Genomic DNA, 57075 nt, shown 5'->3' with positions numbered 1-57075 from the left:
TGGTCCGGTCGCGGCCCAGGCACTCGACCAGGCGGCGCAGCACCAGGTCACGGTTCGACTCGAGCACCATGTCGATGAAGTCGATGACGATGATGCCGCCGATGTCGCGCAGGCGCAGCTGCCGCACGATCTCCTCGGCCGCCTCGAGGTTGTTCCGCGTGACGGTCTCCTCGAGCGTGCCGCCCGCGCCCGTGAACTTGCCGGTGTTGACGTCGACGACGGTCATCGCCTCGGTACGGTCGATCACCAGCGAGCCGCCGGACGGCAGCCACACCTTGCGGTCCATGCCCTTGGAGAGCTGCTCGTCGACACGGTGCGCGGCGAAGACGTCGCCGGGCTGCGTCCACTTCGTCACCCGCTCGCGCAGGTCCGGGGCGAGCTCGTCCACGTAGGTCGAGATCTCGTCCCACGCCCGGCTGCCTTCCACCACGAGCGAGGAGAAGTCGTCGTTGAAGATGTCGCGCACCACGCGGATCGCGAGGTCGGGCTCACCCTGGAGCAGCACCGGCGCGGACTTCTTGGACTTCTCAGCCTTCTTCGTGATCGCGTCCCACTGCGCCTGCAGGCGCTCGACGTCGGCCCGCAGCTCGTCCTCGCTCGCCCCCTCGGCGGCGGTCCGCACGATCACGCCGGCGCCGTCCGGGACGACCTCGCGCAGGATCTTCTTGAGCCGGTTGCGCTCGGTGTCCGGCAGCTTGCGGCTGATGCCGGTCATGCCGCCGCCCGGGACGAACACGAGGTACCGCCCGGCGAGCGTGACCTGCGACGTCAGGCGAGCACCCTTGTGCCCGATCGGGTCCTTGGTGACCTGCACCAGCACCGTGTCGCCGGACTTGAGCGCCTCCTCGATGCGGCGCGGCTGGCCGTCCGCGATCCCCGAGGCGTCCCAGTTCACCTCGCCCGCGTACAGCACGGCGTTGCGGCCCTTGCCGATGTCGACGAACGCCGCCTCCATGGACGGCAGCACGTTCTGCACGCGGCCCAGGTAGACGTTGCCGGCCATGGAGACCTGCGACTGCTGCGAGACGTAGTGCTCCACGAGGACGCCGTCCTCCAGCACCGCGATCTGCGTGCGCCCGTCCTGCTCGCGCACCACCATCGACCGCGTCACCGACTCACGGCGTGCCAGGAACTCGGCCTCGGAGACGATCTGGCGCCGCCGTCCGGCGTCGCGCCCCTCCCGGCGGCGCTGCCGCTTGGCCTCCAGGCGCGTCGACCCCTTCAGCGCCGTGACCTCGTCAGACGGTCCCCGTCCGCGTGCGGCCTCCGCACGCTCCGCGCGGCTGCCCCGGCGACGGCGGCGACGGCGACGGCTGCCCGCGTCCCCGTCGTCGTCCTCGGAGTCCCCGGGCTCGTCCTGCGCGGACGCGTCGTCGGCCGGCTCGTCCTGCGCCTTCTCGTCGTCGTGCTCGTCGTCCTGGCGCGAGTCGCGCGAGCGGCCGCCCCGGCGGCCGCGGCCGCCCCGGCGCCGACGGCGGCGGTTCTGCCGGCCCTCGTCGTCCTCCTCGTCCGACTCGTCGTCGTCCTCGAAGTCCTGCGGCGCGAGCTCGGCGAGCTCGACGCCCTCGGCGGTCAGCTCCTCCTCGATGACACCGACCTCGTCCACGGCGGCCGCGTCGTCGTCGCTCAGCTCGGCGGCCTGGAACTGCGGAGCGCTGCCGGTGCCCTCGGTCGCGGCGGCACTCTGCTTCTCGGCCGCGTCCTGGGCCTGCGCCGGCGCGTCCGCACGACGGGTCGCCGTGGCAGGCTTCCGGCCCGGTCCTCCGGACCTGCGCGAGGCGGTCCGGCCACCGGCCTCACCCGCGGTCTCGACGGTCCCGGCCGCAGGAGCCTCCGGGGCCTCCTGGGTGTCCGGCGCCGCGAGGCCCGCGCCCGCCATCGTGAGCTCGGGCTCGGGCTCGGGCCGCGGCCGCTGCACGGTGGCCATGTCGGGTGCCTGGAACAGCAGGGCGGTGGTCGCCAGCCGCGGTGCCGTGCGGGGCCGCTCGTCCCGCGTCTCCGCGGCTCCGGTCCCGCCCGGGCGCTTCCCCGTGTCCGACGACGGCGCTGCCGCACCGGTCCGGCGCGCAGCCTTCGCCCGGGTCGTGGGCTTCCGCCCCGCGGGCTCGGGAACAGACCCGGCGTCGGAGTCGGAGGAGGCCCCGGACGTCGCAGGCTCCGTCCTGGCTGCCTCGGTCGTCGCGGACTCGGTCGTCGCGGGCTTTCGCGACCGGGTACGACGCGCGCGCTCCGGCTTCTCCTCGACACGCGCGACCGGCTCGGCCGTGGCGGCGGGCTCCGGCTGCTGGGCGGGCTCGGTCTTCTCGGCGGCACCGGCGGGCTTGGTCGCACGGCGCGAACGGCGCCCCGGCCCGGCGTCTGCCGTCCCCGGGGTCTCGGCCGCCGGGGTCTCGGTGTCCGCGGTCCCGCCCGCCGCCGGGGCGGTCTCGGCAGGCGGCGGGGTCTCGGCCGGCGGTGCTGTGCCGGCAGGCGGTGCCGTGTCGGTCACCGGCGCGATCTCCGCCTCCGGGGTGACGACAGCCGCCTCCTCCGGGGACACGACGGGCGCCGCGGAACCGCGGGACGCACGGCGGCGCGGCCGCATCGCGGAGCCGGTGCCGGCGGTGACGTTCACCACCGGCGCCGGGGCCGACGACGACTGCGCCGTGTCGCCGGCCTTGATGACGATGGGGGCAGCCGTCTTGGCGGGTGCCGAGGTGGTACGCGTGGCGCGGCGCCGCACCGGCTTGCTCGCGGTGCCCTCGGAGGACGAGACGTCGTCCTCGTGATCGTTCTGTGACCCGGCGTCGGGACCAGCGGTAGGGGGAGTCGTCACGTGGGTGCTCCTGTGCTGGGGCCCGCCCCACACCGGCGGACCGCCAGGCGGTCGGTCGTCCGGGAACACGTCGCCTCGAAGCGCCGTGCCGGACAGAAGTCTCGGTTGCGGCCCCACCTGCCGTGTCTTCGCGGACGCCTGCGACTGCGGATCTCTTGCACGATCCCCGCCGTCGCGGCACCGCGGCGGACACGGTACTGCGGGCTCTGCAGCCCCGGCCAGGATGTGGGTCCGGCAAGGGCGAGTTCAGTATCGCACAAGCCAGCGGTCAGGACCGGGGCGACCCGCCCGGGCGAACGACGGGGTCGCGAGTGGCCGATGTCACGCCCGGCGGCGTCGAAACCACTCCTGACCGGGCATAGAGTGCTTGTGAAGAAAAGAACAAGCGGGAATCTGCCCGGACGCCGCGCACCGCACGGACCGCACGCCTAGCGTCGAACCAGGACCCGCCCTGCCGCAGCGGCCACCCGGCCGCTCGACGACACCGACCCGCAGGAGCCCCCGTGGACGCACTCGACCTGGCGCGCTGGCAGTTCGCCATCACCACCGTCTACCACTTCATCTTCGTCCCGCTGACGATCGGCCTCGCCCCGCTCGTCGCGATCATGCAGACCGCCTGGGTGCGGACCGGCGACGAACGCTGGCTGCGGCTCACGAAGTTCTTCGGGAAGCTCTTCCTCATCAACTTCGCGCTGGGTGTGGTCACCGGCATCGTGCAGGAGTTCCAGTTCGGCATGAACTGGAGCGAGTACTCCCGGTTCGTCGGCGACGTGTTCGGCGCCCCGCTCGCCATGGAGGCCCTCGCCGCGTTCTTCGTCGAGTCCACGTTCCTGGGACTGTGGATCTTCGGCTGGGACCGTCTGAGCAAGAAGGTGCACCTGGCCTGCATCTGGGCCGTGGCCATCGCGGTGAACCTGTCCGCGTTCTTCATCCTCGCCGCCAACTCCTGGATGCAGCACCCCGTGGGCACGCGCTTCAACCCCGAGACGGGGCGCGCGGAGATGGAGTCCATCTGGCCGATCCTCGCGAACAACACCCTCTGGGCCGCGTTCCCGCACACGGTGGCCGCCGCGTTCCTCACCGCCGGCACGTTCGTCGCGGGCATCGCCGCCTGGTGGATGGTGCGCCTCGTGCGCACCGGCGACGAGAGCGAGGTGGCGCTCGCCCGCGAAGTGTACCGCCCGGCCGTCGTCCTGGGCACGGTGACGATGCTGGTCGCCGGGATCGGCGTCGGCCTCTCGGGCGACTTCCAGGGCAAGCTCATGTTCGAGCAACAGCCCGGCAAGATGGCGTCCGCCGAGGCGCTGTGCGAGGGCTCGGAGGGCGCGAACTTCTCCATCCTCACCATCGGCGACCTGTCCAACTCCTGCGAGGGCGTCCGGCACATCCTCGAGGTACCGGGCCTGTCCAGCTACCTGGGTACCGGGAGCTTCAGCGGCGCGGACAGCTACCTCCCCGGCGTGTACGACGTCCAGGCCGAGTACGAGGAGCGCTACGGCGAGACCGACGCCGCCGGCGACCCCGTCTCCTACACCCCGAACCTCGCCCTGACCTACTGGTCGTTCCGGCTCATGATCGGCTTCGCCGCCGGCTCGGCCGCCCTCGCGCTGCTCGCGCTGTGGTTCACCCGCGGCGGGCGCGTCACCGGGAACAGATGGTTCGCCCGCGTCGGGATCTGGGCGATCCCCACCCCGTTCCTCGCCTCCTCCTTCGGCTGGATCTTCACCGAGACCGGCCGCCAGCCGTGGGTCGTGGCCCCGAACCCGACCGGCATCGACCAGGTCCGCCTGCTCACCGAGCGCGGCGTGTCGACCGTCGTGAGCCCCGGGACGGTGCTCACCTCGATGATCGTGTTCACCGTCCTGTACGGCGTGCTCGCCGTCGTCTGGGGCCGGCTGATGCACCGCTACGCCATCGAGGGCGTCCCCGCCACCGTCCGCGACGAGTCGCCCGAGGCGCAGACCGACGACGACGCCGACCGCCCCCTCTCCTTCGCGTACTGAGCCTTCCGGAGCCGGCGGGCTCGGCCCGCAGGCGCCGGCCACCCCTGCGGCCCGGGCCGGCGACCACATCCTTGAAAGGAACCGACAGATGGATCTCGCACTCTTCTGGTTCGTGCTCATCGCCGTCCTGTGGACCGGCTACCTCGTGCTGGAGGGCTTCGACTTCGGCGTCGGCATGCTGCTCTCGATCCTGCCGCGCGGCGGGGCGGAGAACCGCGACAAGGAACGCCGTGTCCTGATCAACACGATCGGGCCCGTGTGGGACGGGAACGAGGTGTGGCTGATCACCGCGGGCGGCGCGACGTTCGCCGCCTTCCCCGAGTGGTACGCCACCCTGTTCTCCGGCTTCTACGTGCCGTTGCTGATCATCCTCGTGGCCCTCATCGTGCGCGGTGTCGCGTTCGAGTACCGCGGCAAGATCTCCGACAAGACCTGGCAGCGCCGCTGCGACCTGGCCATCCAGGCCGGGTCGTGGGCGCCCGCGGTGCTCTGGGGCGTGGCGTTCGCCAACCTCGTGCGCGGCGTCGAGCTGGACGCCGCGCACCAGTACGTAGGCGGCTTCTGGGCGCTGCTCAACCCGTTCGCCCTGCTCGGCGGGCTCGTCACCCTCGTGCTGTTCCTGCTGCACGGCGCTGTCTTCGTCGCGCTCAAGACGAGCGGTGACCTCCGCGAGCGCGCCTGCCGCCTGGCCTCCGTCCTCTCCTACGCGGCCGTCGTGGTCGCGGGCGGCTGGGCGGTCTGGGCGCAGGTGGCCTACTCGGCCACGTGGACGTGGGCGGCCGTGATCGTCGCGGCCGCCGCACTGGCCGGCGTCGTCCTGGCGACGCGGCGCGCACGCGAGGGCCGGGCGTTCACGCTGTCCGCCGTGGCGCTGGTCGCGGCGGTGGTGCTGATCTTCGGGTCGATGTACCCGGACGTGATGCCCGGGCTCGACGGCGGAGAGTCGCTGACCATCGCGGAGGCGTCGTCGACCCCGTACACCCTCGGGGTGATGACCGTCGTGGCGGTGATCCTCACCCCGCTCGTGCTCGCCTACCAGGCCTGGACGTACTGGGTGTTCCGACGCCGCCTCTCGGTACGAGACATCCCCGCCCCGGCAGGCCTGACCTGGCAGCGCATCAAGGACGCGGCCTTCTGACCCCCGTCGGGTCCACGCCCACGCCGTCGGCGGGGTCCGGACGGTCGAGCCCCACCGACGGCGCGCACCCGGCGGCGAGGGGCCGGCGTGCTACGGCGCGGTGTCGAAGGTGACCACCGCGATCCGTTCGCCGACCACCCACGGTGCGCCGATCGCGCAGATCTGCGGCCGTTCGACGCAGTCGACGTACTCGTCGGCCCGCTCGCCGTCGGTCCGCTGGAACAGCGGGAACGCCGCGACGTCGACCCGGAACGCACCGTCGGCGTCGGCGACCGCCGCCGTGCCGTACTCGTAGAGGCAGTCGGCGCCGTCGACCCCTGCCCCGTCCGTCGCGACCGGGCACTGCGACAGGTCGACGTCGGCCCCGGGCTGGAATCCGGTGCCGACCACGACGGCGTTGCCGGTGTTCTCCTGGACGTCGTACGTCCACGACTCGATGGCGAGCTCCGGCGCGGCGGGCATGCCGACGCCGTCGGGCAGCCGGAACGGGGCAACGGCCGCCACCGTCCGGCCGTCCGTGACGACGCCGAGCACGCACCCGGAGTCGCACAGCACCTCGTGACCGTTGATCTTGAGGAACCTCTCCGGCTCGACCGTGGTGCTGAGGCTGCCGTCCGCGGACGTCTCCTCGGCGATGCCCTTGTCCGAGTTGAACGAGCACATCGCGTCGGCCGGGCCGCCGTCGATCTTCACGAGGTCGGCCGCGCACGGGAGCACCTCGACCATCTCGCCACCGGGCAGGCCCTCGACGTCCACGCGGAGGCTCCCGCCCTTCGACACCACCGTGAGGGTGGTCTCCGTGGCGCCGGGCGACGACGGCCCGCCGGTGTCCGGCGACGTCGGACCGGGGCTCACGGTGCCGGGCGACGACGGCCCGGGCGGCCCCTCGGAGCCGTCCGCCCCGTCGCACCCGGCGAGCGTCAGGAGGAGCAGCCCGGCGAGCAGCGGGGCCCCGAGCCGGCCCCCGGTCACGGGTAGCCCAGGTACTCGTCGATCGACCGGCCGACGCGCCACGAGTAGTTCTGCTCGCCGACCAGCCAGTTCCGGCCCTTCTTCCAGGTGTGGAACTCCATCTCCAGGTAGCAGGCGACCGCGGTGGTGTTGTTCAGCTCCCCGAGGTTGGAGCGGTAGGACCGCACGTCGTTGGTGCCCGGGCTGCCCGCCCCGAACCACCGGACGAACTTCTCCGAGCAGTTGCTGCCCCCGGTGGAGACGTACATCATCAGCGTCCCGTGGTTGCCGTTGGTGGTGTTCCCGCACGACTCGCTGCGGGCGTTGGAGTGGATCGGGACGTGCAGGTTCGAGCCGTAGTTGTTGGAGCTGTTCACGTTCTGGTTGAGCGTGCCGTTCCCCCGGCGCACGCGGTAGCCGCGCTCGAGCAGGTTGAGGCGGCCGGACTTGGCGCCGTTGATCGCGTGCAGCGCCGTCTGGTACGACTGGCTGTTCTCCGAGTAGCCCGCGCAGCCGTGGTTCGTGATGCAGGAGCCGCCGGGCACGCCGTCGTTCCCGTCGTGGCAGGCCTGGGACAGGTAGATGCGCTTCCCGTTCCAGCTGCCCGGGTTGTAGTTGACGTCCGCGGACGCCGGCTGTGCGAGCGCCACCACCGTGGTCCCGGTGAGCGCGACGGCCACCAGGGCCGCTCCGGCCCGGCGCAGGTGCTTCAGCAGGTTGACGGTCATCAGCTCACTCCTCGTCGCCGAGCTGGACGGGCAGGGACACGGTGGCGCACATGTCGCCGTCGACGGCGGTCGCGTAGGAGCGGCAGTCGCCTGCCACCCGGAAGCGGACCGAGTCGAGGGCGCCGTTGCTGTAGGCGGTGAAGATCAGGGCGCGGTCGATCTCGTAGGCCGGGACGGAGGCCGCCTCCGCAGCCTCGGGGAAGCCCGCGGGAAGATCGACGACCGCCTGGCCGCGGGTGACCTTGGCCCTGCTCGCGCCGAGCCCCGTGCCGGGGACCAGCTCGGTGAGCGTCGCGTCCACGGCGGCGGCGAGCGAGCGGGCCGGGCCGCCGCGCACGGGTTGCGCGCCCGGCTCCTCGCCGGTGACGGGATCGCAGCCGAGGTACGGCACGGTGGAGCCGCCACGAGTCCGGGGCCCGGTGGGCAGGTCGGGGCATGCCTGCGCCCGGACCGGCCGGTCACCCTCGGCCTCGGAGGCCGCCGCGTCGACCGCGCGCCGCTCCTCGCGGCCGGGCGTCTTCAGGCCCTCGACCTCGATGGTCCAGCCGTCGAGGGTCTCGCTCGTCTCGTCCATCCAGGCGTAGACGGCCTCCGGGTCCTCGGACGAGTCGACCGTCACGCTCCGGGTGCCGGTGTCGGCGGCGGTCACGAAGGACTGGTCCAGTGCGGCCGCCCTCTCGGCCTCGGCCTGCGCCTCGGCGGACGCGGCGTCCTGCCCGGCGTTCCCCGCCCCGGCGGGCCGTGCCCGGTGCGCGTCCTGCCCGGCTGCGCCCGCCGCGCCGGGCTGCGCCGCGCCGGCGCCTGCCCGGCCCGCCAGCATCATCCCGACGAGCGCGGCGAGCAGCAGCACCGTCAGGAGACCGGCGACCACCGCCGCCGACCGTCTCCGGATCGGTGGTCGGTCAGCACCTCCGGCCGGGTCGGTCCGGAGGGGTGCCACTACTTTGCTGAGCGCCGTCATCTCTCACTCCGTCGTCGACGTTTCTGGTCCAGGACCTGGGGCCTCGGGGGGTGGATCGGTATCGGCTTTGAAATGAAAGTGTGCATGGTGTGGGTGAGTCCGACAAGACGAACGCTGTCGTCCGACCTTCCCGAAACGCGACGGACACGTCCGGGACGTCGTCCATCACAGCCTGGAAACGTCGAGGGCACCAGTCGGCGCGCTCGCCGCCCGACGCACCGGCGACCGCGCGCGCCACCTCGCCGGCCGGAAGGCGGCACGTCCCGGTCCGGAAGAACGAGACAGCGGTGCGTGACATGTGAGACCCGATGCCCGGTTCGGGCGCCTGACGCGCAAAGATGGTCCCGTGCGCCCCCTTGACCCACGGCTGCGACACGTCCGGCCGGCCCGTTCCTATCTCCTCCTCACCGTCGGGCTGGGCGTCGCGTCCGCCGGGCTCGTCGTGGCACTGGCGCTGCTGGTCGCAGCCCTGCTGACCCCGGCGATCCAGGAGCCCGGCACGACGCCCGCGGGCGCGGGCCCGCTGCTCGCCGGGCTCGCCGTCGTCGTCGCCGGGCGCGCCGTCGTCGCCTGGGCGCAGGAGCGGTACGCGCTGCGAGCGGCTTCCCGCACCATCGCCGACCTGCGCGAACAGGTCGTCGAAGCCATCGCCACGAGGCCACCGCGGGGACGGTCGCGGGGTCGGGAGGGCCAGCGCGGCGCGGCACCGGCGCCGGACGCCCCGGCGGGAGACGCCGCCTCGGCCGCGCGCACCGCGGGGACGAGGGCGGAGGACGGCACCGGCGTCGCGACGCTCGTCACGCGCGGCCTCGACGATCTCCAGCCCTACCTGGTGCGTTACATCCCGCAGCTCGTCCTGACCGCGCTGCTCACGCCCGCGCTGGTGGTCGTGGTGCTGTGGCTGGACTGGGTCTCGGCGCTCGTCGTGGCCGTGACCCTGCCGCTCGTGCCGATCTTCATGGTGCTCGTGGGCCGCCTGACGGCGGGCTCCTCGGAGCGCCGGCTGGCGACGGTCGCACGCCTCGGCGACCAGGTGCTCGACCTCGTGGCCGGCCTGCCGACCCTGCGTGCGTTCGGCCGCGCGGCCGGTCCGGCGGACCGGGTACGGGCGCTCGGCGACGCCTCCCGGCGCGCAACGATGCAGACCCTGCGGGTCGCGTTCCTGTCCTCCATGGTGCTGGAGCTGCTGACGACGCTGTCGGTCGCGATCGTGGCCGTGGGCGTGGGCCTGCGCCTCGTCGAGGGCCAGATGGACCTGCAGCCTGCGATCGCGGTGCTGGTGCTGGCCCCGGAGGTGTACCTGCCGCTGCGCCGGGTGGGCGCGGAGTTCCACGCGTCCGTGGACGGCGTGGCGGCGGCGAGTCGGGCCTTCGAGCTGCTGGGCCCCGCGGCCCGGGAGGGGGCCGGGGGCCGTTCGGCCGCACCGCCGGAGCGCGAGACCGCTCTCGGCGGCGGATGCCTCGTGCTCGACGGCGTGTCCGTGCGGGCCGGCGACCGGGACGTGCTCGCGCCCGCCCGGCTCTCGGCACGGATCCCGCTCGGGACAGGGAGACCCGGCGGCGGGCGGATCGTCGCCCTGCGCGGGCCGAGCGGGTCCGGGAAGTCGACAACGGTGCTGGTGGTGCTCGGGCTCGTCGAGCCGGACTCCGGCCGGGTGCTCGTGGAGACGCCGGGACCAGGAGCGACGACCGTGCCGCTCCGCGAGCTCGGCCTCGAGACCTGGTGGCGGCACGTCACCTGGGTGCCGCAGCGCCCCGCGGTCCCGCCGGGCACGATCCGCGACATCCTGCACGCCGAGCCGGGCGTCGAGCGGCCGGCGGGCGGTGCGTCCGCTCCCCCGCAGCGCACGGTCCGGGTCGCCGGCGCGGCCCGGAAGACCGGGCTCGACGAGGTCGTCCGCGGGCTGCCGGACGGGTGGGACACCCGCCTCGGGCTCGGCGGCGCGGGCCTGAGCGTGGGGCAGCGCCAGCGCGTCGCGCTCACCGCCGCCCTGCTGGACGACGGCGCCGCCCGTCCCCTCGTCATCCTGGACGAGCCGACCGCCCACCTGGACGCCCGGTCCGAGGGTCAGGTCCTCGACACCGTGCGCGCCTGGCGCCGCGAGGGCCGCACGGTGCTCGTCGTCGCGCACCGCGAGTCGCTGCTGGCGATCGCCGACGAGGTCGTCGACGTCGCGGCCCGCCCGCTGTCCGGCGTCGGCCCCCAGGCCACGACCACCTCCGACTCGGACCACGGAGCCGCCCGATGAGCGCCACGCTGCCGACCCGCTTTCCCCGGCCGCAGCCGCCCGGAGACGTGCACCGGAAGCCGCGGGACCCGTTGCGGCGGATCCTGCCGCTGCTGGAGGTCCGGCCTGGTCGTGTCGTGGCCGCCGTCGCGTTCGGCACGCTGACGCTGGTGTGCGCGATCGGGCTGGCGGCCGTCGCGGCGTGGCTGATCGCCCGGGCGTCGCAGATGCCGCCGGTGCTCACGCTGTCGGTCGCGGTGGTGGCGGTGCGCGCGTTCGGGATCGGCCGCGGGGTGCTGCGCTACCTGGAGCGGCTCGCCTCGCACGACGTCGCCCTGCGCGGGATGGCGGCGCTCCGGGCCCGCGTCTACGCCGGCCTCGCCGCCGCGCCGGGGACGCCGTCGGTGCGCAGGGGCGACCTGCTCGCCCGGCTGGGCGCGGACGTCGACGCCGTGGGCGACGTGGTCGTGCGCGCCGTGGTCCCGGCGGGGGTCGCCGTCGTGACCGGGCTCGGCTCGGTGATCCTGGTCGGCGCGTTCCTGCCGGAGGCGGGCCTCGCGCTGGCGGTGTGCCTGCTGCTGGCGGGGGTCGTCGTGCCGTGGCTGGCCGCACGGGCGGCCGCACGCGTCGAGGCCGACGGCGCGGCGGCGCGCGGACGGGTGAGCGGGCTGGCGCTGGAGCTGCTGGAGGACGGGCCACAGCTCCGCGTGGCGGGGCGGTTCCGGGCACGGACCGACGACCTGCGCGCCGCCGACCGCGCACTCGACGCCGTGCACGACGCCGGTGCGCGGGTCTCCGGACTGTCGGCCGGTCTCGGCGCGCTGGCGCAGGGGCTGGCCGTGCTCGCGGCCCTGGCGCTCGGTATCCCCGCGCTGGTGGCGGGCCGGCTGACGCCGGAGGAGCTGAGCGTCGTGGTGCTCACGCCGCTCGCCGTGTTCGAGGCGACCGCGGGGCTTCCGGCGGCGGCCGTGCAGTGGCACCGGTCGCGCGAGGCGGCCCGCCGGCTGCTCGGGCTGCTGGACGCGGGCTCGGACGAACGCGTCGGGGAGGACCGCCCGGACCTGCCGGGCGTGGCACTGGACCTGCGGCCGGGAACGGTGACCGTGGTCACCGGGCCGTCGGGCTCGGGGAAGACGACGCTCCTCATGCGCGCGGCGGGCCTCCTCCCCGAGACCGGGCCAGGACACGTGGACGTGAGACGTGGCACCGCGGACGAGGCGCCAGCGCTTGGCACACTTTTTGTCGCCGAGGACGGTCACGTGTTCGGGACCACCGTGCTGGAGAACCTCCGGGTGGCGCGCGGTGACGTCGGCGAGGCGGACGCGCGCGCCGCGCTCGGCGCCGTGGGGCTCGGGCCCTGGCTCGACGGGCTGCCGGACGGGCTGGGCACGATGCTCGGGACCGACGCGGCGAACGTGTCGGGCGGCGAGCGGCGCCGGCTCCTGCTCGCCCGGGCGCTGCTGGCGCCGGTGGACGTGCTGCTCGTCGACGAGCCGGCCGAGCACCTCGACGCGGAGGCCGCCGACGGCGTCCTGCGCCTCCTCGCGCAGCATGCCCGCGCCACCGGGACCGCCGTCGTCCTCGCGACGCACCGCCCGGTCCCGGCCGCCCTGGCGGACGACCGGATCGACCTCTCCCCCCGCCGCTGACGGGACCCGCGCGGTCGGTCCTTTCTTGAACGATCGGCACGTCGAACAGCCGATCACTCACGAAAGGACCGACCGCGCCGGTTCCCGCCGCCAAGACCGGTCACTCGCCCGTAGCGCCGTCGATCAGCTCGCGGGCGGCGTCCAGGTGGCCGGCGTGGCGCGCGTACTCCTGGAGGACGTGGAAGCCGATCCACAGCAGCGTGGGCGGCGTCTCGTCCGGGCCGAACCGCCCCCCGACCGCGCCGCGCTCCGCCAGGTCGCGGCCGGTCAGGATCTCCCGGGTGCGGACACCGCCGGCGTGCAGGCGGGGCAGCCAGTCGTCGAGACCCGTGCCGTCCGGGACCGTCCAGCGGCCGCACGGGTCCCCGTCGGCGTTGTCTCCCCACGGTTCGATCACCTGATCCGCCAAGAACCCCCACACGAACCAGCGCCGCTCCATGTGCACCAGATGGACCAGCAGCTCCAGCGGGGACCATCCGGACGAAAGAGGTCGCTCGTGCAGCCGCTCGGGCCGCAGGCCTCGGAGCTTGCGCTCGACGGTCCCGCGGTAGTAGTCGAGATATTCCATGAGCTGGACGACGGTGTCCGGGGAATCCACACGGGGCTCGACGTCGGAGAGCGGCATACCCCCACCATAGGCTCACGACCAGCGATGACACCCCCTTTCCGACACGCCCGAAATGCAGACGAAAACATTCGCGTGACCAATTCGTGACATCCGACGAGATCGTCTGTACTGTCATCCACGGCCGCGATACCCAGATCGCGGCCCGGACCCGGCCGCCGAGCCCCGCCACCGGATCCGACCAGCGAAGATATGGCGGGGACGGGGGAACCAGGCAGGACGGGCCGACGGCCCTTGGGGTGAAGCCTCTTCGGAGGCCGGGTGATCTCATCTCCCATCCGAACCCGACAGCTCACCTCGCAGGCGTAGGAGGAGATAGCCGTGTCTACGATCACGTCTGAGACCAACCGCCAGTCCGGCCGAGGCCGGCACCGCGCCGACCGCCCCGCCGTCACCCCCCTGACCGGCGTGAGCGAGGCCGCCGCCAGGACCGGCGCCATCGCTGCCGTCACCGGCGGCATGCTCGCCTCGGTGTTCTCCTCGAGCGCCCACTCCGCGCCCGCCGACAGCACCAAGCAGACCGTCGACTACGGCAAGGCCGACGCCAAGGTCCCGAACGCGCTCGCCGACGAGCTCGTCGACATCGTCAAGGTCGCCAAGGACGCCGAGACCCCCGTCGAGACCAGCACCATCAAGGTCACCCCGTACGCCGAGACCGCGGAGGGCAAGGCCGAGGCCGAGCGCCTCGCCGAGGAGAAGCGCCAGGCCGAGCTCGAGGCCCAGCGCCAGGCGGAGCTCGAGGCCCAGCGTCAGGCCGAGGCGGAGGCAGAAGCCCAGGCGGCCGCCGAGGCAGAGGCCGCCGCCGCTGAGGTCGAAGCGGTGTCCACCTCGACCAGCACCGGCAGCACCACGGGCCAGCAGGCCGTGAACCTCGCGATGGAGCTCGTCGGCACGCCGTACGTGCTCGGCGGCTCCACCCCCGGCGAGGGCCTGGACTGCTCCGGCCTCGTCAGCTACGTGTACGGCCAGCTGGGCGTCAGCCTCCCCCGCACGTCGAGCGACCTGCGCTACGCCGGTACCGTCGTCACCGACCCCCAGCCCGGCGACATCGTGTGGACCGAGGGCCACGTCTCCCTCTACGCCGGCGACGGCATGATCGTCGAGGCCGTGCAGCCGGGCACCCCGCTGCGCTACACGACCATGTGGCAGTCGAACCCGACGTTCGTCCGGGTCGCCTGAGCACGGTCTCGCACCGGGCGGCTCGCCGGGTGCGCGGTAGGGCGGCCACCAGGTCAGCCGTACCGTGCACCCGGTGACTTGCGTCCGGGCACTAGAGTCCCCCGCGTGAAGATCCTCCTGCCCGACGTCGCGTTCGATCTCGACTTCCGGCGGTTCCTCGCCGACGGCGCGCGGCGCGTGTCCGACGACGAGGTCGTCCGCTACGACATGCGTGCGCCCGTCCCCGACGAGCACACCGACGCCGACGTCCTCGTCACCTGGTCCAACCCGCCCGGAGCCGTCTCCGACGCCGCACGGCGACTCACCCGTCTGCGCTGGGTGCAGACGCTGTCGGCCGGGCCGGACGTCGCTCTGGCCGCCGGGTTCGGGGACGACGTCGTCATCTCCTCCGGGCGCTCCCTCCACGACCCGACCGTCGCCGAGCACACCCTGATGCTCGTGCTCGCGTCCGTACGGCGGCTGCCGGAGGCCCTCGCGGCGCAGCGCGAGCACCGCTGGGCCCGCGAGATGGCCACCGCCCAGGCCGCGCCCGGCACGGACGCCCACTGGACGCTCTCCGACGCCCACGTCGTCCTGTGGGGCTTCGGGTCCATCGCGGAGCGGCTGGCACCGATGCTGGCCGCGCTCGGCGCCCGAGTGACCGGGGTGGCGGGCTCGGCGGGGGTGCGCGCCGGGTTCGACGTCGTCGGGCCCGACGGGCTCGCCGGGCTGCTGCCCACGACCGACGTCCTCGTGTCCCTGCTGCCCGCCACGCCGGGCACGCGGCACGCACTCGACGCCGGTGTGCTGGCGCGGCTGCCCGCCCACGCCCGGTTCGTCAACGCGGGCCGGGGCGCGACCGTCGACGAGGCCGCCCTGATCGACGCGCTGCGCTCGGGCCGCCTCGCGGGCGCCGCGCTGGACGTCATGGAGACCGAGCCCCTGCCCGCCGGGTCACCGCTGTGGGACTGCCCGAACCTCGTCCTCACCCCGCACGTGGCGGGCGGGCGGCCCCGCGGTGCCGCCCGGTTCCTCGCGGACCAGCTCACCGCGTGGCGGCGCGACGGCGCCGCCGGGATCAGGAACGTGGCTCGCGCTGGCAGCGCGGACAGAAGTACGACGAGCAGTTCATGAACTGCTCCCGCCGGACCGCCGTCCCGCAGCGTCCCCAGGGCTCGCCCTCCTGGCCGTACACGGTGAGCGAGCGGTCGAAGTAGCCCGACTCGCACTCCCGCTCCGGCCGTGCCCGTCGGGCCTCGCCCTGGTCGTCGCGCATCGCAACGTCGGGTGGGTGCGGAACCACGGACCGCTCCGATCACTGTGAGGACGACAGCGCCCAGCGGAATCCGTCCGGGTCCGCGAAGTGGCTCGAGTTTGCCTCCGCTGCCTGCTCCGCCGGCCCGTCGGGGCTGCCGCCGGCGGACTCGGCGATGGCCATGAGCTGATCCAGGCCCTCCCGGGTCTCCGTGCGGCGGCCCAGCGTCAGTCCGCCCGTGCCCTCACCCGGGTCGTCGATGCCGACGTCCTTGGCGAGGACAGCCCGCGGCATCAGGCAGAATCGCGCTGCTCCCCGCAGAGGTTGGAAGTCGATGTACTTGTTCGCGTAGTCGCGATCAGTCGTCATGCCCAGCGCCTGGTAGAACGTTCGGGAGGCTTTGGGGTCCTGGACGCCGAGGATGATGCTGATCTCGGTGGGCCGAGGGGATCCTGCGCTCTCTCCCTTGTTCTTGCTGGAGTCCGCGGCCACCTTCCACACCGCCCCGTCGGGCGCCTGGAAGGATCCCGAGAATGACCCGAACAGGGCCTTCTTGGCCGGCTTGAGCACCCGCGCGCCCGCACGGGCGGCGGCGTCCATCACCGCCTGCACTTCCGACGGCCTCGCAAGCGCGTAGGTCAAGACGTATCCCGGGAAGGCCGATGATGCGCCCTCAGCCCCCGCGCCAACCGACGTCGGCGGAGTCAGTTCGAAGCGGCCGGTGCCGTGCATGTCCACCTCCACGGACCTGGTGTTCTCGGTCATCACCGGGGTGAAGACTGCGGCGTAGAAGACCTTGGATGCGGGAAGGGCGCCCGCGAGGGTGACGACGTTCAGGGCGAGCGAGGATTCTGCGTGACGGGTCCGCTCGTTCACTGGGCGGCCTTCCTGACCAGCTTCTTCAGCTCGGTCCAGGCGGCCTCCGTCGGCTCGGTCAGGGCATACGAGGTCGCCCAGAGACCGCTGGCGTCGTCAAGGCCGGCCTGCACGCTGAACCCGAACGTCGAGTACCGCTCCTTGTCGCCCTGGCCGCTGCGGAAGAAGCAGAGCACCTTGCCCTTCCTCGCATAGCCGGGCTGGCCGTAGTACAGCTTCGGCTCCAGGTCCGGGGCGCACGCGGTGACGATCGCATGCACCCGCTCGGCGAGGGAGCGGTCGGGCTCGGGCATCTCCGCGATCTTCGCCAGCAGAGCCGCCTCGTTCGCGGCAGCCTTCTCGGCGGCCTTGCCCGCGCGGCCCTGGGCCTTGAGCTCCGCGGCACGTTCCTTGATGGCCGCACGCTCCTGCGCCGACATGGTGTCGCCATCAGTCGGGTGTTCGGCACGGGCTGTCTTCTCAGTCATCTCCCTCTCCTGTCGGTGGTGTGAACTCTGATGCTTCGAGGCTATGGGGAACCCGGTCGTCGTACTTCTCGATTCCTGACCGATCGCCCCGCAGGGCCATCCGTGGGAAGGGCCCGCGCCGTGCTGGAGGTCGATGCGCTCACCGGGCATCGAGCCGTCCTCGGGCTGGCAGGAGCACTCGGTCGGAGACCAGGCGACGAGACACCCTGCTTCTCTGCCAGGCTCCCTTGCCGCGGTACGCAGCGCGGCCGTGCTCACCCAGGAAGAGATCGCCCGCAGGCTCGACGTCAAACAGGCTGCGGTCTCTCACATGGAGAGCCGCGACAGACTGCTGTACAAGACGCTCGTCGCCTACCCGCACACCGCCGGTGCCGCTGACGCCAAGCTCACAGAACCGGGCGGGTCCCACCACGGGCCACAGCCCTCGAAATCAGCGAAAACGCTGGCAGCGCGGACAGAAGTACGACGAGCGGTTCATGAACTGCTCCCGCCGGACCGCCGTCCCGCAGCGGCGGCAGAGCTCGCCCGCGCGGCCGTAGACGTCAAGGTTTCTGGCGAAGTAGCCCGACTCGCCGTTCACGTTGACGTACAGCGCGTCGAAGGACGTACCGCCCTGCGCGAGGGCGTCGCGCATCGTCTCGGCGGCGGCGTCCAGCACCCGCAGCACCTCCGCCTGCCCCATCCGGTCGGTGGGGCGGCGGCCGTGCACCGCGGCGCGCCAGAGCGCCTCGTCGGCGTAGATGTTCCCCACCCCGGAGACCAGCGTCTGGTCGAGCAGGGCGCGCTTGATCTGCGTCCGGCGACGGCGCACGCGCCGCGCGGTCTCCTCGCGCCGCGCGTGCGGGTCGAGCAGGTCGCGGGCGATGTGCGCCACCGGTTCCGGCAGGGCCGGCAGGTCGCTGCCCTGACCGGCGGGCGACCGCGTACCGGGACCGTCCGGGGCCCTGTCCGGCACCAGGTCCTGCACGCTCAGGTGGCCGAACGTGCGCTGGTCGACGAAGTCGAGGTAGCGCACGGGCTCGCCGCCGACGTCGGGAGCACCCTCCAGACGGAGCCGGACCCGCAGGTGGGGGTGCTGCCAGTCGTCCGCGCTGGTGCCGCTGCGGACCAGGAGCTGGCCGGACATGCCGAGGTGGGCCAGGAGGGCGTCGTCGGGGTGCGCGGCGGAGCCGGACGGCGAGGGCAGGTGCCCGCCGGTGCGGTCGGCGACGGAGGACGGGGCGAGGCCGGACGGCGGTGGGAGGTGGCGGCCCGGGCCGTCGTCGTCGGCGGCCAGGGGGAGCCAGAGGAACTTGCCGCGGCGGACGGCGGCGGCGAGCCGGCGGCCGGTCAGGCGGCCCGTGAAGTCGGACGGGCCGCCCTCGTGCCGGCGCACGCTGTAGTCGCGGCGGACCTCCACGCCCCGGACGACGGCGCCCACGACGAGGCGGTCGAGACCGTCGCGGACGGTCTCGACCTCGGGAAGCTCAGGCACGCGGTACGTGTCCCGGCGGCTCCTCGGACCGGCGCCCGGACGAGGGTGCCGGGTCCGGACGCCCGTCCTGCGGGGCGCCGTCCAGTGCCGACGCGCCGTTCTCGGCTCCGCGGCCCGGGGCTCCCCGCCCGACGGCCGGCTCGGTTCCGCCGGCGTGCGTCGCGCGGCCCGCCGAGGCGGTGTCCTTCTCCCGCGGGAACTTCGCGACGAGCGCCTTGTATGCCTCCTCGGCGGCCTCCTGCTCCGCGTGCTTCTTCGCAGACCCGGAGCCCTGGCCGTAGCCGACGCCGTCGATCACCACCTCGGAGTGGAAGATCCGGGCGTGCTCGGGCCCTTCGAAGGTCGCGACGTAGTCGGGCGCGCCGAGGGTCCGCTCGGCCGCGGCCTCCTGCAGCGACGTCTTCCAGTCCAGGCCCGCGCCCAGCCCGGCGGCGACGTCGAGCTGGTCGTCGACGAGCCGGTGCACGAAGGCGCGCGACTCCTCCAGGCCGTGCGAGAGGTACGTGGCCCCGATCAGGGCCTCGACGGTGTCCGACAGGATCGAGTCCTTGTCGAAGCCGCGGGTACGGATCTCGCCCTTGCCCAGCAGCACGTACCTGCCCAGCCCGAGGCGCCGGGCGATCTTCGCCAGCGATCGCTGCGACACCGTCGCCGCACGCATCCGCGCGAGGTCGCCCTCGTTGGTCTCGGGGTGGCGCCGGTACAGCGCCTCGGTCACCACGAGCCCGAGGACCGTGTCACCCAGGAACTCCAGGCGCTCGTTCGTCGGGATCCCGCCCGCCTCGTGCGCGAACGAGCGATGCGTCAGAGCGAGCACGAGAAGCTCGGGGTCGAGAACGACCCCGAGCTTGTCCAGCAGCTCGCTCGGCTCCGCACGGGTCGGAGCACCGCGGCGGGCCATCAGCCCGCGTTGACGGTCTTCAGTGCCTCGCGGTAGGAACGGCCCTTGTAGGCACCGCACGTGGGGCACGCGACGTGCGGCAGCTTGTCAGCCTGGCACGACGGGCAGGTCGTGAGGGTCGCTGCGGTGGTCTTCCACTGCGAGCGACGCGCACGGGTGTTGCTGCGCGACATCTTGCGCTTCGGAACAGCCACGGCTAGCTCTCTTTCGTCTCGTCCGACACGCTCGTGGATTCGAGCATGCTCTGCAGCGCCGACCAACGAGGGTCGACCTGATCATGATGGTGGCCGGGGTCGTCGGCCAGGCGTGCTCCGCACTCGGAGCACAGGCCCGGGCAGTCCGGACGACACAGCGGTTGAAATGGTAGTGCAGTGACCACCGAATCTCGCAACGCGGGCTCGATGTCCGCGAGATCCCGGTCCAGGAGGGACTCCTCGTCCTCGACCTCCTCGTCGCCGGCCGCGGCTTCCGCCTCGGCCCGCTCCGGGTAGGCGAAGAGCTCCTGGATCGGCACGTCGACGGGGACCCGGATCTCGTCGAGACAGCGGACGCACTCGCCGACCGCCTCGCCGCGGACGGGACCGGAGACCAGCACGCCCTCCATGACGGCCTCGAGCCGCAGGTCGATCTCCAGGTCCGCGCCCTCGGGGATGCCGATCACCGGGGTACCGATCGCCGCCGGCGCCTGCACCGTGGCGCTGTGCGTGCGCATGGTGCCGGGACGCCGGGAGAGCTCGTGCGTGTCGAGCACGAGCGGCGAGCGCGGGTCGAGTGTGATGGCAGGCTCCGAGAAGGACGGTGAAATACGGGATGGTGGCCCAACCTGGACCAGCCTGCAATCTTACGCCATCGACCGGGATCCTGTCGGCCACGCCACGTGTGATCCGGCACTCCCCCGCCGTGCCCTCAGCGGAGGGTGGTGCGGATCGCGCCCGCCACGCCCGGCGGGACCAGGTCGTCGATCTCGCCACCGTTCCGGGCGATGTCCTTCACCAGGGACGAGGCGATGTGCGCGTACGCCTGGTCCGCGGCGACGAACACCGTCTCCACGCCCGACAGGTGCCGGTTCATCAGCGCCATCGGCAGCTCCCCGTCGAAGTCCGCGCCGCCCCGCAGCCCCTTCACGACGGCGGTCGCACCCACCTCGCGGCAGAAGTCCACGAGCAGGCCGTCGGCGACACCGACCTCGACGTCCGCGGTGGCCGGGTCCCCGGCGACGGCCGCCCGGGCCAGCGATGCGCGCGTGTCCAGGTCCAGCAGGCCGGACTTCCCGGGATTCTTCGCCACGGCGACGATCACGTGGTCGAACATGCTCCGCGCCCGCCGCACGACGTCGAGATGGCCGAGGGTCATCGGGTCGAACGACCCAGGACACACTGCGATGGTCATGGCCCTCACCCTAGTCGGCGCGGCCGGCCGGCTCCGCGTAGTGCACGGCGGTCTCGCCGTAGTCCTTCCGGCCGGTCGGCGCCAGGCCGTCCGGCCAGGCGGGCTCGGGGCTGCGCGTCGAGCGCTCGACCACGAGGACGGCCCCGGGCGCCAGCACGCCGACGGCGGCGAGGTCCCGCAGCGCCTGGGCGAGACCGTCGTCGGACAGGTCGTAGGGCGGGTCGAGGAAGACGAGGTCGAGCGCGGCGCCGGGCGGCGGCGCGGCCGCGAGCGCCGCCGTGTACCGCTCGACGGGGCTCGCCGTCACGCGCACCTGTGCGGTGAGGCCGAGCGTGGCGACGTTCTTGCGTGCGACGTCGACGGCGGTGCGGGCGGAGTCCACGAGCGTGACGTGCTGCGCTCCACGGCTCGCGGCCTCGAGCCCGAGGGCGCCCGATCCGGCGTAGAGGTCCAGGACGTTGGTGCCGTCGAGCACGTCGAGGTGGTCGAGGCGGGAGAAGATCGCCTCGCGCACGCGGTCGCTGGTGGGCCTGGTCCCCTTCGGTGGCACGGCGAGCGTCCGTCCCCCCAGCTTTCCCGCGACGATCCTCACGGCCCAGAGTCTACGGTCCGGGTGCGGCGGGCCGGGTGCCCGGCCGGGACCTCTAGGACCAGGGGAGGTCCAGGTGGGCGACGAGGGGCAGGTGGTCGCTGCCGGTACGCTCCAGCGTCTCCACCTCGGTGACCGCGGCCCCGCGCGCGAGCACGTGGTCGATCGGTACCAGGGGGAACGCCGCGGGGAAGGTGAACCCGAACCCGTGCTGGGGCTCGGTGACGAGCGCGGTCACCGGGTCGAGCGCCCGGTCCCCGACGGCGGTGTTGAGATCGCCCGCGACGATCACGGCGTCGGACTCGTCGGCGGCCAGGGCCTCGGCGAGGAGCCCGATGCTCTCGTTCCGGGCGGTGACGTCGAGCCCGCCGGGACCGAGCCGGGTGGACGGCAGGTGCACGGCGTACACCGTGATCCCGGGGTCGCCCTTCTCGGGGACGACAGTGACGCGCAGGCCGCGCTCCCAGGACTCGCCGAAGCCCGCGGGCCGCAGGTCGACGTGCTCGGCGCCGCGCAGCCGGTGGGCCGACCACACGCCGACCGTGCCGTAGGTCTCCGCGTGCGGCATCGAGTCCCCGAAGGCCCGCGTGTACTGCGCGGCGAGCTCCGGGGTGACCTCCTGGAGGACGACCACGTCGGGCGACGCGGCGAGCAGCACCCGGACCGTCCCGGCGATGTCCCGGTTCCTGTCGTCCACGTTGTGCTGCACCACCGTCAGGTCGTCCCGCGTCTCGGGCTCGTCGGTGAGCTGCGGCCAGAACGTCCAGCCCCAGGCCGCGGCGGGCAGCAGGAACGCGAGCACGGCGGTGGTCGACCGGCGAACCAGCCCGAGGACGAGCAGCAGCACGGCGGCCGCGCCCAGCCAGGGCAGGCACGTCTCGACGAGGCTGCCCAGGCCGAACCTGTCGGGAAGCTGCTCGTGGAACAGCAGGGCCGCCCCGAGCAGCAGCAGGAGGACGGCGGTCACGACTCCGCGCGACCACGTGGTGCTGGTCCGAGCCGGCTCCGCGTCGTCGTCGAACACGTCGTCGAAGGGGGCGAGCCCGTCCGGCACGTGCTGCGTGGCGGGGTCCGGGGCGTGCTCGTGCCGGCTCCGGTCCAGCGGGATGTACCGAAAGTCGCTCACGGCCGCGGACTCTACCGCGCGGTCCCCGGTCCGCGGTGCCACCGCGGACCGCTGGGCCGCAAGGGGCTTGCACGGCGCGGCGCGCGGGGCGGCGCGCGGGGCGCGACACCGCGGTCGCGGAGCGCGGTACGGGTGCGCGGTCGACGCCGCCGTCAGGTGCGCTCGAGGAACTCCTCCTGCTCGGCGTCGAGCTCCGTGGCGATGGCGGCGGCGAGCTCCGGGGCGTAGTTCAGCTCGGGGTCGGCGGTGACGACGCCGACCGCCTCGGTGCGCGCCTGCTCGATGAGCGTGGCGTCCTTGACGACGCGCAGCAGCCGCAGCGAGCTCGACCGGCCGGACTGGGAGGCGCCGAGCACGTCGCCCTCGTTGCGCAGCTCGAGGTCGGTGTTCGCCAGCTCGAACCCGTCCGTAGTCCGCACCATCGCGTCGAGGCGCCGGCCGGCGGTGCTGTCCGGCGGCGCGTCGGAGACGAGCAGGCACAGGCCGGGTGCGGCGCCGCGCCCGATACGCCCGCGCAGCTGGTGCAGCTGCGAGAGGCCGAAGCGGTCGGCGTCGAGGATGACCATGGCCGTCGCCTCGGGCACGTCGACGCCGACCTCTACCACGGTCGTGGCCACGAGCACGGGCGTCTGCCCCGAGGAGAACCGCGCCATCGCGTCGTCCTTGTCGGCGGGCGCGAGCTGCCCGTGCAGGACGCCGATCTCGACACCCGCGAACGGCTCCCGCCCGCGCAGCTCCTCGACGACCTCCAGCACGGCCCGCAGCGGCGGGCCCTCGGCGGCGGCACCGGGGACGACCGCACCGGGTCCGAGGCCAGGTCCGGCGACCACGGCGCCACCCGCCCCGGCGCCCGGCTCTACCGCTGCCGAGGGGCCGCCCGCCGTCGGGACCAGGGCGTCCGCCGGCACGGCCTGCATGCCGTCCTCGCCGCCCCCGTCGTCGTCCGGGTTGATCCGGGGGCACACGACGTAGGCCCGCCCGCCGCGGTCGATCTCCTCCCGCACGCGGGCCCAGGTCCGGTCCATCCAGCGCTCGTTGCTCGCGGGGACGACGTGCGTGGTGACGCCGGCACGGCCCGCGGGGACCTGCGTGAGCGACGACGTCGCCAGGTCTCCGAACACCGTCATCGCGACGGTGCGCGGGATGGGAGTCGCCGTCATGACCAGCAGGTGCGGCGCCGCGCTCGCCTTGTCGCGCAGCCGGTCGCGCTGCTCGACGCCGAACCGGTGCTGCTCGTCCACCACGACGAGCCCGAGGTCGGCGAACTGGACGTGCTCGGACAGCAGCGCGTGCGTCCCGACGACGATCCCCGCCTCGCCGCTCGCGGCGGCCAGCAGCGCCGCCTTCTTCGCCTTCGCCCCCAGGGAGCCGGTCAGCAGCGCGACCCGGGTGGCGTGGTCGGCGCCGCCGAGCATCCCGCCGTCGGCGAGCGGCCCGAGCAGGGCTCGGAGCGTGCGGGCGTGCTGGGCGGCGAGCACCTCGGTGGGTGCGAGCAGGGCGGCCTGGCCGCCGGCGTCGACGACCTGGAGCATGGCGCGCAGCGCCACGACCGTCTTGCCGGACCCGACCTCGCCCTGCAGCAGGCGCTGCATCGGCCGCTCGGAGGCCAGCTCGGCGGAGATCTCGCCGCCCACCTCCCGCTGCCCGGCCGTGAGGTCGAACGGGAGGCGCGCGTCCAGGTCGGCGAGCAGGCCCGGGGTGCCGGGACCGGTGAGCGGGCGCGGTGTCGCGGGCCGTCCCGTGGCGAGCGCGCGCCGCTTGGCGAGCGCCGCCTGCAGCACGAACGCCTCCTCGAACCGCAGGCAGTGCTGCGCCGCGCGGACCTCGGCCATGGACTCCGGCCGGTGCACCCTGCGCAGCGCGTCGAGCCGACCCGGCAGGCCCACGCGTGCCCGCACCTCCATCGGCACGGGGTCGGGGACGTCGTCGTCGGTCAGGGTGTCCAGGACCGTGCGCACGGCCTTCGCGATCTTCCAGCTCGGCACGTTCGCCACCGCCGGGTAGATCGGGATCGGGCGGGCCGCCGCGGCGAGCATGTCCTCGTCCGAGTCGAGGTCCTCCTCGCCCATCATCATGAACGCCGGGTGCGTGAGCTGGCGCTCCCCCCGGTACAGCCCGACCGTGCCGGTGAACAGCCCGGTGCGGCCCGCGACGAGCCGCTGCTCGTGCGAGTAGAGAGAACCGCGGTGCCGGCCGAAGAACGTCAGGGACAGGTGGTGCCTGCCGTCGGTGATGACGGCCTCCAGCAGGGCACCCTTGCGGTTGCGCATCTGGCGCACCGTGGCCTGGACGACCCGCGCCATCACGGTCACGTGCTCGCCGGCCTGCAGCATGCTGATGTCGGTGAGGCGGCCCGGGTCGTCGTACCGCCGCGGGTAGTGCCCGATCAGGTCCCCCACCGTCTCCAGGCCGAGCTTGGACAGCGGGTTCTTGCCGCGCGCCTGGCCCAGCGCGCGCGACAGCGGCTCGTCGAGCCGCGCGCGCGGTGTCATGCGCGCCCCCGGAGCGTCTCGCGGCCCGGTTCGTGACCGGACGGGGCACCCGGTCCGGACGCCGGTTCCTGGCCGACGGCGGCCTCGGCGCCCAGCAGCACCGACTCCCCCGGGCGGCCCGTCGGCAGCGCGACCAGCTCCGCGGCCGGGGCGGACCCGGCGAGCGCGGCCGCGAGCTCGTCGGCGACGTGGGCGGCGCCGTCGTCCAGGAGCGCGGTGACGACCTCGGGAGGTCCGGGCGCCCCGGACAGCAGGCCGGTGAGCGCCGGGACGGCTCCGGACGCCGGGACGGGGCCGGCCACGCGCAGCCCGGCGAGCGCCGCGCGGGCCTCCTCCTGCGGGTCGGCGCGATCCGGCGCGGTGCCGAGGGCCGCGAGCGCCACGACCACGTGCACATCGGTGGGGGCGTCCAGCATGACGACCACGTCGAGGTCGCGGCCGTCGGGTTCGAGCGCGGGGGCGTCGCCGAGCACGAGCACGCGGCGCACGCCGGTGGAGGCCGCGGCGCGCTGCACGTCGTCGGGCGCGATGGGGTCGACGGCGGCGTCGAAACCGCCCGCGAGCAGCACGACGGCGCCCGCGTGCGCGAGGTCCGCGGCGAGCGCGGGTGCGGAGGTGATGGCGACCACGCCCCACTCGTGCGGGTCGGCCGCCTCCAGGTGCCGCACGTGCACCTGCGCGAGGGTGCCCCCGCCCCCCGCGGCCGCGGAACCGGAGGCGACGGCGAGCGCGCCCTCCAGGTCGTCGGTGTGCACGTGCGCCTGCCAGACGGCCGCGCCGCCCCCGGTGTCCCCGCCGACCACGACGACGGAGTCCCCGGCCTTCTCCAGCCGCGCCCGCAGGCGGGGCGCGACCCGCTCGGCGCGCTCCGGCCCGCGGGTGAGGACGAACATGAGCTCCAGCGCGCCCTGCGTGCCGGCGCGTGCGGGGGCGGGTTCCGGCGGCACGAACGCGGCGCCGGCTCCGGGGTGGACGATCAGGTCGAGGCTCACGGGCTCCATCGTGCCCGGGGAGTCTGACACCGCCGCGGCCACGAACGCGCCGAGCACCAGGACCAGGCCGCACGCGCCGGCGTCGAGCACTCCGGCGGCGGCGAGGACGGGATGCTCGGTCATGCTGGTGCGGGCCGCCGTGCGGGCCGCGTCGACCGCCGACCGGGCGACCGCGCCCGGTCCGCCGCCGGCGTCCTCCGTGGCGCGGCCCGCGCGGGCCGCGGCGTCGGCCGTGGTGAGGATCGTCCCGTCCGCGGGGCTGGCCACCGCGGCGCGCGCGGAGCGTGCCGCCTCCTCGAGGAGCACGGCCGCGGTCGCGTCCTGCCGGGCGGCGAGCACCGTGCCGCGCAGCCACTCCGACAGGATGACGCCGGAGTTCCCGCGCGCGCCGAGCAGGGCCGCGCGGGCGGCCGCGGCGAGCAGGTCGACGCCGGTGGCGTCGTCGGGCGCGGCGCGCACGGCCCGGTCCCCCTCGCGGAGCGTGAGGTACATGTTGGTGCCGGTGTCGGCGTCCGCCACGGGAAAGACGTTGACCCGGTCCAGGGCCGCCCGCTCACGTCGCAGCGCGTCCGTCGCGCCGTGCACCCACCTGCGCACGAGCCCCGCGTCGATCTGGCTCACCCCTGCCACGTGTCCCTCCCCCGGTCTCGGTCGGCAACCACCGTACCGGCGCGGCTCGCGTCCGCTCGCGGGGGTCATGGTGTGTGACGCAACCCCTGCTCGCGCGCTGCCGCACGGTTTGAGTGCCGAAGTGTGGATCGGGTACGCTCTTGTGGTTGTCCGACGGCGGTCCAGGGTCCGGAATACCGGGCCGGTGGCCGAAGGGCAAATCCCTTTACGACCAAACTCCACGTCCTGCTCGTGTGCACGGACGTGCACGACACTCAGGAGACTCCGTGGCTGCCAACTGCGACGTCTGCGGCAAGGGCCCGGGTTTCGGGCACAACGTCTCGCACTCCCACGTGCGGACCAAGCGCCGCTGGAACCCGAACATCCAGCGCGTGCGTGCCGTGGTCAACGGCACCCCGAAGCGCGTCAACGTCTGCACCTCGTGCCTGAAGGCCGGCAAGGTGCAGCGGCGCGTCTCGGCCTGACGCCCAGCATCCGTTCGACGATGCCCGCCCGCGGCTGGAGCCGCGGGCGGGCTTCGTGCTCTCCGCGCTCCCCCCGAGAGGCGAAGCGGCGGCGCTCCGACCTGGGGTTCCTGGCGCCCGGTCGGCCCCGAGGTCCGCACCGCCCGGCACGGCCGCGCCACGACGCCGGTACCGGGGTGACGCACGCAACAGCAGCGCCCGCTCGCGCGATCTCTTAGGCTTTGCTCGGACGTGATGTCCCAGGTGTGTTGCACGCACGGTTCCGACGGTGAAAAGGTGAGGTCATGGCGGCTCAGCTCGACGAGGTGTCCATCCGTCCCGCGAAGGCGAAGGATGCTGACGACATCGCCCGTGTCGATATCGCGTCGTGGCGCAGCGCGTACTCGGAGATCCTCCCGGGGTCCTACCTGTCCGCCCTCGATGCGAGCGAGCGCACCGCCCTGTGGCGCGACGCCGTGGCCTCGGAGAACACTCGCATCCTGGTCGCCGAGACGCGGGTGGGCACGGTCGGTTTCACGAGCGTGGGCCCGTCCCGGGACGAGGACGCGGAGGACGACGACCTCGAGATCTACGCGATCTACCTGCACCCGGCGGCGTGGGGCAGCGGCGTGGCCCGCGACCTCATGCTCCAGGTGCTCGACCGCGTCCCCGCCGGGGCCTCGATCACCCTGTGGATCCTGCAGGAGAACGAGCGCGCACAGCACTTCTACCGCCGGCACGGGTTCGCGCACGACGGCACGGAGCGGATCGACGAGATCGGCGGCAAGCCGATGACCCAGCTGCGCTACCGCCGCTGAGTCACGCAGCCGGCACGGTCCGCGCGCTGCGCTCCAGGCCCCAGATCCGCAGGGCCTGGATCATCATGTCGTCGAACAGGTCCTCGCAGTCGCCGTAGGCGAAGGAGAGGTGTCCGAAGGCCGCCATGCAGATCACGCCGAAGAAGCTGCGCCAGGCGACGATCCACGTGTAGCCGAGCCCCAGCGGCACGTCCATGCCGGGCGCGATCGTGCGCGAATGCTCGCGGATCTGCTCGCGCATGCCGACGGGAACCTCGTCGTCGCCCGGCCACACCGGCACCGCGGCCTGCTGCATCAGCTTGATGAAGACCGGCACGTACGCACCGCCGACGATCCCCGCGACGTCCCGGTCCGACTGCTCGAAACCCTCCCGGATCTCGTGGAAGTCCGGGCCCATGAGGAGCGAGAACTCGCCAGGGTGCGCCAGGGACCAGGAGAACGCCATGTGGGTGAGGGCGTAGAGCTGCGCGCTCACGTCGTCGGCGGGCTGCCGGTCCCGTGCGACGCCCATCTGCACGCCCAGGTCCTCCAGCGCGACGTGGTGCACGGCGCGCAGCAGCTCGTCACGTCCGCCAGGGAAGTAGCGGTAGAGAGCGGGCGACGTGAACTTCAGCGCCTTCGCCACCGCGGCGATGGTGATGTTCCGGGTGCCGCCCGACTCCCGCATGATCGCCCTGGCCGCCTCGACCGCCTGGCGCCGCGCCTCCGTGTGCCGGCCGCTCAGGACCGGCCGGTCGGCCGTCGTGTCTGTCGTGCTCACTGGCATGTCCTCTCTGGTTCCACCTGGGACACCGCACCGGCGAGGTCGATGACGAACGACGAGGTGTGGTCCGCCATGACCGCCGGAGGCACCACCACCTCGACCGCTGGATCGCGCCCGTACGTCGTGAAGGACCAGGTGCCCTCGTCGTCGGTGGCGACGATCCAGTCGACCGTCGTGCCGTCGGCGCTCTCGACGCTCTGGCACTGCGACGAAGGTCCGGGCGGCTCGACGCCGCACCGCAGGGTGACCGCCGCGCCGGGCTCTCCCCAGGCCGCCGTGGCCTGCGAGTTCGTGTCGACCCGGGGCAGGTCCGCCGCGAGCGACTCCGGCATGGCCAGGAGTACCGACGCACACAGCGGGTCGGCAGCGTCGGGGGCCACGGCCACGCCGATCGTGGGGGCGCACCCACTGGTCGCCAGCACGACGGCCGCCACCGGCAGCGCCGCGACCACCCTCCCTCTTCGGCGTGAAACCACGCCGATACCGTACCTGGTCCACGAGATCCGTGTCAGGGCGGGGCGGATCGCGCCCCGCGGACTACGCTTCCCTGCCGCCGGTCCGGACCGGGTGCGTGACGCCTGGTCAGCGCGGCACGCGACGTTGTATAGGGTTGTCCCCGTGACCGAGCGGGTGCGTGACGTGAACGAGGACGAGCTGCTGCGACGCATCTTCCCCCTGCTGCCGGTCGGTGGATCCACGCAGGTGGGACCGGGGGACGACGCCGCGATCGTCGCCGCCTCCGACGGCCGCTTCCTCGTCTCGTCCGACGTCCTCGTGGAGGACCGGCACTTCCGCACGCGATGGTCGTCCGGGGCCGACGTCGGCCACCGGGCCGCCGCGCAGAACTTCGCCGACATCGCCGCCATGGGCGGACGTCCGACCGCGATCGTCATCTCCCTCGTCATGCCCGGCGAGACGCCCGTGGGCTGGGTCGAGGGCCTCGCGCGCGGGCTGGCGGAGGCGTGCAAGCCGTTGCGGGCGGGCGTCGTCGGCGGCGACCTGGCGGGCGGCGACTCGATCGTCCTGAACGTGACGGTGCACGGCACGCTGGACTGGCGCGAGCCCGTGCTGCGTTCCGGGGCGCGGCCCGGCGACGTCGTCGCGCACGCGGGGGCGCGCGGCTGGTCGGCCGCCGGGCTGGCCCTGCTCGAGTCGGGCCTCGTCCGGCCGACGCGGAACCACCCGCTCGTACGCGCCTACCTGCGCCCCGAGCCGCCGCTGGAGGCGGGCCGCCGCGCCGCCCGGGCGGGCGCGTCCGCCATGCTCGACGTGTCCGACGGGCTGCTGCGCGACGCCGGGCGGATCGCCGCCGCCTCGGACGTCCGGCTCGACCTGGACGAGGACGCGTTCGCGGACGACCGCCGCACGCTGGCCGACGCCGCGCTCGTCGTCGCCCAGGTGGCCCTGCGCGCCGGTGACGCGGGAGATCTGGTCGGGGACATCGGCATGGCGGAGGCCGCGAACCGCCTGGTGAACCAGTGGATCTGGTCCGGCGGCGAGGACCACGGGCTGCTCGCGACCTTCCCCGAGGACGCCCTGCTGCCGGAGGGCTGGACGAGCGTCGGCCGCGTGATGCCGCCAGGCCAGGCCGCACCCCGGGTCATGATCGGGGGCCGGCGCCCGGTGGTCTCCGCGGGCTGGGACCACTTCGCGGGCTAGGATCTGACGCCCCTGGCCGCGGTGGTGCGCTCCTGGTGCGCACGACCAGCACTCGGGCCCGACCTGGAGAGGCATATGACCGACCACCAGCCGCTGATCGCGGTGTCCCGGACCGACCTCGACGACCTGCGCACGCGGCTGCGCCGTACCCGATGGCCCACGCCGTGGCCGGTCGACGGCTGGGAGGCGGGCGCCGACGCCTCCGAGGTACGCCGCCTCGCCCGGTACTGGGCCTCGGGGTACGACTGGCGCGCGCACGAGGCGCGCATCAACGCCCTGCCGCACCACACCGCCGAGGTCGGTGGCACGTCGGTCCACTACCTCCGGTTCGACGGCGAGCGACCCGACGCCCTGCCGATAGTGCTGACCCACGGCTGGCCCAGCACCTTCCTGGAGCTCGCCGAGCTCGCCCGGCGCCTCGCCGAACCGTCGAAGCACGGCGGTGACCCGGCCGACGCCTTCACGGTGATCGTCCCCTCGCTGCCCGGCTACCCGTTCTCACCGCAGCGGCCGACCCTCCCGCCCGCACTCCAGACCCACGAGATCTGGCACCGGCTCCTGCGCGACGAGCTCGGCTTCGAACGGTACGCCGCCCACGGCGGCGACCTCGGCGCCGGAGTCACCTCGCGCCTCGCGGAAGCCGATCCGCACGCTCTCGTAGGCATCCACCTGCTCGCCGTCGCCGCCCCCAACGAGTACGACCCCGCGAGCCTGACCCCGGACGAGCGTGCCTTTCTCGACCAGGTCGCCCGCTGGAACGCCGAGGAAGGCGGCTACCAGCATCAGCAGAGCACCCGGCCGCTCACCCTCGCCCACGCCCTGTCCGACTCCCCCACCGGGCTCCTGGCCTGGATCGTGGAGAAGTACCGCGCCTGGAGCGACCCGGGCGGCGACCGCGCGTCCCGGTTCACGGACGACTTCATCCTCACCCAGGCGTCCCTGTACTGGTTCACCGGAACGATCTCGACGTCGTTCCGGCCCTACTACGAGTACGCCCGCGGCCTGAGCCGACGCGTCGAGAAGGTCACGGTACCGACCGGCGTCGCCGTCTTCCCCGCCGACCTCACCCAGCCACCCCGCTCCTGGGCCGAACGGACCTACAACGTCACCCGGTACACGACGATGCCACGCGGTGGGCATTTCGCGGCCCACGAGGAGCCGGAGCTGCTCGCCGACGACATCACCGAGTTCTTCCGTCCGATCCGCTGAGCACGACGGCGCCACGCCCGCCGGAGGACGGGGCACCGGCACCTCAGGACACCATCCGCACCTTGCCCGACGGGGTCTCGAGCTCGCAGAACTCGTGGGCGTTCTTGAGCAGCTTCATCTCCTCGTGCCACGTGTACGTCTCGTCGCGGTGCGCCCGCTCGACGGCGTCGCGCAGCCGTTCGAGCTCGCCGCCCTTGTTGTAGCCGAAGATGCGCACGACGTACCCCGTGCTCGCCTCGATCTCCAGCAGGGTGAACGGCTGGCACTTCGCCCCGACCTGCCCGTACAGTGCGAGCCCGCCCGCCGCGACCACGAGCATCGCCGGACCGATCCAGAACAGCGGGTCGAGCACCTCGAACAGCAGGAAGCACGCCCAGGCCAGCGCGACCAGCAGGACGAAGCTCGCCGCCTGCGCCGGCCACCCGCCGGGGCGCCGCCGGCGCGGCTTGGAGATGCCGGAGAGGTGCGCCCGTTGCAGGTTGTTCAGCCGGAACATCGTCCCGCTCACGGTGAGCGTGCCGCCGTCGACCCGCGCTGTCCACGTGGTCTCCGCCAGCCCTTCGAGCTTCCAGAACGCTGCCAATGTCTCGCCTCTCTCATCTCGAGCGCAGGCTGGCGCCCGCGCCGTCCGCTCGCCATCTCGCGATCCGTGTCGCCTCACCCAGCGATCCGCGCCAGACCGGTCCGTGCCCCGGCAGCACGACGTCGGCGTCGAGCCCGGCCAGCACCGCGAGAGACGCGTCGGTGGCCGCCGGGTCGTGGTCGAGGTACCGCGGCGGCACCTGCGGCCCCGTCAGCCGGGAGTGGGCGTGCCCGGTGATCAGGGCGTCGCCGGTGGCCAGCAGGCCGCCGGGCAGCATGTACGACGTCGATCCGGACGTGTGGCCCGGCGTCGCCACCGGGACCGGCGCGCCGGGGAGATCGAGGGGCTCCCAGGAGCCGTCGTCGTCGGGCAGCGGGATCGCACCCGGCAGCGGGCGCCGCCGGAGCGCCCCGGCCCGGACGACGTCGGCCGTCCACCGCGCGACGCCGGGGCTGCCCAGCCGGCGGACGATGTCGAGCCCCGTGGCCTGCTCGAGCTCGCCGGAGGCGGCGTGCGCGGCGTCGCGCGCGCTCATGTGCACGGGGGTGCCGTACTCGCGCCGGAAGTGGTGCGTGCCGCCGATGTGGTCGGAGTGGGCGTGCGTGATCACGATCGCCCGCACGTCGCGCGGGTCGCACCCGATCGCGACCACCGACGCGACGAGGGCGGCGGTGTCGCCGACCCAGCCGGCGTCGACGAGGGTCAGGAACCGGCCCTCCCGCAGCAGGTACCAGTTGACGTGCGTACCCGTGCCCCGGAAGACATCGGGCGCCACCTGGCTGACCACGACCACCCGGTACCCCCTGGACCTGCGACGACGTTCCCAGCAAGGGTGCCATCCAGACATTCAGGAGTAAAGGATGAATCTAGTAGGTACTGGCGGAAGACCGAACCGGGCAGTCGCGGCGCGGGCAGTTCCGCGAGGCCGCGCTAGCTAGCGCAGGCCGACGGGCCGCTCGAGCGCCAGCCGGATCAGCTCGTCGATGAGCTCCGGGTACGGCACGCCGGACGCGGCCCACATGCGCGGGTACATCGAGTAGGGCGTGAAACCCGGCATGGTGTTGATCTCGTTGACGACGACTCGCTCGTCCGGGGTGACGAAGACGTCGACCCGGGACAGGCCCTCCGCCCCGACCGCCTCGAAGGTGCGCACGGCAAGGTCCTGGATCTCCTTGGTCACGCGGTCGGGCAGGTTCGCCGGGCAGGTCAGCTGGACGTCCGCCTCCGCGAGGTACTTCGCCTCGAAGTCGTAGAAGTCGTGGTCGCCCACCTCGACCTCGATCTCGCCGGGCAGCGAGGCCCGCGGGCGCTCCCCGGGCCTCCCCCCGAGCACGGCGCACTCGATCTCGCGCCCGTCGAGGCCGGCCTCGACGATCACCTTCGGGTCGTGCTCCTGCGCGGCGCGCACGGCGGCGTCCAGGCCGTCGAGCGAGTCGACGCGTGAGACGCCGAGCGACGACCCGGCCCGGGCCGGCTTCACGAACAGCGGCAGACCGAGCTTCTCGACCTCGGGCAGGATCTCGTCCCGGCGGGCCTCCCACTCCCCGGGACGGACCACGGTGTACGCGCCGATCGGCAGGTCGTGCGCGGCCAGCACCATCTTCATGAAGTGCTTGTCCATGCCGACGGCGGAGGCGAGCACGCCCGACCCGACGTAGTGCACGTCGGCGAGCTCCAGGAGTCCCTGGACCGTGCCGTCCTCCCCGTACGGCCCGTGCAGCAGGGGGAAGACGACGTCGACCTCGCCGAGCACCGAGGGGACCCTGCCCGCCTCGACCACCCGCACGTCGCGGGAACCGGCCCGCAGCGGGAGCACCACCTCGCCGGGGGCCGCGGGCACCTCGCGCGTCCGGCCGTCGGCGATCGCCCAGCGTGCGGGCTCGTCGTCCGCGAGGACCCACTGGCCCTCGGGCGTGATGCCGACCGGCACCACCTCGTACTTGTCCCGGTCGATGGCGCCGAGCACACCGCCCGCGGTGGCCACGGAGATCCCGTGCTCGCCGGAGCGCCCGCCGAAGAGGATCACGACCCGCGGCCTGCGGCCGGGCTCGGAGGCACCCGTCGGGTCCGGGGCCCCTGCGGGCTCGGGTGCGGGCGGCTGGGCATCGCTGCGGTTCGACATCGGCCCCGAGACTACCCGACCCGGGACACCGCGACCGCAGCGCGGAGCGCCGTCACGACGCCGCGTCGCGGCGGTGGAGGTCGGCCGGCCAGGTGCTCACGAGGAGACGGCGGGCGCGCAGGGCCGCGAAGAGCTCCGCGGCGTCCCGCGGACGGCTGACGTCGCGGCCGGTCAGCACCTGCACGCGGGACAGCCGGTTCAGCACGGTGTTGCGGTGGCAGTGCAGCGCGCGGGCGGCCTCCGCGGTCGACCCTCCGACGTCGAACCACACCTCCAGCGTTCGGACCAGCGTCTCCTCGTCCCGGGGGTCGCGTCCGCCCAGGCCTCCGAGCACGGCCGCCGACAGCTCGGCCGCGCGGGCGCTGTCGGCCACGAGCAGGGCGTCGAGCGGCGCTTCGCCGTACCGGGCCGGGACCGACCGCGCGGAGGCGGGGCGGTCGGACACCTGCCCGGCGGAGGCGGGCCAGGCGGACGCCGTGCCCGACGCCGGGAGCGCGGCGCGGTCCGCCGCGCCGGCCGGGGGCGGGACGACCTCGTCCGGCTCCACGCCGTGCAGCAGATCGAGGATGGCCTCCGTCAGCCCCGCGATCCGCCCGTGCAGGTCACGACGACCCTCAGCAGAAGCGCTACCGCCCTCTCCCGCTATGTCCGACATGGGGGGAAGCGTAGCCACATCACGCCCGGAGCGCACCCATCCGCCAGTGATGCTGGCGTCTCCCGGCGCGCAGCGGCACAATTGACTCGGACTACAACAATCGCACCTCACGCAGTGCACCGAGCACGGAGGGCCGGACTCACCGAGCTTCCGCCGCTCAGGGCGCTCACCAGGGCCGAAGCAGTCGAGGGAGACCGCAGCGATGAGCCTTGCCGACGCGTACACCACCCGCCCCGAGCTGGACCTGGCGTTGCGCGAGCTACGCGACGGCGCCGAGCGCTGGGCGCGGCTCTCCGCCGGCGACCGGGGCCGTGTCTTCCGGGAGGTGTCCGCGGCCGTCGCCGACACCGCCCGGGAGTGGACCGAGACCGCCGCGCGCGCCAAGCACGTCCCGGCCGGCTCGCGGCTGGCCGGCGAGGAATGGATGAGCGGACCGTACGCGGCGCTGGAGTCGGCGGCCTCGTACGCCCGGGCGTACGAGGCGATCGCGCGGGGAAGGTCGCCGGTCGACGGCCGCCCGGTGCGCCCCGCGCCCGGCGGCCGCACCGCCGTCCAGGTCCTCCCCCGCAACGCCCAGCAGCGGATCCTGTTCCACGGCTTCTCCGCCGAGGTCTGGATGCCGCCCGGCGTCGACGGCGCGCGGCTGCGCCGCGAGGCCGGGCTCGGCGCCGGCACGGTGAGCACCGGCGGCGTCGGTCTCGTGCTCGGGGCGGGGAACATCTCCTCGATCGCCCCGCTCGACGCGTTCTACCAGCTCGTCGCGCACCACCGCACGTCGCTCGTGAAGCTCAACCCGACCTTCGCGGGCCTGCTCGATGTCTACCAGAAGGCCCTCGCGCCCCTGATCCGCGTCGGCGCGGTCCGCGTGGTGACCGGCGACGGCGCCGACGGCGCCTACCTGACCGCGCACGACGACGTCGCCGCCGTGCACATCACCGGCGCGAGGGCCACCCACGACGCCATCGTCTGGGGCCGGGGCGAGGAGGCGGAGCGGCGTCGCGCCGACCACGACCCGCGGCTGACCGTCCCGATCACCAGCGAGCTCGGCGGCGTCTCGCCGATCATCGTGGTGCCCGGCCGGTGGTCCGACGCCGACCTGCGGTTCCAGGCCGAGCACGTCGCCACGATGCGCCTGCACAACGCGGGACACAACTGCATCGCCGGGCAGATGGTGCTGCTGGGCGACGACTGGCCGCAGAAGGACGCCTTCCTCGGCGAGCTGCGCCGCGCGTTCGAGCGCCTGCCCGCGCGCGAGCCCTGGTACCCGGGCTCGGCCGGCCGGATCGCCGACGCCGTCGCCGCCCACCCGGGCGCGGAGACGATCAACGGCCGCGTCCTGCTGGAGTCCACGGGCGACGACCCGGCGTGCGAGACGGAGTACTTCGCCCCCGTGCTCGCCTGGCGGGCGCTGCCGGGCACGGGCGTGGACTTCCTGCACGCCGCTGTCGCGTTCGCGAACGACCACCTCGACGGGACCCTCGGGGCGAACGTCGTCGTCGACCCGGCCGCCCGGAAGGCGATGGGAGCCGCCTTCGACGACGCGATCGCCGGCCTGCGCTACGGCACCGTCGCGATCAACGCCTGGACCGCCGTCGGTTTCCTCCTGGCGAACGCCACATGGGGCGCGTTCCCCGGCAGCACGATCGAGGACGTCGGCAGCGGGATCGACGTCGTCCACAACGGGCACCTCCTGGCCGGCCCGGAACGCACCGTCGTGACCGGACCGTTCCGCGAGTTCCCGAGGTCGGTCCTGGGCGGCGAGCTGTCGCTCTTCCCCAAGCCGCCGTGGTTCCTGGGCGCCCGCAGCGCGGCGGCGACGGGCGAGCGCCTCACCCGCTACGCAGCGACGCCGAGCTGGGGCCGTCTGGTGCCGGTCCTCCTGTCGGCCTTCCGCGCCTGACCGGTGCGGCCGCCGTCCGCACGGCGCGCCCGCGGCACCGGCTCAGGCCCCGACCGCAGACCGCAGGGCCCTGTCCAGGTCCGCCCAGAGGTCCTCGACGTCCTCGGTCCCCACGCTGAGACGCAGCAGGTCCTCCGGGACCGTCTCCGCCTCCGTCGCCCAGCGGCGGCGGCGCTCGATCAGCGACTCCACCCCGCCGAGCGACGTCGCGGGCACCCAGAGCCCGCAGCGGGACACGACGTCGTCGGCGGCCTCGGCCGGTGTCCGGCCCGGGGCCCGGGCCGGGCGCACGCCGATGATCGCCCCGTACGCGTCCATGTGGGCCGACGCGCGGGCGTGCCCCGGGTCACCGGGCAGCGACGGGTGGCGCACCTCGGCCACGCCGGGGTGCCGGGAGAGCCGCTGCGCGAGCTCGACGGCGTTCTCGCACGCCCGCTCGAACCGCAGCGGGAGCGTGCGCAGGCCCCGCAGCGCCAGCCACACCTCGAACGGGCCGGCGATCGAGCCGTGCAGGGTGCGGTGCGCGCGGACCAGCTCCGCGAGCCCGGCGTCGTCGGTGACGACCGCGCCCAGGATCACGTCGGAGTGGCCCGCGAGGTACTTCGAGACCGAGTGCAGCACCAGGTCCGCCCCGAGCTCCAGCGGGCGCTGCCCGAGCGGGGTGGCGAACGTGTTGTCCACGACCGTGCGCACGCCCCGCTCCCGGGCGGCGGCCAGCAGCGCGGGCAGGTCGGCGACCTCGAGCATCGGGTTCGTCGGTGACTCGACGAGCAGCAGGTCGGCGCCGTCCAGCGCGGCGACGACGTCACCGGTGTCGGCGATGTCGACCGCGCGGGCGGTGACGCCCTGCCGCGCGACGAGCTCGGCGGTGTAGCCGCGCGTGGTCTGGTACGCGTGCCGCGGGAGCACCAGCGTGCCGCCCGCCTCCGGGGAGGCGGGCAGCAGCGACAGCGCCGCGGCGATCGCGGCCATGCCGGACCCGAACACGATCCCCCGCTCGCTCGCGCCCTCCAGGGCGGCCAGCGCGTCCTCGAACCCGTGCCACGCGTCGGTGTCGGCGCGCGCGTACGCGAGCTCGCCCGGCGGGACGGCGCCCTGGGACACATAGGTGCTGTTCAGCGGGATCGGCGGGTTCACCGCGCCGCCCTGCGCGCGCGGCGGGCGCCCGGCGACCACGGCCAGGGTCGCGGGAGAAAGACCGGTCGGATGATCGCTCATGCCGCGAGCGTACGCGCCGGCCCGACCGTCTCCCGCCCGGGCCTCAGCCCGCGGCCGCCCGGAGGTCCTTGCGCAGGATCTTGCCCGCCGCCGACTTCGGGACCGCCTCGATGAAGTCGACCAGGCGGACCTTCTTGTACGGGGCGACCCGGTCCGCGACGTACGCGACGACGTCGTCCGCGGTGAGCTCCGAGCCCGCGGCCCGCACCACGAAGGCCTTCGGGAGCTCGCCGGCCTCCTCGTCGGGCACGCCGATCACCGCGGCGTCGGCGATCTCCTCGTGCGCGATCAGGAGCGCCTCCAGCTCGGCCGGCGGCACCTGGTAGCCCTTGTACTTGATGAGCTCCTTGAGCCGGTCCACCACGAAGAACGCGCCGTCGGCGTCGACCGTGACGATGTCGCCGGTGTGCAGGAACCCGTCCGGCTCGATCGTCTCGGCCGTCGCCCCGGGGTTCTGGAGGTAGCCGACCATGACGTTGGGACCCCGGCAGAGCAGCTCGCCGGCCGCCGAGACACCCTCGGACGGCTGGTCGATCTCCTCGCCGGTGGCCGGGTCGACGATCCTCGCCTCCATGTTCGGCAGGAGCAGGCCGATGGACCCCGGCGAGATGTCCTCGCGCTCCATCGGGATCACGTGCGAGACGGGGCTCATCTCGCTCATCCCGTACCCCTGCAGCACCCGGCACCCCGGCAGCCGGGCGGAGACCGCCGCCCCGAGCTGCGCGTCGAAGGGCGCCGCGCCCGACATCATCGCCCGCACCGTGGACACGTCGTAGGAGTCCACCAGCGGGTGCTTGGCCAGCGCGAGCGCGATCGGCGGGGCGACGAACAAGTACGTCGCCCGGTGCTCGGCGATCACGCCGAGGTACTGCGCGAGGTCGAAGCGCGGGAGCGTGACGAGCGTCGCCCGCGTGAACAGCGCGAGGTTCAGCAGCACCGTCATGCCGTAGATGTGGAAGAACGGCAGCACCGCCGGGACGACGTCGTCCCGGGAGAGCCCCAGGCCCGCGTTCTGGACGACGTTCGCCACGAGGTTCCGGTGCGTGAGCATGACGCCCTTCGGGCGTCCCGTCGTCCCGGACGAGTACGGCAGCACGGCCAGGTGCGTGGCCGCGTCGAACGAGACGTCCGGCACGGGGCCGGCCTGCGCGAGCACGTCGCGGAAGGAGTCGTGGCCGTCGGCCCCGTCGAGGACGACGACGGCGTCGCCCAGCCCCGCACCCTCCGCGCCGGCCACGGCCGCCGCCAGCAGCGGGGAGACGGTGATCAGGGCCTTCGCACCCGAGTCGGTGAGCTGCTTGGCGATCTCCGCGCCGTTCGCGAGCGCGTTCACCGTGGTCACGGTGACCCCGATGCGCAGCAGCCCGTGGAAGACGACGGCGAACGCGGGCGCGTTCGGCGAGTGCAGCGCGACGACGTCGCCGGCCCGCAGGCCACGGGCGGCGAACCCGCCCGCCGCCGCGTCGATCTGGGCGACCAGCTCGCCGTACGTCGTCACGGCACCCGTGGTGCCGTCGACGAGCGCGGGCCCGGCGAGCTCGTCCTCGGTCAGCCCCGTGAAGAGGAAGTCGTAGATGCTCGAGGTGGGGATGTCGACGTCGTCGAACAGGGACCTGATGACCACGGGCGGGCTCCTTCTCGTCCGGTCCGGGGCCTCGTCGCCACGGACTCCGCTCTGCGGCGGTCCCGGGCCCGGAGGGCCCGGCCCCGCCGACCACCCGCAGGCTACGCCCAGAACGCGGTCAGATGCTCTCCGACTTGAGCGGCCGGGACAGGAGGGCCACGCCCAGCTCGTCGATCGGGAGCCTGCCCGAGATGACGCCCACCACGCCTTCCGTGATCGGCATGTCCACGCCGTGCGTGCGCGCCAGGTCCAGCACCGACGCCGAGGACTTGACGCCCTCCGCCGTCCCGCCCGTGGCCTCGATCGCCTCGTCCACGGTCAGCCCCTGCCCGAGATGCTTCCCGAGCGTGTGGTTGCGGCTCAGCGGCGACGCGCAGGTGGCGACCAGGTCGCCCATGCCCGCCAGGCCGGCGAACGTCTCCGGCCTCGCACCGAGCTCCAGGCCCAGGCGGGTGATCTCCACGAGACCACGGGTGATCAGGGTCGCGGTCGTGTTCCAGCCGAAGCCGCGGCCCTGGGCCATGCCCACGGCCAGGGCGATGATGTTCTTCACGGCACCGCACAGCTCCACGCCGACGACGTCGTCGTTCGTGTAGGGGCGGAAGTACGACGCCGAGCACGCGTCCGCGACGAACCGGGCGGTCGCCTCGTCGGCCGCCGCCACGACGCTGGCCGCGACCTGGCGCTCCGCGATCTCACGGGCCAGGTTCGGGCCGGACACCACCGCGACGCGCGCTGCCGGGATGGCGAGCGCCTCGGCGACCACCTCGCTCATCCGCTTGTCCGTGCCCCGCTCGACGCCCTTCATGAGCGACACGACCACGGTGCCGGGCGCCAGCAGGTCCTTCATCGGTTCGAGCGTGGCACGCGCCACCTGCGACGGGATCGCCGCCACGACGATCTCGGCACCCGCGAGCGCCTCGGCCGCGTCGGTGGTGGCCCGCATGGGCGGCAGGACGACGCCGGGCAGGCGCTTCGGGTTCGTGCGGTCCTCGGTGACGGACCGTGCCACCTCCGGGTCGCGGCCCCACAGGACGACGTCGGACCCGGCGTCGGCCAGCACCATCGCGAACGCGGTGCCCCAGGCGCCGGAGCCCAGGACCGCGACGCGGGTCGGGCTCGGCCCGTCCTGGCTGGTGGTCCCGGCCGGCTCCGTCGTCGGCCCGGGGCCTGCGGGGGCGGGGGCATCGGCGCTCACGGGCGCTCCACCGGCGGGTAGTCGGTGCGCTTCGCTTCGTACTCGGGGTGCTTGCGCAGGTCGAAGCGGGCCTGCGGGGCTTCCTCGCCGCGCACCTCGGCCAGCACCTCGGTGATCGCCTCCATCACGCGGCGGGTCGCCTCGTGCAGCACGGCGCTGTCCGTGGGCCGGTCGTAGAGGTCCGAGAGGTCGACCGGCTCGCCGACTGCCACCGTGACGGTCTTGCGGGGGAACAGCTTCGGCACCCTGCCGTACCGGGCCAGCGTGCGGTGGGCACCCCACTGCGCGATGGGGACGACCGGGAGCCGGGAGGCGAGCGCCAGGCGCGCCATCCCCGTCTTGCCGACCATCGGCCACATGTCGGGGTCCCGGGTGAGCGTGCCCTCGGGGAGGATCGCCACGCAGGCGCCGTCGCCGAGCTGGTTGCCGGCGTTGACGAGGGACTCCGCGGCCGCCTTCGAGCCGCGGTCCACCGGGATCATCCTCGTCGCCCTGAGGATGAAGCCGACGGGCGACTCGAACAGGCCGCGCTTCGCGAGGATCCGCGGCTCGTAGCCGCTGTCGAACAGGAAGTGGGCGAGCGACAGGGCGTCCGCCTCGGTGACGTGGTTCGCCGCCGCGATGAATCCGCCGTCCGTCGGCAGGTTCTCCTGACCGCGCCAGTCGTAGCGCCAGATGCTGAAGAGGACGTTGCGGACGACGACGGCCACGGCGCGATACGCGACGGAGTCAGGACGGGCGATGGGCACGAGGCCAAACTCTACTGTGTCTCGCGCAGCGGCTGTGCTGTCCGGAGCCGCCGGGCCCGGCGTCAGGGCTGCGGCGGCTCCGGGAGGCGCGTCAGTCGCGGGAGACGTCGGCGCCGAGGGCGACCAGCTTGTCCTGGAAGTTCTCGTAGCCGCGGTCGATGAGGCGGATGCCGCGGACCGTGGACCGGCCCTTGGCGGTGAGGGCGGCGATCAGGTGGCTGAAGCCGCCGCGCAGGTCCGGCACCTCGATGTCCGCGGCGGCGAGCGGCGTCGGGCCGGAGATCACCGCGGAGTGGTGGAAGTTGCGGGCGCCGAACCGGCACGCCCCGCCGCCCAGGCACTCCTTGTAGACCTGGATCGTGGCGCCCATCTTGCGCACCGCGTCGGTGAAGCCGAAGCGGTTCTCGTACACGGTCTCGTGCACGATCGACAGGCCCTTGGCCTGGGTGAGCGCGACGACGAGGGGCTGCTGCCAGTCCGTCATGAACCCCGGGTGCACGTCGGTCTCGAGCACGATCGACTTCAGGTCGCCGCCCGGGTGCCAGAAGCGGATGCCGTCGTCCTGCACGTCGAACCGGCCGCCGACCTTCCGGAACGTGTTGAGGAACGTCGTCATCTCGGGCTGCGTCGCACCCTTGACGGTGATGTCGCCGCCGGTGGCCAGCGCGGCCGAGGCCCACGACGCCGCCTCGATACGGTCGGACAGCGCGGTGTGGTTGTAGCCCTCGAGCCGGTCGACGCCCTCGATGCGGATCACGCGGTCCGTGTCGACCGAGATGATCGCGCCCATCTTCTGCAGCACGGCGATGAGGTCCATGATCTCGGGCTCGATCGCCGCCCCGGTGAGCTCGGTGATGCCCTCGGCGCGGACGGCGGTCAGCAGGAGCTGCTCCGTCGCCCCGACGCTCGGGTAGGGCAGCGAGATCCTGGTGCCCTGCAGGCGGCGGGGCGCGCGCAGGTGGATGCCGTTGGGCCGCTTGTCCACCACGGCGCCGAACTGGCGCAGGATGTCCAGGTGGTAGTCGATCGGCCGGTCGCCGATGCGGCAGCCGCCCAGGTCGGGGATGAAAGCCTCCCCGAGCCGGTGCAGGAGCGGGCCGCAGAACAGGATCGGGATGCGGCTGGCGCCGGCGTGCGCGTCGATGTCCGCGACGTGCGCCGACTCGACGTTCGAGGGGTCCAGGTCGAGGATGCCGGCGTCGGGGTCGTACTTCACGGCGACGCCGTGCAGCTCCAGGAGCCCCGAGACCACCTTGACATCACGGATCTGCGGCACGTTGCGCAGCACGCTCGGGGTCTCGCCGAGCAGCGAGGCGACCATGGACTTCGAGACGAAGTTCTTGGCACCGCGCACCGTGATGGAACCGTTCAGCGGGTTCCCGCCGTTCACGTGGAGAAGGTCGTTCATGTCCTCGTCGTCGCCTTGTCGTCGATGGGCAGTGATGGCCGGCCCAGCGGGCCGGGCCGGTGCCGCGGGACATGTCGTCGCCGGGCCGTGCGCCCCGATGATCCTGCCCCGCCGGGCACAAGCGTGCCAACACGCCCCGCGTCGAGAGTATTCACGTTCACTACACCTTCACCCAGCACGCACGGTGCCGCGCGGCGAGACCCGCGCCGCGCCGCCGCGCGGCGTCGGACAACGATTTCACCCTGTATGCCGGGGAAATCATCTCTGTGAGGTCGGTCACAACTGGGAATATTACCAAGGCGGTCCACGCCCGGGGGTCTGCGGATCAGGCCCGGACCCACGGGACGCCGCGCGGCACCGCAGGCCGCGTCCGGTTTGAGTTCCGCTGTACGGGCCCCTTAGGTTCCCTGTTCCATAGTGCGTCCCGAAGCGCCAGAACGACGCTACGCACTGGTCCCCCTCGAAGACCCTCACGAGGTGGCCCTGTCTGAGGGAGCTGTATGGACAACGTCAACCTCGTACTCGACAAGTTCTCTGAGTACGTCTTCTTCTCGGTCCCGGTCACGGCGGACACCGCGGTCCCGGTCGTGGTCGTCTGGCTGATCGTCGCCGCGGTGTTCTTCACCGCATGGCTCGGGTTCCCGAACCTGTGGGGCTTCAAGCACGCCATCGACCTGGTGCGCGGCAAGTACGACGACAAGAGCGACCCCGGTGAGGTCTCGCACTTCCAGGCGCTCGCCACGGCGCTCTCCGGGACTGTCGGTCTCGGCAACATCGCCGGCGTCGCCGTGGCCATCACCATCGGCGGCCCGGGGGCGACCTTCTGGATGATCCTGGCCGGCCTGCTCGGGATGGCCACCAAGATGGCCGAGTGCACGCTCGCCACGAAGTACCGGCACGTGCACGAGGACGGCACCATCTCCGGCGGTCCGATGTACGTCATGCGCGACGGCCTGGCCTCGATCCGCCTCGACGGCCTCGGCAAGGTGCTCGCGGTCCTGTTCGCCCTCTTCGCGATCCTCGGCTCGCTGGGTGGCGGCAACATGTTCCAGTCGAACCAGGCCGCGACGCAGATCGCGAACGTCGCGGGCGCCTCCGTCGAGGACCTCGGCCTGTGGATCGGCATCGGCTTCGCCGTCCTGGTCGGGCTCGTGATCATCGGCGGCATCAGGTCGATCGCCAACGTCACGGACAAGATCGTCCCCGCGATGGCCGTCCTCTACGTCGTCGCCTGCCTGGTCGTCATCCTCGGCAACGTCACCGCGGTCCCTGCCGCGTTCGGCGAGATCGTCGGCGGCGCGTTCAACCCGGACGGCATCACCGGGGGCGTCATCGGCGTCCTCATCATGGGCTTCCAGCGTGCCGCGTTCTCGAACGAGGCCGGCATCGGCTCGGCCGCGATCGCGCACTCCGCGGTCAAGACCGACGAGCCGGCCAGCGAGGGCTTCGTCGCCCTGCTCGAGCCGTTCATCGACACCGTCGTGATCTGCACGATGACCGCGCTCACGATCGTCATCACGGGCGTCTGGTCCACGGGCGGCGAGGACGGTGTCGCGCTGACGTCGGCAGCCTTCGAGTCGGCGCTGCCCTGGTTCCCCTACGTGCTCGCGGTCTGCGTGGTCCTCTTCGCGTTCTCGACGATGCTGTCGTGGTCGTACTACGGCATGAAGGCCACCGGCTACCTGTTCGGCGACAACCGCCACGCGGAGAACGTCTACAAGGTCATCTTCTGCGTGTTCACGGTGGTCGGCGCGGTCGGTGCCAGCGACTCCGTGCTGGCCTTCTCGGACGCCGCGATCTTCGCGATGGCCGTGCCGAACATCCTCTGCCTGTACCTGATGTCCGGTGACCTGCGCCGCGAGATCAGGGGCTACTGGTCGCGCGTCGTGAAGGGCGAGGGCACGCCCGACCCCGACGTCGAGCGCGACTCCGTCCAGGTCTGAGCGACGTCCAGGCCTGAGCGACCCCGCGTCGAGGGCACGGCGGCGGCCCGACCAGGAGCTCTGGTCGGGCCGCCGCCGTGCCCTCGACGCGCGTTACGTGGACCGGCGCGGAGGGTGACGCGGTGCGTCCCGCTCAGCCGACCGTGTCCTGGTACTCCACGCCGCCCGCGCGGAGGCCGCCGACCTGCTGCGCGACCTCGGACGGGCTCAGCACCTCGTCCTGGGCGAAGTACACCCAGTCGACGAGCTGCTCGTAGGCGCGCGCCTCGCCCGTGGGCAGGACGCCGTCGTTGATGAGCCAGAGGTTGAAGTTGATCGTCTGGTCGCTCTTCGGGAGGTTCGGCGGGTAGTGCCGCCCGACCTCGACGCCGTCGATGTAGTACACCGCTTCCGCGCCGTCGTTCGTGACCACGAGGTCGTGCCAGCCCGCGAAGCTCTCGTTGATCTGGTCGTAGTCCTTGAGCGCGTCCCAGGGGTCGGGCCGGTAGGTCTCCCAGCTCGTCACGTAGAACGCCTGCGGCGCCGACCAGCCGCCGTTGGGCAGGTACTCGAAGTCGAGCTCGCCGTAGTCGGGGTCGTAGTCGTAGCGCAGCGGCGTGATGGAGAAGAACGTCTCGACGACGTGGTCGCCGTCGGGCCCGTACACGGGGGCGTCGGTGAACTTCACGCGCGCCGCGTAGGTCCCCTCGCGGAACTTGCGCTCGGGCGTGTAGATCTCCGCCTGGACGGTGTTCGACGCAGCGCCCGCGGACGAGACCTCGAGCCGCATCACGCGCTCGTCGTCGCGGTCCTCGAAGCCGATCTTGTCCGGGCTCCACGAGACCCCGGCCAGTCCGGGGCCGCCGCCCCCGCTCCGCAGGGTCCAGCGCCCGCCGAGGTCCGGGTCCGCGTTGCTCTCGTAGGAGAAGTCGTCGAAGAGCGCGGCGGCGGGCTCGGCGGCGACGGCACCTCCCGTGAGGGGGACGACGGCGGCCCCGGCGAGCCCGGCGCCGAGGGTGGCGGCGAGCCCGGCCCGGAACCGGCGCCGTCGTGCGGGACTGGATCGATCGGGGCTGCTCACGGGTGGCGCAGGCTGACGCTTCGACATCGACGCTTCTCCCTCGTCCGTACCGGGTCTGCCGACGCCCGGCGGGCGCCGCGCCCCCAACGTAGGGCGCCTCACGACACCTTGTAAAGAGTCCTTCCGATCTTCTCGGCGAAGAGGGCGTCGCGCGTCGCCTCCACCGCGAGGATCCGCGCGCCCATGACCGTCCCGGAACGGCCGAGGCCGCTGGGCAGCACGCGCACGGGCCAGACGGTCAGCTCCGCGAGCCGTTTCTCGAGCGCCGCCCGGGCCCCGGCCTCGAGCGCCGCCCCGACGCCGCCGGCGAGCACCACCGTCCCCACGTCGACGACGGCGACCAGCACCGCGCAGAGCTCCGCGACGCCGCGCGCCGACCGCTCCATCAGCGCGCGGGCCGCCGGGTCCCCCGCCGCGTCGTCGAACAGCCGCGGGACGTCGTCCGCACCGTGCAGCCCGGCCCCCGCGACGACCCCCGTCCCCGAGGGATCGGTCAGGAGGCCTGCGCGCTCCCCCGCGGAGAACAGCACGTCCAGCTCGCCCGCGCTCCCCCGGGCCCCGCGTCGCACCGTCCCGCCCAGCACCAGGGCCGACCCCACGCCGGCACCCACGGACAGCAGCGCGAAGTCGGAGATCTCCCGGCACGCCCCGTACCGGTGCTCGGCCGTGGCCGCGAGGTTCACGTCGTTGTCGACGTGCACGGGCACGCCGAGGCCGTGCGAGAGCTCGTCGGCGAGCGGGAACCCGTCGAGCCCCGCGATGCCACCCGCCCGGGCCACGCGGCCGTCGGACCGCACGACGCCGGGCACCCCGACGCCCACGGACGCGAGGCTGCCCGGGTCGAGACCCGCCCGTGCGAACAGCCGGTCGCGCAGGACGGCCACGAGCCGCGACGTCTCCTGCACGGTCGTGTGCTCGGCGTCGGCCACGCCCTCCGCGAGCAGGGTGTCGTCCAGGCCCGCGAGCTGCGCCCGGACGTGCCGGGTCCCGACGTCGACCGCGAGCACCGGGTACCGCGCCCCGGCCGCGCGGAACGGCTCGGCGCCGTACTTGGACACGCCGTCCTCGACCCGCTCCACGAGCCCGGCCCCGGCCAGGGTGGCCAGCGCGGCCGAGACGGTCGGCTTGGTCAGCCCCGTCTCGCGCGCGAGCTCGGCCCGGGTACGCGGGCTGCCCTCGTAGAGCAGGCCGAGCACGGCGTGCTCGTTCGAACGTCGCATGTCCTTGAGTCCCGCCGGTCCGACGCGCGTCGCACCCACCTCCCTGGCACCTGGCAGCTTCCCCCAAGATGCCACGGAAGTGCGGGGGACGGCGGGCGGCACCACGCCACGACGCACCACGTCGCCGCAGGCCGGGTGCCGGTTCGCCGGGGCACGGCGCGCCGCGACGTGCACGTCGACTTCGTGACGACCCGCCTCTACCCGACCGGCCACGCGTTCGGCGCCGACGGCGAGGGGCGCGCCCTCAGCCGCTACGCCGACGCACCGGAGCGGCGGGGCGAGGTCAGCCGTCCTTGGTCGTGATGCGGGCGTACGCCAGCGACAGGCCGATGACGAGATAGCTCCCCGCCCGGATCGCACCCTCGCCCAGGCCGCCGAACGACACCGGGTCCCGGATCAGGTCGACCAGGCCGGTCACCGACGTCGGCAGCAGGTAGGGGTGCAGCCAGTCCAGGGCCGAGATCTGCATCAGCACCCCGGAGACGATCAGCCCGCCGAGCACGCTCACCACCACGAGCACGGGATGCTCGGTCCACGCCGAGATCGCCAGCGCGACGGCGCCCACCGCCATCAGGTACACCGTCGCCCACGCGACCGCGACGGCCAGCCGCCACAGCACGTCGGCCATCGACAGTTCCGTCCCGGACATCGACACCAGGCCGTCGGTCCCGGCCAGGACGAGCCCGGTCAGGAAGCCGGACACGACGACCAGCCCCGACGAGACCAGGGCGACGACGAGCACGCCCACGGCCTTGACCACCAGGAGCCGGCCACGGGCCACGGGCGCGAGCAGCCAGCCGCGCTGCGCGCCGTGGGACTGCTCGCCGGCCAGCGCGTCGGCGCTCGCCATCGCCACCGTGAGCGGCAGCATGAGCATCAGCAGCGTCATGAGCGACCCGAGCGGCAGCACGAAGGCGCTGGTCGCCATCGTGACGAAGATCGGCGGGCCACCGCCCGAGCCACCGGGGCCGCCCGGCTCGCCCCCGGCAGGCGTGCCCGACCCGCCCAGCGTCAGGTCGAGGGCGACGCCCGTGATCACCGGCAGCGCCGCGAGCAGGCCCAGCACGACGAGCGTCCGCGGACGCCGGAAGATCCACCGCACCTCGGCCCGCACCAGGCGCACGAGCGGGGCGCGACGGGCAGCGGGCAGCGGCCCGGCGGGGGCGGTGCCGGGTGCCGGCACGACGGTCCGGTCCTGGGTGGTCATCGGGCCATCTCCTGCTCCCCGGCGTCCAGCTCGCCGACGACGTCGCCGACGTCGTGCGTCAGCCGGGCGAACGCTTCCTCCAGGCCGGTGCGCTCCCGGCGGGCCTCGTCGACACCGACACCGGCGCGGACCAGGATCTCGATGACGGCCGCGGACGTCGCCGTCGTGAGGTCCACGCGGACGCCGTCCGGGGCGAGCCGGGCGGGGACGCGGTGCTCCCGGAGCGCGTCCACGGCGGAGGCGGCGTCGGACGTGGCCACGAGCAGCGTCGGGCTGCCGGACTCCAGCAGGTCGTCCAGCGCGCCCTGCGCGACGACGACACCCTGGTTCAGCACGACCACGTGCGTGCACGTGGCCTCGACCTCCGCCAGGAGGTGCGACGAGACGAGCACGGTCACGCCCTGTGCGTGCAGCTCGGCGATGATCCGGCGGACCTCCTGCGTCCCGGCCGGGTCGAGCCCGTTCGTCGGCTCGTCCAGCACGACGAGCCGGCGCGGCGCCAGCAGCGCCGAGGCGAGCCCCAGGCGCTGCTTCATGCCGAGCGAGTACGCGCGGTACCTGCGGTGCGCGGCGCCGGCGAGTCCGACCCGCTCCAGCGCGGCGGACACGGCACCGGACAGCTCCGCCCCGGAGAGCAGCGGCTCGGCGGCGGCGAGCCGCAGCAGGTTCTCCCGGCCCGACAGGAAGGGGTGGAACCCCGGACCCTCCACGAGCGCGCCCACGTGCGGCAGCACCCGGTGGGCGTCTCCCGGCACCGGCACCCCGAGCAGCTCGATCTCGCCCTCGGTCGGCTGGACGAGCCCGAGCAGCATCCGGATGGTCGTCGTCTTGCCGGAGCCGTTCGGCCCCAGCATCCCGACCACGGCGCCCTGCGGGACCTCGAGGTCGACACCGTCCACCGCGACCACGCCGCGATAGACCTTGCGCAGTCCCCGGGTGCGCGCCGCGACGGCGGCGCCGGAGGCCCTGCCCGCCTCCGGCACCGCCGTGCGCGCGGTGTGCGCTGTCGTCACTGCCGGTCCAGAGCGTCGACGAGCACCTGCTGCGGCACGGCGCCCGCCGCGACCCGGCCGTCCTCGGTGAGGACGGCGCCACCGACGGCGATCTGGACGTGGAGCCCGGTGCCGAACTCGCCGGACACCGGCGCACCGATCTGGCCGAGCATCGAGCTGAGGTCCTCGTCGTCCCCGCCGCGCCGGTCGCCGAGCTCCTGCCCGAACGGTGCCGCGTCACCGGGCCCCGCCCCGGCGGGAACCTCGCCGATCACGACCGTGTCCCAGCCGTCGCCGACCGTCGTCGCGCCCTGCTGGAGGTCCTCGGCGCGCTTCCCGCCGTGCTCGCCCTTCTCGTGCGCGACGTCGTCCGCCTCGGTCGTCTCGACCTGGGCGCCCTCCGGCGGCGTGAACTCGAACAGGTCCGCGGCCTGCGCGCCGAGCTCGAACTCGGTGAAGCCGGCCGACAGGACGGGGTCCGACGTGCCGTTGGCGAACACGTCGAACCGCAGCGGGACGCGCGTCTCCTCGTCGATGGCGACGGTGACCTCGCGCAGCAGCGTCTTCTCCGACGGCTTCGGCGTCAGGACGAGCTCGTACGCGGCTCGGTCCGCGACCCGCGCCGTACCGTCCACGAAGATGTCGCTGGTCGGCCGGAGCCGCGCGATGATCTCGGCCGCCGCCTGCGACGGGTCCGCCAGCTCGCCCTCGGCACGCTCCTCGGCGGCCGCGGCGTCGGCCGCGTCCCAGGTGAAGTGCCTCGCCGTGTGCTCGGCCGAGTCGTAGGCCCATGCCTCGTCCGTGCTCTTCACGAACGTCAGCTCGGACGCCGCCCGCTCGACCTGGATCCGGGCGCTCTCCTGGCCGTCGTGGAACACCCGCGCCGACTCGAAGTCGAGCGCCTCCGTCCCGGGTACCGGGGGCAGCCCGAGCTGGTTGTCCACCTCGGCCACGCCCGCGAACGCGGGCGGCTGCGCCTCCAGGGCGGAGGTGACCAGCTGCTCCGCGTCCACCTCGGGCAGCACCGGTGCGTCGTCCGCGCCGGCCGGCAGCGTGGTCAGCACGAGGCCCGCGGCCCCGACCGCGATCCCCGACCCGGCTGCGACCAGCGCCTTCGTCGTCCGCCTCATGTCCCGCTCCTTCGCTCTCGTACCCGGTGTCCTGCGCCGACACCCTCAACGATGCCCGCCACCACCTGAGACGACGCTGAGACGACAGCCCCGGCTGAGACGACGCTGAGAATGTCCGGCACACCACCAGGCCATCCTGCGCGGTGGAACCGCGGCCACCCGCCACTTCGGCGTGACCGGCGTCCGGCACCGGCCGCGCCGTGAGGTGTGGGGAGCCGGGCGGGTACGGCATGCTGGCAGGCATGAGGCCCCAGATTCTCGTGGTCGACGACGAGCCGGGCCTGCGCAAGGCGCTGGATCGCGGGCTGCGCGCCGAGGGGATGGACGTGACCGTCGCCGCCGACGGGCCGACGGCGCTGCGGCAGGCGCGCACCGGGTCGTTCGACGCGATCCTCCTCGACATCATGATCCCGGGCCTGTCCGGGTACCGCGTGCTGCAGGAGCTGCGGTCCGCGGGCGTCACGACGCCTGTGCTCCTCGTGTCGGCGAAGGACGGCGAGGTGGACCAGGCCGACGGGCTGGACCTCGGCGCCGACGGCTACGTGGTCAAACCGTTCTCCTTCGTGGTGCTGGTCGCCCAGCTGCGCGCGACCCTGCGACGCGCGGGAGCGGACAGCACGCGCGGACGGATCGAGCTCGGGCCGCTGACCATCGACCGCGGGACCCGCGCGGTGCGCTACGACGACGTCGACGTCCCCCTGAGCCCGCGCGAGTACCTGCTGCTGGAGGCGCTGGCCGCGCGGGCCGGGACGGTGTGGACCAAGCAGGAGCTGCTGAGCGAGGTCTGGGGCGACGAGCAGGCCGCGACCCGGAACGCGGTGGAGGTGTACGTCGGCTACCTGCGCCGCAAGCTGGCCGCCGCCGGTGCGGAAGACCTGGTGCGGACCGTCCGGGGCCACGGGTACCAGCTCGGGGAGCCACGCTAGTGCGGGCGTCACCACGCCGGCCCGGGGCCGGCGGGCACGAGAAGCAGGGGCCCGGGACCGGGCCGCGCCTGGCCGGCACGTCGCTGCGGCAGCGGATCACTGCCATCGCCGTGGTGGTCACGCTGGTGTCCCTGCTGGGGCTGGCCGTGATCGCCGCCCGGGGTCTCGGTCCGCTCCTGACGGACGCCGTGGACGACGAGCTCGCCGGGACGCTGGCCGGTGCCGCCCGCGACGTCGCCGCCGGCCGGGCGCCCGTCACGCCCGACGGCCTGGAGGTGCACGTCCTGGACACCGCGGGCGACCCGGTCGACGACGGCGAGCCCGCCCCGGGCGACGTCGCCGCCACCGCACCCGCCCTCACCCGCGGCCAGGTCCGCGCGCTGAAGGCCGGCACGCCGGTCACCACGGTCCCGCCGGCCGCGGAGGACGGCACCACCGGACCGCCCGTGCGCCGGCACGGCACGGTGGTCACCGCCCCCGACGGGAGCCAGCGCCTCGTGCTGGCCGGGACCGGCCTGGTGGGGCAGCGCGCCGCCGAGGACTCGGGCAGCCGGTGGCTGGTGGTCGTCGCGCTCGCCGGGACGGTCGTGGCCGGGGTCACGATCTGGTTCGCCGTCGGGTCCGCGCTGCGGCCGGTCGCCCGGATGCGGCAGTCCGTGCGCCGGCTCGCGCCCGGCGCCCGCGTCTCGGTGCCCGGTACCGCCCCGGGCGAGCTGCGCGCCCTGGCCGACGACTTCAACGTCCTGCTGGACCGCCAGGACGCGACGGCGGAACGGCTGCGGCGCTTCACCGGCGACGCCGCGCACGAGCTGCGCTCCCCCGTGGCGTCCATCCGCGTGCAGTCCGAGGTCGCGGCGGCCGACCCCGACCCGCGGCTCTCGCAGGAGGTGCACGCCGACGTGCTGGCCGACGCCGAACGGCTGTCGGCGCTGCTCGACGGGCTGCTGGCGCTGGCGCGCTCGGACGCCGGGGAGCTGCCGCCGTCGGACGACGTGGACCTGGTCGGCGAGGTCCGCGCGGCGGTCGCACGCGCCGGCGACCAGCCCGTGCCGATCGCGGTCAACGCCATGACCGGCGAGGCGTGGGCGGCCGCGGCGCAGACCGAGGTCGAGCTCGTCCTCGACAACCTGCTGCGCAACGCCCGCAGGTACACCCGCACGCGGGTCGTCGTCTCGGTGCTCTCGGCCCGGTCCAGCGTCCGCGTCCTGGTCGACGACGACGGTCCGGGCGTGCCCGCGGAGCACCGGGCGAAGGTCTTCGACCGGTTCTACCGGGTCTCGGACGACCGCGCCCGTGCCTCCGGTGGCTCCGGGCTGGGCCTGGCCCTGGTGGCCGGGCTCGTGCGCCGCCGGGGTGGCCGGGTGGCCGTCGGGGACTCGCCCGACGGCGGCGCCCGGTTCACGGTCGTGTGGCCCCGGGCCGCCTGAGCCCTCGGCCCGGGCAGAGCCCTCGGCCAGGTCCTGGCCCGAGCCGCCGGCCCGCTCCGGGACCTGCCGCACCGCGCCGGCCTGGCTCGGCGCGGGCGCGGCCTGTGCGGTCGCGCGCCGTCGTCGCCTACCGTGGCGGCGGGGCGCTGGAAGACCGCTCCACGAGGGTGGTGGCGAGCTCGGTACGCAGGGTGTGCCCGCTCGCCGTACGCGCCCGGTGCACGAGGTCGACGGCGGTGGCGCCCATCTCCGCCAGGGGCTGGCGCACGGTGGTCAGCGGGGGGTCGATCCACGGCGCGATCGGCAGGTCGTCGAAGCCGACGAGCGAGACGTCGCGGGGCACGACCAGGTCGGCTTCCCGCAGCGCACGCAGAGCGCCGAGCGCGGTGTCGTCGCTGCTGGCGAAGATCGCCGTGGGCGGGTCGTCCAGGCTCAGGAGCCGCTGAGCGCCCTCGTACCCGGACGTGACGCCGTAGGCGCCCACGGCCACGAGCTCGTCGTCCGTCGGGACGCCGGCCCGGATCAGTGCGGCACGGTAGCCCGCCAGCCGTGCGATGGCGTTGTCCTGCTCCAGCGCACCGGTGATGGTGGCGATGCGGCGGTGACCGAGGGAGAGCAGGTGCGCGGTGGCCTCCAGCCCTCCCTGGAAGTTGGTGGCACCCACGCTGAGCATCCCCTCCGGCGGCGGCCGCCGCGGGTCGACGACGACGAGGGGCGTGCCGGAGTCCTCCAGCGCGCGCCGGGCCCCGACGTCGGGCACCGCGACGATGCTGACGAGACCGTCGGTGCCGCGCTCCAGGGCGTGCCGCACCCAGGAGCTGCAGTCGTCCGGGTCGGGCTCGACCGCCAGGACGACGTCGAGGCCGAGCCGCCGCGCACCGGCGACGGCACCGCGCACCACGGCCTCCGACCAGGTGCCCTCGAAGTCGACGATCCGGACGTCGATCATCCCGGTGGGTCTGGCCGCGGGCGGCCGGACGGCGTAGCCGTGCCGTGCGAGCGCCTCGGCGACACGGGCTCGGGTCGCGCCCGCGACGTCGGGCCGGGTGTTCAGGACCTTGGAGACCGTGGGGACCGAGACGCCCGCCTCGGCCGCGACGACGGCGAGCGGCGTGCGGGTCGGGTCGGCAGCCATGGGTCCTCCGAGATCGGCGAGATGTGTTTCCGAAATCAGGATCGTAGCCGATGCCGGAGCCCGCCCACACCTTTCCCCGCTCGGGCCTGCCACAGCGGGCCTGGTGGGCTCCGCCGCGCCGCACGCCGCTGTTGACACGACCGCCGGGCGCGTCTAGTGTCCCGGCGTCTTTCCGAGATCTGCTGTCGAAATTTCGGAACGCGGATCAGCACGGATCAACAAAGGAGTGATCGTGAACAGGACACCTCGCCTCGCCGCAGCGGCGACGGCGTCGACCCTCATGCTGGCCCTGGCCCTCACCGGGTGCGGGCGCAGCGACGAGGCCGGCACCACGGCAGAAGGTTCCAGCGACATCGCGGACGGGCCCGCCACCGGCACCGTCGAGGTGTGGGCCATGGGGACCGAGGGCGAGCTGCTGCCCGAGCTCGCCGAACAGTTCGAGGAGGACAACCCCGACGCCACGGTGAACGTGACACCGGTCCCGTGGGAGTCCTCCACCGAGAAGATCAACACGGCCATCGCGACCGGCGAGGTACCCGACGCCATGCAGGTCGGGACGACGCTGATGAGCGGGTTCGTCGGGCTCGACGGCCTCGCTCCGACGCCGCAGGACATCGACCCCGAGGCCTTCTTCCCGGGCGCCTGGGACACCACGGTGGTGGACGGCACGTCCTACGGCGTGCCCTGGTACGTCGAGTCGCGCGTCCTGTACTACCGCACCGACCTCGCCCGGCAGGCCGGCGTCCCGGCCCCGGAGACCTGGGAGGACCTGACCGCGTTCGCGGCCGGCCTGCAGGACGCCGGGGCCGACCAGGGCATCGCGCTGCAGACCCGCGGCAACTCCACGGCCCTCATGTACCTGCCGTTCTACTGGCAGGCGGGCGGCGAGATCATGGACGACGCCGGTGAGTTCACGCTCGACAACGACGCGCAGGTCGCGGCGCTCGAGTACTACTCCTCGTTCATGCGCGACGGGCTCGCCCCGCCGGTGCTCGTCGAGGACGAGAAGGTGCAGAACTTCGTCGACGGCCGTCTCGGCTCGTTCGTGTCCGGCCCGTGGGAGCGTGCCAACCTGCTGACCACGGCGGGCGACGACTTCGAGGACTCGTTCGGCGTCGTGCCGCTGCCCCGGGACGAGGAGACCGGGTCGTTCATCGGCGGCTCCAACCTCGCCGTCCTCGCCGACGCCGCCAACCCCGACGCCGCGTGGAAGTTCGTCCAGTTCGCCACCGACCCGGCCACCCAGGTCGACTGGTTCGGCGTCTCCAGCGACCTGCCCGCCGTCCAGGCCTCGTGGGACGACCCCGCGCTGGCCGACGACGACGCGGTGGCCGTCTACGAAGGCGTCCTGGAGACCGCGCGCTCCACCCCGGCGATCCCGACGTGGGCAGAGATCGAGCACGAGCTCGACCTCCTCATCGAGCAGGTCATCGCCGGTGACCTGAGCCCCGAGGACGCGGCCGCCCGGATGCAGGACGCCGCCACCTCGATCGGGACGGGTCTGGACTGACCGTGACCGTCTCCGCACGCCGCCGCCGCACCGGGCTCGCCGCCTGGGGGTTCGCGCTGCCCTTCACCGTGCTGTTCACGGTGTTCCTGCTGGTCCCGGTCGCGTCCTCGCTCTACATGGCGTTCACCGACATGCGCGGGGCAGACCTGCGGACCCCGTGGGCGGTCAACTTCGTGGGGCTCGACAACTTCGTGACGGCCCTGGCCGACCCGAAGTTCCAGCAGGCCGCCGGCAACACGCTGTACTTCGTGGGCGTCGCGATGCCGCTGACGCTCGCGATCGCGCTCCTGCTGGCGGTGCTGCTGAACTCCGGGCTGGTGTGGTTCCGGTCGGTGCTCCGCGTCGGCTTCTACGCGCCCGTGGTGACGTCGATCGTCGCGGTGGCGGTCGTGTGGCGGTTCCTGCTGCAGCCCGACTTCGGGCTCGTGAACTCCGGTCTCGGCGTGATCGGGATCGACGGGCCGCGCTGGCTGACCGACGAGGTCTGGGCCATGCCGTCCCTCATCGTGATGGCCACCTGGCGCAACGTCGGCTACTCGATGGTGATCCTCCTGGCCGGGCTGCAGGGCATCCCCCGCGACGTGTACGAGGCGTCCGCCATCGACGGTGCCGGCCCCGTACGCCAGCTCCGGTCCATCACGGTCCCGCTGCTGCGGCCCACGCTGCTGTTCTGCGCGGTCATCACGGGTATCGGCTACCTGCAGTTCTTCGAGGAGCCGTTCGTCATGACGCAGGGCGGGCCCCTGGGCGCCACCAACTCTGTGGCGTACGAGATCTTCAACCAGTTCGGCTTCGGCAACTACGGCCTGTCCGCGGCGATGAGCTATCTGCTGTTCCTCGCCGTCGTCGCGCTGTCCTACTTCCAGTTCCGCCTGCTCAGGACGGAGAAGTGATGACGTCCCCCTCCAGCCGTCCCGCTCCGCGCACCGCCGCGGGACGCGGGCCCGACGGCGGCCCTCCCCCGCACGGCGTCCGTACGCGCACCGCCGCAGGGCGCCGCTTCGGCCCCCGCGCGATCCTCCTCAACACCGCGCTCCTGGTCGGCCTCACGGCCTCGATCGGGCCTCTGGTCTGGATGGTCGTCTCGTCGGTCAAGCCCGAGGGCGAGATCCGGCAGTTCCCTCCCACCCTGATCCCCGACCAGGTGACCTGGTCCAACTACACCGACCTGTTCGCCACGCTCAGCTTCCCGCGGTACTTCCTCAACTCGGTGGTCGTCGCGCTGGCCGTGACGGTCGGGTCGGTCCTGTTCAGCGCCATGGTCGGCTACGCCCTGGCCAAGCTCGACTTCCCCGGCCGGCGCACCCTGTTCGCCCTGGTCATGGGCACGCTCATGGTGCCGGGCATGGTCACGTTCGTCCCGCTGTTCGTGCTCGTGGCCAACCTGGACCTCGTCAACACCTACGCGGCGCTCATCCTGCCGTTCCTGGCGGCGCCGTTCGGCGTGTTCCTGATGCGGCAGTTCATGCTGGACATCCCGGACGAGCTGCTGGATGCCGCTCGCGTCGACGGGGCCGGCGAGCTCCGCACGTTCTTCCGCATCGTGCTGCCCCAGTCCCGGCCGGCCCTGGCCACGCTCGGCATCCTCACGTTCCTCGGGTCCTGGAACAACTTCCTGTGGCCCCTGGTCGCCGTGCAGTCGGCCGACAAGTACACCCTCCCGGTGGCACTGGCCCTGTACTCGACCGGGCAGAACACCGTGCAGTACGGCCTGCTCGTGGCGGGCGCGA

General features: G+C 73.6%; 50 protein-coding genes, 2 pseudogenes and 1 riboswitch (2 of these 53 cut by a window edge). Of the genes and pseudogenes, 18 read left to right on the top strand and 34 right to left on the bottom strand.

Annotation, left to right across the window (positions count from 1 at the left end):
• On the bottom strand, positions 1–2584 hold the 5' portion of the coding sequence (locus ACYU96_RS00790) for an Rne/Rng family ribonuclease (protein WP_460748430.1). It extends 695 nt beyond the left edge of the window; only the first 2584 of its 3279 coding nucleotides appear in the window; the start codon lies at positions 2582–2584; its stop codon lies beyond the left edge, outside the window.
• Between the two features lie 734 nt (positions 2585–3318).
• Here ACYU96_RS00790 and ACYU96_RS00785 point away from each other — a divergent pair.
• The gene (locus ACYU96_RS00785; RefSeq protein ID WP_460748135.1) at positions 3319–4818 is read left to right on the top strand and encodes a cytochrome ubiquinol oxidase subunit I; all 1500 of its coding nucleotides are present in this window, start codon (positions 3319–3321) and stop codon (positions 4816–4818) included.
• 88 nt (positions 4819–4906) lie between these two features.
• A complete protein-coding gene (gene cydB / locus ACYU96_RS00780; protein ID WP_460748133.1) occupies positions 4907–5956 on the top strand; it encodes a cytochrome d ubiquinol oxidase subunit II in 1050 nt (349 codons plus the stop codon).
• A 90-nt stretch (positions 5957–6046) separates the two neighbouring features.
• Here cydB and ACYU96_RS00775 read toward each other — a convergent pair whose 3' ends face one another.
• Genes ACYU96_RS00775 through ACYU96_RS00765 form a run of 3 tightly spaced genes read right to left on the bottom strand, consistent with a single transcriptional unit; the run spans position 6047 to position 8506 of the window.
• Positions 6047–6928: a hypothetical protein gene (locus ACYU96_RS00775; protein WP_460748132.1), complete on the bottom strand. Its 882-nt coding sequence runs from the start codon at positions 6926–6928 to the stop codon at positions 6047–6049.
• Positions 6925–7635 carry a hypothetical protein gene (locus tag ACYU96_RS00770; protein WP_460748130.1) on the bottom strand — a complete coding sequence of 237 codons (711 nt, stop codon included), beginning with the start codon at positions 7633–7635 and terminating at the stop codon, positions 6925–6927. Before ACYU96_RS00770 ends, ACYU96_RS00775 begins: the two co-directional genes overlap by 4 nt.
• A 4-nt stretch (positions 7636–7639) precedes the next feature.
• Complete coding sequence (locus tag ACYU96_RS00765) at positions 7640–8506, bottom strand: hypothetical protein (protein ID WP_460748128.1); 867 nt, start codon at positions 8504–8506, stop codon at positions 7640–7642.
• 436 nt (positions 8507–8942) lie between these two features.
• Between ACYU96_RS00765 and cydD the strand changes: the two genes are divergently transcribed.
• Positions 8943–10844, top strand: coding sequence for a thiol reductant ABC exporter subunit CydD (gene cydD, locus ACYU96_RS00760; RefSeq protein ID WP_460748126.1), 1902 nt, complete (start codon positions 8943–8945; stop codon positions 10842–10844).
• Positions 10841–12472 (top strand): amino acid ABC transporter ATP-binding/permease protein, encoded by a 1632-nt coding sequence (locus tag ACYU96_RS00755; RefSeq protein WP_460748124.1) that lies wholly within the window; start codon positions 10841–10843, stop codon positions 12470–12472. The genes cydD and ACYU96_RS00755 overlap by 4 nt, the downstream gene beginning before the upstream one ends.
• A gap of 100 nt (positions 12473–12572) precedes the next feature.
• Here ACYU96_RS00755 and ACYU96_RS00750 read toward each other — a convergent pair whose 3' ends face one another.
• Positions 12573–13097: a mycothiol transferase gene (locus ACYU96_RS00750; protein WP_460748122.1), complete on the bottom strand. Its 525-nt coding sequence runs from the start codon at positions 13095–13097 to the stop codon at positions 12573–12575.
• A gap of 159 nt (positions 13098–13256) precedes the next feature.
• Positions 13257–13418: riboswitch (cyclic di-AMP (ydaO/yuaA leader) on the top strand.
• On the opposite strand from ACYU96_RS00750, the gene ACYU96_RS00745 reads away from it, so the two are divergent.
• Complete coding sequence (locus tag ACYU96_RS00745; RefSeq protein ID WP_460748121.1) at positions 13419–14276, top strand: C40 family peptidase; 858 nt, start codon at positions 13419–13421, stop codon at positions 14274–14276.
• 105 nt (positions 14277–14381) lie between these two features.
• Positions 14382–15389, top strand: coding sequence for an NAD(P)-dependent oxidoreductase (locus tag ACYU96_RS00740; protein WP_460748119.1), 1008 nt, complete (start codon positions 14382–14384; stop codon positions 15387–15389).
• On the opposite strand, the pseudogene ACYU96_RS00735 reads toward ACYU96_RS00740, so the two are convergent.
• The 12 genes and pseudogenes from ACYU96_RS00735 to ACYU96_RS00680 form a co-directional block, all read right to left on the bottom strand.
• Positions 15334–15477, bottom strand: a pseudogene (locus ACYU96_RS00735) (DNA-formamidopyrimidine glycosylase); the annotation flags it as partial. The gene ACYU96_RS00740 and the pseudogene ACYU96_RS00735 overlap by 56 nt on opposite strands.
• Before the next feature lie 93 nt (positions 15478–15570).
• Entirely contained in the window at positions 15571–16275 is a 705-nt protein-coding gene (locus ACYU96_RS00730) for a VOC family protein (RefSeq protein ID WP_460748117.1), read from the bottom strand.
• Between the two features lie 107 nt (positions 16276–16382).
• Positions 16383–16853 (bottom strand): DUF1801 domain-containing protein, encoded by a 471-nt coding sequence (locus tag ACYU96_RS00725; protein ID WP_460748115.1) that lies wholly within the window; start codon positions 16851–16853, stop codon positions 16383–16385.
• 430 nt (positions 16854–17283) lie between these two features.
• The gene (mutM, locus tag ACYU96_RS00720) at positions 17284–18327 is read right to left on the bottom strand and encodes a bifunctional DNA-formamidopyrimidine glycosylase/DNA-(apurinic or apyrimidinic site) lyase (protein ID WP_460748113.1); all 1044 of its coding nucleotides are present in this window, start codon (positions 18325–18327) and stop codon (positions 17284–17286) included.
• Positions 18328–18526: 199 nt separating this feature from the next.
• Positions 18527–19228 (bottom strand): annotated as a pseudogene (gene rnc, locus ACYU96_RS00715) (ribonuclease III); the annotation flags it as partial.
• Positions 19228–19422 (bottom strand): 50S ribosomal protein L32, encoded by a 195-nt coding sequence (gene rpmF / locus ACYU96_RS00710; protein WP_460748111.1) that lies wholly within the window; start codon positions 19420–19422, stop codon positions 19228–19230. The pseudogene rnc and the gene rpmF, both read right to left, overlap by 1 nt.
• Positions 19423–19424: 2 nt before the next feature.
• The gene (locus tag ACYU96_RS00705; protein ID WP_460748109.1) at positions 19425–19979 is read right to left on the bottom strand and encodes a YceD family protein; all 555 of its coding nucleotides are present in this window, start codon (positions 19977–19979) and stop codon (positions 19425–19427) included.
• 155 nt (positions 19980–20134) lie between these two features.
• Complete coding sequence (gene coaD / locus ACYU96_RS00700; RefSeq protein ID WP_460748107.1) at positions 20135–20617, bottom strand: pantetheine-phosphate adenylyltransferase; 483 nt, start codon at positions 20615–20617, stop codon at positions 20135–20137.
• 10 nt (positions 20618–20627) lie between these two features.
• Positions 20628–21209, bottom strand: coding sequence for a 16S rRNA (guanine(966)-N(2))-methyltransferase RsmD (rsmD, locus tag ACYU96_RS00695; protein ID WP_460748106.1), 582 nt, complete (start codon positions 21207–21209; stop codon positions 20628–20630).
• 52 nt (positions 21210–21261) lie between these two features.
• The gene (locus ACYU96_RS00690) at positions 21262–22332 is read right to left on the bottom strand and encodes an endonuclease/exonuclease/phosphatase family protein (RefSeq protein WP_460748105.1); all 1071 of its coding nucleotides are present in this window, start codon (positions 22330–22332) and stop codon (positions 21262–21264) included.
• Positions 22333–22484: 152 nt separating this feature from the next.
• Positions 22485–24824: an ATP-dependent DNA helicase RecG gene (locus tag ACYU96_RS00685; protein ID WP_460748103.1), complete on the bottom strand. Its 2340-nt coding sequence runs from the start codon at positions 24822–24824 to the stop codon at positions 22485–22487.
• Positions 24821–26446: a DAK2 domain-containing protein gene (locus ACYU96_RS00680; RefSeq protein ID WP_460748101.1), complete on the bottom strand. Its 1626-nt coding sequence runs from the start codon at positions 26444–26446 to the stop codon at positions 24821–24823. The genes ACYU96_RS00685 and ACYU96_RS00680 overlap by 4 nt, the downstream gene beginning before the upstream one ends.
• 266 nt (positions 26447–26712) lie before the next feature.
• On the opposite strand from ACYU96_RS00680, the gene rpmB reads away from it, so the two are divergent.
• Both rpmB and ACYU96_RS00670 read left to right on the top strand, forming a co-directional pair.
• Positions 26713–26910: a 50S ribosomal protein L28 gene (rpmB, locus tag ACYU96_RS00675; RefSeq protein ID WP_192864674.1), complete on the top strand. Its 198-nt coding sequence runs from the start codon at positions 26713–26715 to the stop codon at positions 26908–26910.
• Between the two features lie 284 nt (positions 26911–27194).
• Positions 27195–27707, top strand: a complete 513-nt coding sequence (locus ACYU96_RS00670) for a GNAT family N-acetyltransferase (RefSeq protein WP_460748099.1) — start codon at positions 27195–27197, stop codon at positions 27705–27707.
• A 1-nt stretch (position 27708) separates the two neighbouring features.
• On the opposite strand, the gene ACYU96_RS00665 is transcribed toward ACYU96_RS00670, so the two are convergent.
• Complete coding sequence (locus ACYU96_RS00665; protein ID WP_460748097.1) at positions 27709–28467, bottom strand: TetR/AcrR family transcriptional regulator; 759 nt, start codon at positions 28465–28467, stop codon at positions 27709–27711.
• Positions 28464–28946, bottom strand: coding sequence for a DUF3515 domain-containing protein (locus ACYU96_RS00660; protein ID WP_460748095.1), 483 nt, complete (start codon positions 28944–28946; stop codon positions 28464–28466). The genes ACYU96_RS00665 and ACYU96_RS00660 overlap by 4 nt, the downstream gene beginning before the upstream one ends.
• Before the next feature lie 142 nt (positions 28947–29088).
• On the opposite strand from ACYU96_RS00660, the gene ACYU96_RS00655 reads away from it, so the two are divergent.
• Together ACYU96_RS00655 and ACYU96_RS00650 are read left to right on the top strand one after the other, a co-directional pair.
• Positions 29089–30129 (top strand): thiamine-phosphate kinase, encoded by a 1041-nt coding sequence (locus ACYU96_RS00655; RefSeq protein ID WP_460748094.1) that lies wholly within the window; start codon positions 29089–29091, stop codon positions 30127–30129.
• A 75-nt stretch (positions 30130–30204) separates the two neighbouring features.
• Positions 30205–31338, top strand: a complete 1134-nt coding sequence (locus ACYU96_RS00650; protein WP_460748093.1) for an epoxide hydrolase family protein — start codon at positions 30205–30207, stop codon at positions 31336–31338.
• A gap of 43 nt (positions 31339–31381) precedes the next feature.
• Here the strand turns inward: ACYU96_RS00650 and ACYU96_RS00645 are convergent, their stop codons facing one another.
• The 4 genes from ACYU96_RS00645 to ACYU96_RS00630 all read right to left on the bottom strand — a co-directional run bounded on the left by ACYU96_RS00645 (position 31382) and on the right by ACYU96_RS00630 (position 34698).
• A complete protein-coding gene (locus ACYU96_RS00645; protein WP_460748090.1) occupies positions 31382–31921 on the bottom strand; it encodes a hypothetical protein in 540 nt (179 codons plus the stop codon).
• Positions 31922–31934: 13 nt separating this feature from the next.
• Entirely contained in the window at positions 31935–32708 is a 774-nt protein-coding gene (locus ACYU96_RS00640; RefSeq protein WP_460748089.1) for an MBL fold metallo-hydrolase, read from the bottom strand.
• A gap of 147 nt (positions 32709–32855) precedes the next feature.
• Complete coding sequence (locus ACYU96_RS00635) at positions 32856–34043, bottom strand: D-alanine--D-alanine ligase family protein (protein WP_460748088.1); 1188 nt, start codon at positions 34041–34043, stop codon at positions 32856–32858.
• Between the two features lie 52 nt (positions 34044–34095).
• Complete coding sequence (locus ACYU96_RS00630) at positions 34096–34698, bottom strand: PucR family transcriptional regulator (RefSeq protein ID WP_460748086.1); 603 nt, start codon at positions 34696–34698, stop codon at positions 34096–34098.
• 202 nt (positions 34699–34900) lie between these two features.
• On the opposite strand from ACYU96_RS00630, the gene ACYU96_RS00625 reads away from it, so the two are divergent.
• The gene (locus ACYU96_RS00625) at positions 34901–36598 is read left to right on the top strand and encodes an aldehyde dehydrogenase family protein (protein ID WP_460748083.1); all 1698 of its coding nucleotides are present in this window, start codon (positions 34901–34903) and stop codon (positions 36596–36598) included.
• Between the two features lie 42 nt (positions 36599–36640).
• On the opposite strand, the gene ACYU96_RS00620 is transcribed toward ACYU96_RS00625, so the two are convergent.
• The 5 genes from ACYU96_RS00620 to murA all read right to left on the bottom strand — a co-directional run bounded on the left by ACYU96_RS00620 (position 36641) and on the right by murA (position 42795).
• Complete coding sequence (locus ACYU96_RS00620; protein WP_460748082.1) at positions 36641–37816, bottom strand: trans-sulfuration enzyme family protein; 1176 nt, start codon at positions 37814–37816, stop codon at positions 36641–36643.
• 43 nt (positions 37817–37859) lie between these two features.
• Complete coding sequence (locus ACYU96_RS00615; protein ID WP_460748080.1) at positions 37860–39440, bottom strand: AMP-binding protein; 1581 nt, start codon at positions 39438–39440, stop codon at positions 37860–37862.
• Positions 39441–39558: 118 nt separating this feature from the next.
• On the bottom strand, positions 39559–40638 hold the full coding sequence (locus ACYU96_RS00610; RefSeq protein WP_460748077.1) for an NAD(P)H-dependent glycerol-3-phosphate dehydrogenase: 1080 nt from the start codon (positions 40636–40638) through the stop codon (positions 39559–39561).
• Entirely contained in the window at positions 40635–41387 is a 753-nt protein-coding gene (locus ACYU96_RS00605; protein ID WP_460748076.1) for a lysophospholipid acyltransferase family protein, read from the bottom strand. The genes ACYU96_RS00610 and ACYU96_RS00605 overlap by 4 nt, the downstream gene beginning before the upstream one ends.
• Before the next feature lie 91 nt (positions 41388–41478).
• Positions 41479–42795, bottom strand: coding sequence for a UDP-N-acetylglucosamine 1-carboxyvinyltransferase (gene murA, locus ACYU96_RS00600; RefSeq protein ID WP_460748074.1), 1317 nt, complete (start codon positions 42793–42795; stop codon positions 41479–41481).
• A gap of 500 nt (positions 42796–43295) precedes the next feature.
• On the opposite strand from murA, the gene ACYU96_RS00595 reads away from it, so the two are divergent.
• Positions 43296–44738, top strand: a complete 1443-nt coding sequence (locus tag ACYU96_RS00595) for an alanine/glycine:cation symporter family protein (RefSeq protein ID WP_460748073.1) — start codon at positions 43296–43298, stop codon at positions 44736–44738.
• A 133-nt stretch (positions 44739–44871) separates the two neighbouring features.
• Here the strand turns inward: ACYU96_RS00595 and ACYU96_RS00590 are convergent, their stop codons facing one another.
• Together ACYU96_RS00590 and ACYU96_RS00585 are read right to left on the bottom strand one after the other, a co-directional pair.
• On the bottom strand, positions 44872–45798 hold the full coding sequence (locus ACYU96_RS00590) for a glycoside hydrolase family 16 protein (RefSeq protein ID WP_460748072.1): 927 nt from the start codon (positions 45796–45798) through the stop codon (positions 44872–44874).
• 98 nt (positions 45799–45896) lie between these two features.
• Positions 45897–47018, bottom strand: a complete 1122-nt coding sequence (locus ACYU96_RS00585) for an ROK family protein (protein ID WP_460748069.1) — start codon at positions 47016–47018, stop codon at positions 45897–45899.
• 168 nt (positions 47019–47186) lie between these two features.
• Between ACYU96_RS00585 and ACYU96_RS00580 the strand changes: the two genes are divergently transcribed.
• Positions 47187–47321: a hypothetical protein gene (locus tag ACYU96_RS00580; protein ID WP_460748067.1), complete on the top strand. Its 135-nt coding sequence runs from the start codon at positions 47187–47189 to the stop codon at positions 47319–47321.
• Here the strand turns inward: ACYU96_RS00580 and ACYU96_RS00575 are convergent.
• From ACYU96_RS00575 to ACYU96_RS00565, 3 genes are read right to left on the bottom strand one after another with little or no spacing between them, the layout of a single operon-like run.
• Positions 47302–48225 carry an ABC transporter permease subunit gene (locus ACYU96_RS00575; RefSeq protein ID WP_460748066.1) on the bottom strand — a complete coding sequence of 308 codons (924 nt, stop codon included), beginning with the start codon at positions 48223–48225 and terminating at the stop codon, positions 47302–47304. The two genes, ACYU96_RS00580 and ACYU96_RS00575, sit on opposite strands and share 20 nt — an antisense overlap.
• Complete coding sequence (locus ACYU96_RS00570; protein ID WP_460748064.1) at positions 48222–49238, bottom strand: ABC transporter ATP-binding protein; 1017 nt, start codon at positions 49236–49238, stop codon at positions 48222–48224. Before ACYU96_RS00570 ends, ACYU96_RS00575 begins: the two co-directional genes overlap by 4 nt.
• Entirely contained in the window at positions 49235–50347 is a 1113-nt protein-coding gene (locus ACYU96_RS00565) for a hypothetical protein (RefSeq protein WP_460748063.1), read from the bottom strand. The genes ACYU96_RS00570 and ACYU96_RS00565 overlap by 4 nt, the downstream gene beginning before the upstream one ends.
• A 242-nt stretch (positions 50348–50589) precedes the next feature.
• Here ACYU96_RS00565 and ACYU96_RS00560 point away from each other — a divergent pair, with 242 nt between their 5' ends.
• Both ACYU96_RS00560 and ACYU96_RS00555 read left to right on the top strand, forming a co-directional pair.
• The gene (locus ACYU96_RS00560; protein WP_460748061.1) at positions 50590–51273 is read left to right on the top strand and encodes a response regulator transcription factor; all 684 of its coding nucleotides are present in this window, start codon (positions 50590–50592) and stop codon (positions 51271–51273) included.
• On the top strand, positions 51273–52700 hold the full coding sequence (locus ACYU96_RS00555) for a sensor histidine kinase (RefSeq protein ID WP_460748059.1): 1428 nt from the start codon (positions 51273–51275) through the stop codon (positions 52698–52700). The genes ACYU96_RS00560 and ACYU96_RS00555 overlap by 1 nt, the downstream gene beginning before the upstream one ends.
• A 127-nt stretch (positions 52701–52827) precedes the next feature.
• On the opposite strand, the gene ACYU96_RS00550 is transcribed toward ACYU96_RS00555, so the two are convergent.
• Entirely contained in the window at positions 52828–53835 is a 1008-nt protein-coding gene (locus tag ACYU96_RS00550; RefSeq protein WP_460748058.1) for a LacI family DNA-binding transcriptional regulator, read from the bottom strand.
• A 232-nt stretch (positions 53836–54067) separates the two neighbouring features.
• Between ACYU96_RS00550 and ACYU96_RS00545 the strand changes: the two genes are divergently transcribed.
• The 3 genes in view from ACYU96_RS00545 to ACYU96_RS00535 are tightly spaced (at most 2 nt apart) and all read left to right on the top strand, a layout consistent with a single transcriptional unit that may run on beyond the window.
• Positions 54068–55345: an extracellular solute-binding protein gene (locus ACYU96_RS00545; protein ID WP_460748056.1), complete on the top strand. Its 1278-nt coding sequence runs from the start codon at positions 54068–54070 to the stop codon at positions 55343–55345.
• Positions 55346–55347: 2 nt separating this feature from the next.
• Entirely contained in the window at positions 55348–56238 is an 891-nt protein-coding gene (locus ACYU96_RS00540) for a carbohydrate ABC transporter permease (RefSeq protein ID WP_460748055.1), read from the top strand.
• On the top strand, positions 56238–57075 hold the 5' portion of the coding sequence (locus ACYU96_RS00535; protein WP_460748053.1) for a carbohydrate ABC transporter permease. 86 nt of this gene lie beyond the right edge of the window; only the first 838 of its 924 coding nucleotides appear in the window; its start codon is at positions 56238–56240; the stop codon falls past the right edge of the window. The genes ACYU96_RS00540 and ACYU96_RS00535 overlap by 1 nt, the downstream gene beginning before the upstream one ends.

It is taken from the genome of Myceligenerans cantabricum, from assembly GCF_054777735.1.
The sequence above is the reverse complement of the archived record's forward strand: the minus strand, read 5'-3'. Positions and strand labels throughout refer to the sequence as shown.

What these genes read in the sequence shown, in the direction of transcription:
- cydB (WP_460748133.1), top strand. Translation starts at nt 4,907, where the DNA reads ATGGATCTCGCACTCTTCTGGTTCGTGCTCATCGCCGTCCTGTGGACC.
- ACYU96_RS00770 (WP_460748130.1), bottom strand. Translation starts at nt 7,635, where the DNA reads ATGACCGTCAACCTGCTGAAGCACCTGCGCCGGGCCGGAGCGGCCCTG.
- ACYU96_RS00755 (WP_460748124.1), top strand. Translation starts at nt 10,841, where the DNA reads ATGAGCGCCACGCTGCCGACCCGCTTTCCCCGGCCGCAGCCGCCCGGA.
- ACYU96_RS00750 (WP_460748122.1), bottom strand. Translation starts at nt 13,097, where the DNA reads ATGCCGCTCTCCGACGTCGAGCCCCGTGTGGATTCCCCGGACACCGTC.
- ACYU96_RS00730 (WP_460748117.1), bottom strand. Translation starts at nt 16,275, where the DNA reads ATGACCGAGAACACCAGGTCCGTGGAGGTGGACATGCACGGCACCGGC.
- ACYU96_RS00725 (WP_460748115.1), bottom strand. Translation starts at nt 16,853, where the DNA reads ATGACTGAGAAGACAGCCCGTGCCGAACACCCGACTGATGGCGACACC.
- coaD (WP_460748107.1), bottom strand. Translation starts at nt 20,617, where the DNA reads ATGACCATCGCAGTGTGTCCTGGGTCGTTCGACCCGATGACCCTCGGC.
- ACYU96_RS00685 (WP_460748103.1), bottom strand. Translation starts at nt 24,824, where the DNA reads ATGACACCGCGCGCGCGGCTCGACGAGCCGCTGTCGCGCGCGCTGGGC.
- ACYU96_RS00670 (WP_460748099.1), top strand. Translation starts at nt 27,195, where the DNA reads ATGGCGGCTCAGCTCGACGAGGTGTCCATCCGTCCCGCGAAGGCGAAG.
- ACYU96_RS00650 (WP_460748093.1), top strand. Translation starts at nt 30,205, where the DNA reads ATGACCGACCACCAGCCGCTGATCGCGGTGTCCCGGACCGACCTCGAC.
- ACYU96_RS00635 (WP_460748088.1), bottom strand. Translation starts at nt 34,043, where the DNA reads ATGTCGAACCGCAGCGATGCCCAGCCGCCCGCACCCGAGCCCGCAGGG.
- ACYU96_RS00630 (WP_460748086.1), bottom strand. Translation starts at nt 34,698, where the DNA reads ATGTCGGACATAGCGGGAGAGGGCGGTAGCGCTTCTGCTGAGGGTCGT.
- ACYU96_RS00625 (WP_460748083.1), top strand. Translation starts at nt 34,901, where the DNA reads ATGAGCCTTGCCGACGCGTACACCACCCGCCCCGAGCTGGACCTGGCG.
- ACYU96_RS00620 (WP_460748082.1), bottom strand. Translation starts at nt 37,816, where the DNA reads ATGAGCGATCATCCGACCGGTCTTTCTCCCGCGACCCTGGCCGTGGTC.
- murA (WP_460748074.1), bottom strand. Translation starts at nt 42,795, where the DNA reads ATGAACGACCTTCTCCACGTGAACGGCGGGAACCCGCTGAACGGTTCC.
- ACYU96_RS00595 (WP_460748073.1), top strand. Translation starts at nt 43,296, where the DNA reads ATGGACAACGTCAACCTCGTACTCGACAAGTTCTCTGAGTACGTCTTC.
- ACYU96_RS00585 (WP_460748069.1), bottom strand. Translation starts at nt 47,018, where the DNA reads ATGCGACGTTCGAACGAGCACGCCGTGCTCGGCCTGCTCTACGAGGGC.
- ACYU96_RS00575 (WP_460748066.1), bottom strand. Translation starts at nt 48,225, where the DNA reads ATGACCACCCAGGACCGGACCGTCGTGCCGGCACCCGGCACCGCCCCC.
- ACYU96_RS00565 (WP_460748063.1), bottom strand. Translation starts at nt 50,347, where the DNA reads ATGAGGCGGACGACGAAGGCGCTGGTCGCAGCCGGGTCGGGGATCGCG.
- ACYU96_RS00560 (WP_460748061.1), top strand. Translation starts at nt 50,590, where the DNA reads ATGAGGCCCCAGATTCTCGTGGTCGACGACGAGCCGGGCCTGCGCAAG.
- ACYU96_RS00550 (WP_460748058.1), bottom strand. Translation starts at nt 53,835, where the DNA reads ATGGCTGCCGACCCGACCCGCACGCCGCTCGCCGTCGTCGCGGCCGAG.